This window comes from Dongia mobilis (genome assembly GCF_004363235.1).
In the GTDB taxonomy this organism is placed as follows: Bacteria; Pseudomonadota; Alphaproteobacteria; order Dongiales; family Dongiaceae; genus Dongia; species Dongia mobilis.
In genome coordinates this window covers 224864-281873 of record NZ_SNYW01000008.1, presented here as the reverse complement: position 1 = coordinate 281873, position 57010 = coordinate 224864, and the positions used below count along the sequence as shown (strand labels likewise).

Annotated in this window: 53 protein-coding genes (1 of these 53 only partly in view); 26 read left to right on the top strand and 27 right to left on the bottom strand. The window is 64.8% G+C overall.

Annotation, left to right across the window (positions count from 1 at the left end; translation table 11 throughout):
* The 9 genes from A8950_RS09985 to A8950_RS09945 all read left to right on the top strand — a co-directional run bounded on the left by A8950_RS09985 (position 1) and on the right by A8950_RS09945 (position 9123).
* Positions 1-819 (top strand): ABC transporter permease, encoded by an 819-nt coding sequence (locus A8950_RS09985; RefSeq protein ID WP_166645100.1) that lies wholly within the window; start codon positions 1-3, stop codon positions 817-819.
* 158 nt (positions 820-977) lie between these two features.
* Complete coding sequence (locus A8950_RS09980; RefSeq protein WP_133613501.1) at positions 978-1619, top strand: glutathione S-transferase family protein; 642 nt, start codon at positions 978-980, stop codon at positions 1617-1619.
* Positions 1620-1714: 95 nt separating this feature from the next.
* Positions 1715-2356: a hypothetical protein gene (locus A8950_RS09975; protein WP_133613500.1), complete on the top strand. Its 642-nt coding sequence runs from the start codon at positions 1715-1717 to the stop codon at positions 2354-2356.
* The gene (locus A8950_RS09970) at positions 2353-2925 is read left to right on the top strand and encodes a DUF924 family protein (protein ID WP_133613499.1); all 573 of its coding nucleotides are present in this window, start codon (positions 2353-2355) and stop codon (positions 2923-2925) included. Before A8950_RS09975 ends, A8950_RS09970 begins: the two co-directional genes overlap by 4 nt.
* Before the next feature lie 85 nt (positions 2926-3010).
* Positions 3011-4519: a tetratricopeptide repeat protein gene (locus A8950_RS09965; protein WP_133613498.1), complete on the top strand. Its 1509-nt coding sequence runs from the start codon at positions 3011-3013 to the stop codon at positions 4517-4519.
* Positions 4520-4767: 248 nt separating this feature from the next.
* Entirely contained in the window at positions 4768-6372 is a 1605-nt protein-coding gene (locus tag A8950_RS09960; protein ID WP_133613497.1) for a hypothetical protein, read from the top strand.
* Between the two features lie 301 nt (positions 6373-6673).
* A complete protein-coding gene (gene zapE, locus A8950_RS09955) occupies positions 6674-7852 on the top strand; it encodes a cell division protein ZapE (RefSeq protein ID WP_243735597.1) in 1179 nt (392 codons plus the stop codon).
* A gap of 156 nt (positions 7853-8008) precedes the next feature.
* Entirely contained in the window at positions 8009-8974 is a 966-nt protein-coding gene (mdh, locus tag A8950_RS09950) for a malate dehydrogenase (RefSeq protein ID WP_133613496.1), read from the top strand.
* Positions 8971-9123, top strand: a complete 153-nt coding sequence (locus tag A8950_RS09945) for a hypothetical protein (protein WP_208109817.1) — start codon at positions 8971-8973, stop codon at positions 9121-9123. Before mdh ends, A8950_RS09945 begins: the two co-directional genes overlap by 4 nt.
* Before the next feature lie 80 nt (positions 9124-9203).
* Here the strand turns inward: A8950_RS09945 and A8950_RS09940 are convergent, their stop codons facing one another.
* Entirely contained in the window at positions 9204-9419 is a 216-nt protein-coding gene (locus tag A8950_RS09940; protein WP_133613495.1) for a hypothetical protein, read from the bottom strand.
* 6 nt (positions 9420-9425) lie between these two features.
* Here A8950_RS09940 and sucC point away from each other — a divergent pair, with 6 nt between their 5' ends.
* From sucC to lpdA, 6 genes are all read left to right on the top strand, one after another.
* A complete protein-coding gene (sucC, locus tag A8950_RS09935) occupies positions 9426-10592 on the top strand; it encodes an ADP-forming succinate--CoA ligase subunit beta (RefSeq protein ID WP_133613494.1) in 1167 nt (388 codons plus the stop codon).
* Positions 10593-10597: 5 nt separating this feature from the next.
* Positions 10598-11473, top strand: a complete 876-nt coding sequence (sucD, locus tag A8950_RS09930) for a succinate--CoA ligase subunit alpha (RefSeq protein ID WP_133613493.1) — start codon at positions 10598-10600, stop codon at positions 11471-11473.
* A gap of 638 nt (positions 11474-12111) precedes the next feature.
* Positions 12112-14994, top strand: a complete 2883-nt coding sequence (locus tag A8950_RS09925; protein ID WP_133613492.1) for a 2-oxoglutarate dehydrogenase E1 component — start codon at positions 12112-12114, stop codon at positions 14992-14994.
* 49 nt (positions 14995-15043) lie between these two features.
* A complete protein-coding gene (gene odhB / locus A8950_RS09920; protein WP_133613491.1) occupies positions 15044-16282 on the top strand; it encodes a 2-oxoglutarate dehydrogenase complex dihydrolipoyllysine-residue succinyltransferase in 1239 nt (412 codons plus the stop codon).
* A gap of 4 nt (positions 16283-16286) precedes the next feature.
* Complete coding sequence (locus A8950_RS09915; protein WP_133613490.1) at positions 16287-17033, top strand: peptidase C39 family protein; 747 nt, start codon at positions 16287-16289, stop codon at positions 17031-17033.
* A 22-nt stretch (positions 17034-17055) separates the two neighbouring features.
* Complete coding sequence (gene lpdA / locus A8950_RS09910) at positions 17056-18465, top strand: dihydrolipoyl dehydrogenase (protein ID WP_133613489.1); 1410 nt, start codon at positions 17056-17058, stop codon at positions 18463-18465.
* Between the two features lie 18 nt (positions 18466-18483).
* Here the strand turns inward: lpdA and A8950_RS09905 are convergent, their stop codons facing one another.
* From A8950_RS09905 to A8950_RS09895, 3 genes are read right to left on the bottom strand one after another with little or no spacing between them, the layout of a single operon-like run.
* Positions 18484-18945, bottom strand: coding sequence for a GNAT family N-acetyltransferase (locus tag A8950_RS09905; protein ID WP_133613488.1), 462 nt, complete (start codon positions 18943-18945; stop codon positions 18484-18486).
* A gap of 8 nt (positions 18946-18953) precedes the next feature.
* Positions 18954-20807: an LTA synthase family protein gene (locus tag A8950_RS09900; RefSeq protein WP_133613487.1), complete on the bottom strand. Its 1854-nt coding sequence runs from the start codon at positions 20805-20807 to the stop codon at positions 18954-18956.
* Entirely contained in the window at positions 20804-22669 is a 1866-nt protein-coding gene (locus tag A8950_RS09895; RefSeq protein ID WP_166645099.1) for an LTA synthase family protein, read from the bottom strand. The genes A8950_RS09900 and A8950_RS09895 overlap by 4 nt, the downstream gene beginning before the upstream one ends.
* Positions 22670-22962: 293 nt before the next feature.
* Here A8950_RS09895 and A8950_RS09890 point away from each other — a divergent pair, with 293 nt between their 5' ends.
* Complete coding sequence (locus A8950_RS09890) at positions 22963-24879, top strand: sugar-transfer associated ATP-grasp domain-containing protein (RefSeq protein ID WP_166645098.1); 1917 nt, start codon at positions 22963-22965, stop codon at positions 24877-24879.
* A 10-nt stretch (positions 24880-24889) separates the two neighbouring features.
* Here the strand turns inward: A8950_RS09890 and A8950_RS09885 are convergent, their stop codons facing one another.
* The 3 genes from A8950_RS09885 to A8950_RS09875 all read right to left on the bottom strand — a co-directional run bounded on the left by A8950_RS09885 (position 24890) and on the right by A8950_RS09875 (position 27393).
* Entirely contained in the window at positions 24890-25324 is a 435-nt protein-coding gene (locus tag A8950_RS09885; protein ID WP_133613484.1) for a DUF3617 domain-containing protein, read from the bottom strand.
* 145 nt (positions 25325-25469) lie between these two features.
* On the bottom strand, positions 25470-26681 hold the full coding sequence (locus A8950_RS09880) for an argininosuccinate synthase (protein WP_133613483.1): 1212 nt from the start codon (positions 26679-26681) through the stop codon (positions 25470-25472).
* Between the two features lie 79 nt (positions 26682-26760).
* A complete protein-coding gene (locus tag A8950_RS09875) occupies positions 26761-27393 on the bottom strand; it encodes a hypothetical protein (protein ID WP_133613482.1) in 633 nt (210 codons plus the stop codon).
* A gap of 456 nt (positions 27394-27849) precedes the next feature.
* Between A8950_RS09875 and A8950_RS09870 the strand changes: the two genes are divergently transcribed.
* Positions 27850-28785 (top strand): ArsR/SmtB family transcription factor, encoded by a 936-nt coding sequence (locus A8950_RS09870; protein WP_133613481.1) that lies wholly within the window; start codon positions 27850-27852, stop codon positions 28783-28785.
* 85 nt (positions 28786-28870) lie between these two features.
* Here A8950_RS09870 and A8950_RS09865 read toward each other — a convergent pair whose 3' ends face one another.
* From A8950_RS09865 to A8950_RS09845, 5 genes are all read right to left on the bottom strand, one after another.
* Positions 28871-29968, bottom strand: a complete 1098-nt coding sequence (locus A8950_RS09865) for a tetratricopeptide repeat protein (protein ID WP_133613480.1) — start codon at positions 29966-29968, stop codon at positions 28871-28873.
* A gap of 14 nt (positions 29969-29982) precedes the next feature.
* Entirely contained in the window at positions 29983-31122 is a 1140-nt protein-coding gene (rlmN, locus tag A8950_RS09860) for a 23S rRNA (adenine(2503)-C(2))-methyltransferase RlmN (protein ID WP_133613479.1), read from the bottom strand.
* 10 nt (positions 31123-31132) lie between these two features.
* Positions 31133-31651: an invasion associated locus B family protein gene (locus A8950_RS09855; RefSeq protein WP_133613478.1), complete on the bottom strand. Its 519-nt coding sequence runs from the start codon at positions 31649-31651 to the stop codon at positions 31133-31135.
* Positions 31652-31848: 197 nt separating this feature from the next.
* A complete protein-coding gene (locus tag A8950_RS09850) occupies positions 31849-32421 on the bottom strand; it encodes an RNA methyltransferase (RefSeq protein ID WP_133613477.1) in 573 nt (190 codons plus the stop codon).
* Positions 32422-32461: 40 nt separating this feature from the next.
* A complete protein-coding gene (locus A8950_RS09845) occupies positions 32462-33334 on the bottom strand; it encodes a DMT family transporter (protein WP_133613476.1) in 873 nt (290 codons plus the stop codon).
* A 72-nt stretch (positions 33335-33406) separates the two neighbouring features.
* On the opposite strand from A8950_RS09845, the gene A8950_RS09840 reads away from it, so the two are divergent.
* The 5 genes from A8950_RS09840 (at position 33407) to A8950_RS09820 (ending at position 37389) form a co-directional block, all read left to right on the top strand.
* Positions 33407-34009, top strand: a complete 603-nt coding sequence (locus A8950_RS09840) for a CGNR zinc finger domain-containing protein (RefSeq protein WP_133613475.1) — start codon at positions 33407-33409, stop codon at positions 34007-34009.
* 71 nt (positions 34010-34080) lie between these two features.
* Positions 34081-35142, top strand: a complete 1062-nt coding sequence (locus tag A8950_RS09835) for an asparaginase (protein WP_133613474.1) — start codon at positions 34081-34083, stop codon at positions 35140-35142.
* A gap of 119 nt (positions 35143-35261) precedes the next feature.
* Entirely contained in the window at positions 35262-35564 is a 303-nt protein-coding gene (locus A8950_RS09830) for a hypothetical protein (protein ID WP_133613473.1), read from the top strand.
* Positions 35565-35658: 94 nt separating this feature from the next.
* On the top strand, positions 35659-36639 hold the full coding sequence (locus A8950_RS09825) for an NADPH:quinone oxidoreductase family protein (protein WP_322090932.1): 981 nt from the start codon (positions 35659-35661) through the stop codon (positions 36637-36639).
* 114 nt (positions 36640-36753) lie between these two features.
* A complete protein-coding gene (locus tag A8950_RS09820) occupies positions 36754-37389 on the top strand; it encodes a class I SAM-dependent methyltransferase (RefSeq protein ID WP_133613472.1) in 636 nt (211 codons plus the stop codon).
* A 26-nt stretch (positions 37390-37415) separates the two neighbouring features.
* Here A8950_RS09820 and A8950_RS09815 read toward each other — a convergent pair whose 3' ends face one another.
* Positions 37416-37919: a DinB family protein gene (locus A8950_RS09815; protein ID WP_133613471.1), complete on the bottom strand. Its 504-nt coding sequence runs from the start codon at positions 37917-37919 to the stop codon at positions 37416-37418.
* Between the two features lie 325 nt (positions 37920-38244).
* Positions 38245-38469 carry a DUF1127 domain-containing protein gene (locus tag A8950_RS09810; protein ID WP_133613470.1) on the bottom strand — a complete coding sequence of 75 codons (225 nt, stop codon included), beginning with the start codon at positions 38467-38469 and terminating at the stop codon, positions 38245-38247.
* 127 nt (positions 38470-38596) lie between these two features.
* Between A8950_RS09810 and A8950_RS09805 the strand changes: the two genes are divergently transcribed.
* Together A8950_RS09805 and A8950_RS09800 are read left to right on the top strand one after the other, a co-directional pair.
* A complete protein-coding gene (locus tag A8950_RS09805; RefSeq protein ID WP_133613469.1) occupies positions 38597-39520 on the top strand; it encodes a transcriptional regulator GcvA in 924 nt (307 codons plus the stop codon).
* On the top strand, positions 39517-40209 hold the full coding sequence (locus tag A8950_RS09800; protein ID WP_133613468.1) for a hypothetical protein: 693 nt from the start codon (positions 39517-39519) through the stop codon (positions 40207-40209). The genes A8950_RS09805 and A8950_RS09800 overlap by 4 nt, the downstream gene beginning before the upstream one ends.
* Before the next feature lie 17 nt (positions 40210-40226).
* Here the strand turns inward: A8950_RS09800 and A8950_RS09795 are convergent, their stop codons facing one another.
* From A8950_RS09795 to A8950_RS09770, 6 genes are all read right to left on the bottom strand, one after another.
* On the bottom strand, positions 40227-40727 hold the full coding sequence (locus A8950_RS09795; RefSeq protein ID WP_133613467.1) for a PAS domain-containing protein: 501 nt from the start codon (positions 40725-40727) through the stop codon (positions 40227-40229).
* Positions 40728-41321: 594 nt separating this feature from the next.
* A complete protein-coding gene (locus tag A8950_RS09790) occupies positions 41322-43556 on the bottom strand; it encodes an NACHT domain-containing protein (RefSeq protein WP_133613466.1) in 2235 nt (744 codons plus the stop codon).
* A gap of 739 nt (positions 43557-44295) precedes the next feature.
* Complete coding sequence (locus A8950_RS09785; protein ID WP_133613465.1) at positions 44296-45351, bottom strand: dipeptidase; 1056 nt, start codon at positions 45349-45351, stop codon at positions 44296-44298.
* A 165-nt stretch (positions 45352-45516) separates the two neighbouring features.
* Positions 45517-47343, bottom strand: a complete 1827-nt coding sequence (locus A8950_RS09780) for an ABC transporter ATP-binding protein (RefSeq protein WP_133613464.1) — start codon at positions 47341-47343, stop codon at positions 45517-45519.
* 602 nt (positions 47344-47945) lie between these two features.
* Complete coding sequence (locus A8950_RS09775; RefSeq protein WP_208109816.1) at positions 47946-49535, bottom strand: ABC transporter substrate-binding protein; 1590 nt, start codon at positions 49533-49535, stop codon at positions 47946-47948.
* 96 nt (positions 49536-49631) lie between these two features.
* Positions 49632-50555 (bottom strand): winged helix-turn-helix transcriptional regulator, encoded by a 924-nt coding sequence (locus A8950_RS09770; RefSeq protein WP_166645097.1) that lies wholly within the window; start codon positions 50553-50555, stop codon positions 49632-49634.
* A gap of 250 nt (positions 50556-50805) precedes the next feature.
* Here A8950_RS09770 and A8950_RS09765 point away from each other — a divergent pair, with 250 nt between their 5' ends.
* Together A8950_RS09765 and A8950_RS09760 are read left to right on the top strand one after the other, a co-directional pair.
* Entirely contained in the window at positions 50806-51339 is a 534-nt protein-coding gene (locus A8950_RS09765) for a response regulator (RefSeq protein ID WP_133613462.1), read from the top strand.
* The gene (locus A8950_RS09760; protein WP_133613461.1) at positions 51339-51815 is read left to right on the top strand and encodes an Hpt domain-containing protein; all 477 of its coding nucleotides are present in this window, start codon (positions 51339-51341) and stop codon (positions 51813-51815) included. The genes A8950_RS09765 and A8950_RS09760 overlap by 1 nt, the downstream gene beginning before the upstream one ends.
* A gap of 77 nt (positions 51816-51892) precedes the next feature.
* Here the strand turns inward: A8950_RS09760 and leuC are convergent, their stop codons facing one another.
* The 7 genes from leuC to ffh all read right to left on the bottom strand — a co-directional run.
* Positions 51893-53293, bottom strand: a complete 1401-nt coding sequence (gene leuC, locus A8950_RS09755) for a 3-isopropylmalate dehydratase large subunit (protein WP_407644233.1) — start codon at positions 53291-53293, stop codon at positions 51893-51895.
* Between the two features lie 196 nt (positions 53294-53489).
* Complete coding sequence (rplS, locus tag A8950_RS09750; protein ID WP_133613459.1) at positions 53490-53873, bottom strand: 50S ribosomal protein L19; 384 nt, start codon at positions 53871-53873, stop codon at positions 53490-53492.
* Positions 53874-53913: 40 nt separating this feature from the next.
* Positions 53914-54636, bottom strand: a complete 723-nt coding sequence (trmD, locus tag A8950_RS09745; protein WP_407644232.1) for a tRNA (guanosine(37)-N1)-methyltransferase TrmD — start codon at positions 54634-54636, stop codon at positions 53914-53916.
* Between the two features lie 5 nt (positions 54637-54641).
* Positions 54642-55205 carry a ribosome maturation factor RimM gene (gene rimM, locus A8950_RS09740; RefSeq protein WP_133613457.1) on the bottom strand — a complete coding sequence of 188 codons (564 nt, stop codon included), beginning with the start codon at positions 55203-55205 and terminating at the stop codon, positions 54642-54644.
* Between the two features lie 27 nt (positions 55206-55232).
* Positions 55233-55598, bottom strand: a complete 366-nt coding sequence (rpsP, locus tag A8950_RS09735; RefSeq protein WP_133613456.1) for a 30S ribosomal protein S16 — start codon at positions 55596-55598, stop codon at positions 55233-55235.
* A gap of 45 nt (positions 55599-55643) precedes the next feature.
* Positions 55644-56051: a VOC family protein gene (locus tag A8950_RS09730; RefSeq protein WP_208109815.1), complete on the bottom strand. Its 408-nt coding sequence runs from the start codon at positions 56049-56051 to the stop codon at positions 55644-55646.
* Positions 56048-57010, bottom strand: partial view of a signal recognition particle protein gene (ffh, locus tag A8950_RS09725; protein ID WP_133613455.1) — the 3' portion only. Its footprint extends 468 nt past the window's final position; only the last 963 of its 1431 coding nucleotides appear in the window; the start codon falls outside the window, past its right edge; the stop codon is at positions 56048-56050. Before ffh ends, A8950_RS09730 begins: the two co-directional genes overlap by 4 nt.

The following is a 57010-nucleotide window of genomic DNA, read 5'->3' as shown; positions in this document are numbered from 1 at the left end:
ATGCTGCGCGGATATGCGGCCTTCGTCTATCTTTTCCTCTATGCGCCGATCGCTCTCATCGTGCTGTTCAGCTTCAACAGCGGCAACAACGCGTCGGATTTCCAGGGCTTTGCCTTCAGCTGGTATGTCAAGGCGGCGAACAACAAGCTGATGCTGGGGGCGCTCAAGAACAGTCTTGTCGTTGCCGCGACCAGCGCCACCCTTGCCACCGTCATGGGCACCATGGCGGCGCTGGCGCTGCAAGGCGTCAGGGGCCCCTTGCGCACGATCTTCGACGGCCTTACCTATGTCGCCATCATGGTGCCGGGCATTGTCATCGGCATTGCGACCCTCATCGCGCTCGTCACCACCTTCGATGCCGCCAATGCGCTGATCGCCGGAATCTGGCCGGGCGAGGCGCCGCCGAAACTCGGCCTCGGCTATGGCTCGATCATTGCCGCCCACACGCTCTTCGCCATGGCCCTTGTCATCGTCATCGTGCGGGCGCGCATCGCCGGCATGGACCGCTCCCTCATCGAGGCCTCGGCCGATCTCTATGCCGATCCCGTCGCCACCTTCCGCCAGGTGACCCTGCCGCAGCTGATGCCGGGCATCGTCGCCGGCTTCCTGCTCTCCTTCACTTTCAGCTTCGACGATTTCGTGATCGCCTTCTTCGTCGCCGGCTCGCAGCAGACACTGCCCATCTATGTCTTCTCGTCGATCCGCCGCGGCGTCACTCCGGAGATCAACGCCATCGGCACCGCCGTCATGCTGTTCTCGCTGACCGCCCTCATCACGGCGCAGGTCCTGCTGCGCCGGGGCAGGAAGCCGGCAGGGTGAGCGGGGGGCGCCACTTAGCATTGTCATGCCCCGGCTTGGCCGGGGCATCCACGACTTGTCACCTTCGGTTGGCAAAAAACTCGTGGATGGCCCGCCTGCGCGGGCCATGACAGTATAGAAGAAAGTCGCTACTGAGATCGTCAAACGAAGGATCATCCATGTACACGCTCTACTGGTCGCACAATTCCGCCTCGATCGCGGCGCATTACTGCCTGGAGGAATCGGGAGCGAAATACGATGCCGTGCTCATCGACATGAGCAAGGAACAGCACAAGCAGGCCGACTATCTGAAGATCAACCCGGCCGGAAAGCTGCCGGCGCTGAAGCTGCCTGATGGCAGCGTCATCAGCGAATGCGCGGCGATCTCGCTGCTCATCGCCGACCGCTTTCCGCAAGCGGGCCTCTCCCCGGCAGCTGACGACCCGAAGCGTGGCGCATTCCTCATGTGGCTCTTCCACCTCAACAACACGCTGCAGCCGGCCATGCTGCGCTTCTATTATCCAGACCGCATCACCACCGAGGCGAACGGGCTTGCCGGCGTGCAGGCTTCCGCCCAAGCCGAGATCGAGAAGCTGTGGGCGCGGATCGACGCGCATTTGGCCAAGAACGGCCCCTTCCTGCTGGGCGAGCGCTTCTCGGCCGCCGATGCGCTCTGCTTCATGCTCTCCACCTGGCAGGATTGCTGTCCCGACACCTATAAGCGCTTCCCCCATCTGAAGCGCCTTGCCGAGAAGGTCCGCGCCCGCCCCGCCATCGCCCGCGTGGCCGAATTCAACCATGTGGGGCCGGTCGCGGCGTGACGGCGGAGCGCCCTGTCCCCGGGCAGAGCCCGGCGAGACGACAGCCTCGCGAAACCTATCTTCAGCAGCCCAGTCGGCGAAATCCCGGCTGGGCAATGCTGAGGGAACAGTTGCGTCAACTATTTTCCTTGCTGACCTTGCTTGCAGCAGGTGCGATCGGCTTCGGTTTGGGCGTGGTCATCAACTTGGCACTTGGCCTTGATGACATCGGTTACGCGTTCATTCCGGCCGGAGCCGCGTCCATACTGACGTTCTGGTACCGCGAACTCCGTCTTCCCGGCATTCGAGAGACGAGGCAGAGCGACGTCATTCTGGAGCTGGCCGGCAGCCCGGCCAACAACCTCGTCTTCAATGATGGCAGCAAGGGCGGATTCTCGCCCAAGGGCGCTATCTGGTTGAGGAATCGGGGCATTGCCATCGGATTTGATCCGATGCATCAACTGGCTCGCTTCGTTGTTTCAGATCGAGCGACCGCGAACGGAATAGACTTGGATTGGGTCTTCGGTCTCGAAACACTTGAGCAGATGGCGGTTCAGGAAGTTGCCGACAAGGCCTGGGACAATCGCTTGCGTCGCGTCTTTGGCTTACAGCCGAAGACCATGATGGTGCTTCTGGAGCGTGACCGCGACGGCCGTGAAGTCGAGTTGCCCATCTTTCCGGCACATGTCGACAGGGCCAGGGATTTGGTTCGCCAGATCAATTTTCACCGCGCAACATCGTCCGGGTTTCAGGCATGACCGATCCACGCGCGGTTCTCGATTTCTGGTTCTCGGACCGGGCCCGCAAGGTCTGGTTCGAACGGGACCGCGAGTTCGATGCCGAGATCGCCCGGCGCTTCGGCGCGGCGGTGCATGGGGCACAGCAGGGGGCGTTCGAGGATTGGCGGCAATCGCCCGATGGCTGCCTTGCCCTTCTCCTCCTGCTCGACCAGATGGCCCGCAATATATACCGGGGCGAGGCGAAGGCGTTCCTGGGCGATGCACGGGCGCGGCTGATCGCGGATGATGCCCTGCGCCAGGGCTTCGACCGGATGCTGCCCTTTGACCGGCGGCATTTCCTCTATCTTCCTTTCGAGCATAGCGAGGCGCTGGCCGATCAGGAGCGTGCCGTCGAGTTGTTCACGCGGCACCTTGCCGAGGCACCACCGGAATCGAAGGCCTTCGCCGAGATCCAGCTGGATTATGCCCATCGCCATCGCGACGTGGTCCGGCGGGCGGGTCGCTTTCCGGGCCGCAACGCCGCCCTGGGTCGGGAAACCACGGAAGCCGAGCAGGCAGTTCTCGCCGATCCCAAATTGCAGTTCTGACATGCGCATCGCGCCGCCCAAGCTGGCCATGGCGCCCGCTTTTCGGTAGATTGCGAACCAGCAACACCGCATTGGACCGGGATAGATGCGCCTTCTCCTGCTTGCCACCGCCGCCCTGCTGCTGGCGACCCCAGTTCTTCAAGCGACGCCGGCACGGGCCGATTACAAGATGGCGGAGGAGAAGCTGCAGGCGGGTGACGTCGCCGGAGCCATGCCGCTGCTGGCCGAGGAAGCGAAGCTGGGCAACCCGGTGGCGGCCTTCAACCTCGCCAAGATCTATGAGGACGGCTCGGGCGGGGTCCAGGATTTCACCCAGGCCGCGACCTATTACAAGATCGCCGCCGAAATCGACACGGCACCGCGCTATAACGGCGCTGCCCTCGGCCCGCAGGGCTCGGAATTGATTGCGGCGGCACAGAAATACGGCCAGTTCGCCCTAGGTCGCCTCTATGAAACCGGCCAGGGTGTGCCGCGCGATCCCCGGGAAGCCGTCTTCTGGTACACCCGCGCCGCCGATCTCGGCCTGCAACAGGCGATGCTCAAGCTGGCCGTGATCTATCAGGAGGGATTGCCCGGGACCGATGGCGATGCCGGCATCGCCGCCGATGCGGCCAAGGCGGTGCCGTGGCTGGAACAGGCGGCCGGCCTCGGCAATGTCGCCGCCATGAACGAGTTGGGCCGCGCCTATCTCGCCGGCGACGGTGTCCTGGCCAATGCGCGCATCGCCGCCGAGTGGTTCCAGAAGGCATCTGATGCCGGCAGCCTGACAGCGGATTATTCGCTGGGCTCGATCTATCGCGTGGGCTTTGCCGGCCAGCCGGATTTTATCCGCGCCGTGCGGCATTTCGAGCGTGCCGCCAATGGCAAGGAATCCGCCTCCATGGTGGCGCTGGGCGATCTCTACGCCAACGGCCAAGGGGTGCCGCTGGACAAGGTGCAGGCGCTGACCTGGTACAAGCTGGCCGCCCTCTATGGCCAGCCGGAAGGCGGCAAGCGGGGCGAGATGCTGGCCGCCGGCATGACGCCGGAGGAACAGGCGCAGGCCAAGCGCCGCGCCGAGACCTGGATGCCCAGCGGCGACGCGCAGCAGCCGGTGGCCACGGCGCAACCAAATGCCGGTGGGGTACCGCTGCATACCGGCGCCGAGATCGTGCCGCCGGACGGCGGCATGGCGCCGGCCACGGCGCCCGGAATTGCAACGCCGACGCCCGGGGTCGCAACGCCTGCGCCAGCCATGCCCGATATCGTTGCTCCGGATTCCAATCTGGCGGCACCCGACATGGCCGCGCCGCCCGTGGCCGAACCGACGCCACCCGCGCCACTGCCCGCCAGCACACCGACGGCGCTGGAATGGGTGGCGCCAGTGGTTGAGGCCCCCGCAGTCCAAGCCCCCGCAGCCCAGTCTCCGGCGGTTCAAGCTCCGGCTGCGCAGACTCAGGCACCGGCGGTGCCGGCGGCACCAGCGGCTGAGCCGTTGCTTGATAATCAGCCCTTCGACCCCTTCGCCCAGGACCCCTTCAACCTGCAGCAACTGACCCCGCAATTGCCTGGCGGGGCGCCGACGGGAGCGAAGCCCTACATTCCGCCGCCCTGAACATCCGCGGGCTTGGGAAACCGGCGCCCTGTTAGCCGCCATGCTTTGGCCAGATTGTCCTGTCCTGATGCTGTGCGCCGCGTCACAGGATGGGCCAAGCCGCATTCCGGGACGGAGGCCGATCTGATATAGGGCGCGCGCGGGCGCCACCCGCCAGCGGGGCGGCGGCCGGGGACATTTTGGCAATTTACTTCGCAATCGGAATCAAGGAGCAGGAGAAAATGGGGCGTTGGTGGAAATCGGGCCAGATGTTGCGGACCAATCTGGCAGCCGGCGGGGTGGTCGCCCTCTTGTTCCTGTCAGCCTGCGGCGATGACGCCAAGGATCAGGCGTCAGGACAGAATGCCGAGAGCAGTGCCGTCGAAACGGCCGCCGTCAAGATCGACCCGGCCGAGGCGCCGCTCATCCAGAAGAGCATCGAGGAATACCTTGCCCTGATGGAAGGTCCAGCCGAGCAGCGGGTCCTGCATCATGACGCCATCAAGGTGACGCCGGAGGAGAATGCCTTCGCGGTGTCGGTCGATGGCGTTCGGGTGGGTGCGAAGGAAGCCGAGCATATGGAGATCGGCACCATCACTTACCGCCTGACGCCGCAGGGCAGCGACGGCTATATCGTCAGCGACCTCGCGCATGCGCCGCGCTTCCCAAACCGGGACAGCGCCGGCAAGGAGACAGGCAGCCTGTCGCTGAAGACCACCAGCTTCACCGGCGAATGGTCCTCCAGCCTGCAATCGCTGCTGTCCCTCAACTGGCAGGCGGCGGATATCGTCGCCACGGATAGCGGGGAACGCGGCGGCGACATGCGGGCCAGCAGCCTGACCGTGACCGTGGCCAGCGACGACAAGGGCGGCGGCCTGTTCGATCAGACCGGCACGGTCGAACTGGCCGGCCTGGTCGCCAAGGATGAAACCGGCGGCTCGCTCGGTCTCGACAAGCTCTCCGGTCGCTTCGGCCTCGGCAAGGTCAAGCTGAAAGAATATGTCGAGAAGACCCGCGAGTTGCAGACCCTGACCGCGGCATTGGCCGATCAGGCGACGGCAGCACCCGACACCGCGCCGGATGCCGCATCCGGCGGCAACCCGACCCTGACGCCCGAGCAGGCCGCCAGGATGGGCGAGTTGATCAAGGGCATGGGCGCCATCATGGCCAGCATCGACTATGACGTCGAGATCGGCGGGGCGAGCTTCAAGGAAGCGGATGGCAGCGAGCCATTCCGCCTCGGCAATGGCCGCTTCCAGCTCGGCATGAGCGGCCTCGACGGCGAGAAGGCCAGCCTGAATTTCGGGCTCGGCCATGACGGCCTCGTCATCCGGGATCCGGATATCGCGGCGACGCCGCTGTTCGAGAAGCTGCTGCCGGGCAAGGGCGAACTGGCGCTGACGCTCAGCGACGTGCCGACCAAGGAATTGTGGTCGCTGATCGGCGACCAGTTCCCGGCCCTGGTGGCCGGCGACCAGAACCAGGCCGAGGCGGCGATGAATGTCATGTTCATCGCCATGGGTCAGTTGCTGCAGCAGGCGCCGATGAAGCTGAAGATGGGCCCGTCGGGCCTCAGTGCGGAGGTTCTGCAGGTGGGCGCTGCCGGCACCTTCGACGTCTTGCCGGAGGCGGTGTTCGGCCTGGTCGGTGCGCTTGATGTCGACGTGTTCGGCCTGGACGGCGCCATGCAGATGGCAACCGAAGCGGCGCAAACCTCGGCCGATGCGGCGCAGATCGTCGGTGGCCTTGCCATGATCCAGTCGCTGGCGAAGCGCGAGGCGGACAGCGACGGCAAACCGGTCGACAGGCTCAAGATCGAGGTCGATGCCACCGGCGACACCAAGGTCAACGGCGTCTCGCTGTCCGGCATGTGACGGTGCAACCTGCGGCAACGGCAACCATGTGATTGCCGCCGGCGAACGTAAACAGAGTCTTAATCCCGATGCTGCCGCGCCGGCTTGAGCAAAGCCGGCGCGGTTTGCATTTCGGCTTGCGTCACGGTCTGTGTCTCGATCGCATGGCGTCGTCACCTGTTGCAGCGATGACTCAGTGAGGCGGGAATCCGTGATCGGGAAAACACGCGCGAATCACTTCGCGGTGGATAAGTGAAAAAAAATGTGTTGTCATATCTGCGATATGCATATTGACCGAGTCGCGCCTTCCGCAACGATGCACATGTCGGCCGCATCCATGATCGATGACGGGCCTCTCCCCGCCTATCGCGCGATGCATCGCGCCGGTCGCCTGCACCACGATGCCGCGCAGGAGCTGGCGGCGGAGAAGCTGCAGTCGCTCCACAACGCGCTCCGGAACTACAAGCCGCAGGCACAGGCCGGCCTGCAGGCCATCGGCCAGGCTTGGGCCGCGCGCCTGGGTCTCGCGCGGCGGATCTTCGGCGCGGGCGAAGTCACTGCACCCCAGGGCCTCTATCTCTATGGCGGGGTCGGTCGCGGCAAGTCGATGCTGATGGATCTGTTCTTCGCCCATGCACCGGTCGAGAAGAAGCGCCGCGTCCATTTCCATGCCTTCATGCTTGAGGTGCACGAGCAACTGCATCAGTGGCGGCAGGAAAAGCCGAAACAGGTGGACCTCATCCCCACCCTGGCCGAGAAGATCGGCCAGGAGGTGACGCTGCTCTGCTTCGACGAGTTCCATGTCACCAACATCGCCGACGCGATGATCCTGGGCCGGCTCTTCACCGCGCTCTTCGAGCGCGGCGTGGTGATGGTGGCGACCTCGAACTGGGCACCGGACGATCTCTACAAGGGCGGATTGCAGCGCGACCAGTTCCTGCCCTTCATCGCCCTGCTCAAGGACCGGCTCGACGTCCTCGAACTGGATGGCGCCCGCGACTATCGCCTGGCACGCCTCAAGGACATGAGCGTCTACCACTATCCACTGGGCGATCTGGCCGCGCGCCACATGCGCGAGGCCTTCGCCCGCATGACCGACAACGAGCCACCGATCGCGAGCCACCTGACGGTGCAGGGTCGCCGGCTCGAGATCCAGCGTCAGGTCGCCAATGTCCATGGCCGCGTCGCCTGGTTCGATTTCGACGAATTGTGCGCGAAGGCGCTGGGAGCTGCCGATTACCTGGCCATCGCCACGCATTACGACGTGGTGCTGCTGGACGGTGTGCCGAAGCTTTCGGCCGAGCGGCGCAACGAGGCGCGGCGCTTCATCAACCTCATCGACGCGCTCTACGAACACAAGGTGACGACGATCATCGCGGCGGCGGACAAGCCGGAGCGGCTCTATCCGGAAGGCGATGGCGCGTTCGAGTTCGAGCGCACCGTCAGCCGCCTCAACGAGATGCAGTCGGTCGAGTATCTGACCCGACCGCATTTGACGTGAGGTGCGGCAGGATTTTCACGCGAAGAGTTAATGCCTCTTGCTCTTGTGGCAATTTCGGGTTATTAACTCAACATCTAGAGGAGTGCGCTTTGAGCGCAGGGGGCATTGCCTAATCAGAATCGGGCAATGCGTAAGGGATACCAGGATTAGCACAGAATGGCGCGAAAGAAGATAGCCCTCATCGGGGCTGGACAGATTGGTGGCACGCTGGCGCTGCTCGCCGGGATCAAGGAGCTGGGCGACGTCGTGCTGTTCGACGTGGTCGATGGTGTGCCCCAAGGCAAGGCGCTCGACATCGCCGAGGCCTCCCCGGTCGAGGGTTTCGACGCCCATTATGCCGGCGCCTCCGACTACAAGGCGATCAAGGGCGCCGATGTCGTGATCGTCACCGCCGGCATCCCGCGCAAGCCGGGCATGAGCCGCGACGATCTCATCGCCACCAATGCCAAGGTGATGGACGCGGTCGGCAAGGGCATCAAGAAGTATGCGCCGAAGGCCTTCGTCATCTGCATCACCAATCCGCTCGACGTCATGGTCTATGTGCTGCAGCAGGCTTCGGGCCTGCCGGAGAACCGGGTCGTCGGCATGGCGGGCGTGCTTGATTCTGCCCGCTTCCGCTATTTCCTGGCTGAGGAATTCAAGGTCTCGGTCGAGGACGTCACCGCTTTCGTGCTCGGCGGCCATGGCGATACCATGGTGCCGCTGGTGCGCTATTCCACCATCGCCGGCATTCCGCTGCCGGATCTCGTCAAGAAGGGCTGGACCACCCAGGCCAAGCTTGACCAGATCGTGCAGCGCACCCGCGACGGCGGGGCCGAGATCGTCAACCTGCTGAAGACGGGTTCCGCCTTCTACGCGCCGGCGTCTTCCGCGATCGCGATGGCGGAATCCTATCTCAAGGACAAGAAACGCGTGCTTCCCTGTGCGGCCTATCTCACTGGCCAGTACGGGGTGAAGGGACTCTATGTCGGCGTGCCGGTCGTGATCGGCGCGGGCGGCGTAGAGCGAGTGGTCGAGATCGACCTCAACAAGGCTGAAAAGTCCATGTTCGACAAGTCGGTCGCGGCCGTAAGGGGCCTCATCGATGTGGTGAGGAAGCTTCAAAGAGGAGAGAAGCAATGAAGAAGACCATCGAACTGGCGGCCAAGAAGGTTGCCAAGAAAGCCGCCAAGAAGTCGGCGAAGAAGACCACCAAGAAGGCCGCTGCCAAGAAGCCGGCTGCCAAGAAGACCGCCAAGAAGACCGCGAAGAAGGCTGCGAAGAAGAAGTAACCTTCTCGGTCTTTTTCGGAAGACCAAACGGCCTGCGACGGCGACAGTCCTATCGCCCTGTTGTAGCGACGGTTTCCAGTTCAATTGGCTTGAACCCGTCCGGCATGGTGGTAGAGTGCGATCTGCTGCACCACAGCATTTCGTCGGCTGTCGCTGTCGCCCGCTTTTTTTCTCAAGACTTTCAACGTCTTGATCTTTCCGGAAAATCGCGCGGCCCCGGTGGCTGACGAGCGTTTGGCGCCCCGTTTGAAGGCGCTGCCGGGGTGCAGTCCCTCGCAACGCACATAGCGGGTCACCCTGGGATGAACATCCACGAATATCAGGCCAAAGCCCTGATCCGTAAGTTTGGCGTCTCCGTCCCCGACGGTCATGTCGCCTATTCCGCCGACGAGGCGGTCGATGCAGCCAAGAAACTGGGCGGCGGTCTCTGTGTCGTGAAGGCGCAGATTCATGCCGGCGGCCGCGGCAAGGCCGGCGGCGTCAAGGTCGCGAAATCGCTGGACGAGGTGAAGGATTTCGCCGGCAAGATGCTGGGCATGACGCTCGTCACCCACCAGACCGGCCCCGCCGGCAAGGTGGTGAAGCGGATCTATGTCGAGGCCGGCTGCGACATCAAGCGCGAGCTTTATCTCGGCATGCTGGTCGACCGCGCCACTTCGCGCGTCACCGTGATGGCGTCTACCGAAGGCGGCATGGATATCGAGGAGGTCGCGGCCTCGCATCCGGAGAAGATCCTCAAGGTGGCGATCGATCCGGCCACCGGCATCCAGCCCTTCCATGCCCGCCAGATCGCCTTCGGTCTCGGCCTCAGCGGCAAGCAGATCGGCTCGGCCACCAAGTTCATCCTGGCGCTCTACAAGGCCTTCACCGACCTCGATTGCTCGATCGTCGAGATCAACCCGCTGGTGGTGACCGGCGAGGGCGAGGTACTGGCGCTCGACGCCAAGATCAATTTCGACGACAACGCCCTCTTCCGCCATCCGGATGTCGAGGAACTGCGCGATCCCGACGAGGAAGACCCGGCCGAGCTCGAGGCCGCCAAGCACAGCCTCAACTACATCAAGCTCGACGGCTCGATCGGCTGCATGGTGAACGGCGCGGGCCTCGCCATGGCGACCATGGACATCATCAAGCTCTATGGCGGCTCACCGGCGAACTTCCTCGATGTCGGCGGCGGCGCCACCAAGGAACGCGTGACGGCCGCCTTCAAGATCATCCTCTCCGACCCCAATGTCGAGGGCATCCTGGTCAACATCTTCGGCGGCATCATGCGCTGCGACGTGATCGCGGAAGGCGTGGTGGCGGCGGCGCGCGAGGTCAGCCTGCACGTGCCGCTCGTCGTGCGCCTCGAAGGCACCAATGTCGAACTGGGTAAGAAGATCCTGGCTCAGTCCGGGCTGCCCATCCTGTCCGCCGACAACCTGGCGGACGCGGCCGAAAAGGTCGTCAAGGCGGTCAAGGAGGCCTGATAGCCATGTCCGTACTCGTCAACAAGAACACCAAGGTCATCTGCCAGGGCTTCACCGGCGCGCAGGGCACCTTCCATTCCGAACAGGCGATCGCCTATGGCACGCAGATGGTCGGCGGCGTGACGCCCGGCAAGGGCGGCACCAGGCATCTCGACCTCCCCGTCTTCGACACGGTCGCCGATGCGGTCGCCAAGACCGGCGCCAATGCCAGCGTCATCTATGTGCCGCCGCCCTTCGCGGCGGACGCCATCCTGGAGGCGATCGACGCGAAGATCCCGCTGGTGGTCTGCATCACCGAGGGGATCCCGGTGCTCGACATGGTGCGCGTGAAGCGGGCTCTGGGCCATTCCGGCACGCGCCTGATCGGCCCCAACTGCCCGGGCATCATCACGCCGGAAGAATGCAAGATCGGCATCATGCCGGGCCATATCCACCGCAAGGGCAAGATCGGCATCGTCTCGCGCTCCGGCACCCTCACCTATGAGGCGGTGGCGCAGACAACCGCCGCGGGCCTCGGCCAGACCACCTGCATCGGGATCGGCGGCGATCCGGTCAACGGCACCAATTTTGTCGACTGCCTGGAGCTGTTCCTGGCCGATGACGAGACCGCCGGCATCGTCATGATCGGCGAGATCGGCGGCAATGCCGAGGAGGATGCCGCCGCGTTCTACAAGGCGGCGAAAAAGAAGAAGCCGATTGTCGGCTTTATCGCCGGCGTCACCGCGCCTCCGGGCCGGCGCATGGGCCATGCCGGTGCCATCATCAGCGGCGGCAAGGGCGGCTCGGGCGACAAGATCGAGGCCATGAAATCGGCCGGCTTCCTGGTGGCGGATTCCCCCGCCAGCCTGGGCTCGTCGATGCTGAAAGCCATGGGCAAGTAGGTCGTTGCAGCGGGCCCCGCGACTGCCTGATCCCGGCCCCCGCCTGTCGGCGGCCGGCGGGAATGCGGGGCCCCGTTACCTGAACTCCCGCTACCGGAACTCCCGCCAGCCGCTACCCGGCCCGCCGACGACCCGACCGGTGGAGGCCCAGCCGGAATATGCCCAGCCGGCGAAACATCGACCAAAGTCGTATTTGGCCGGCTGGCCCGATGGTCAATCCTGCGCGGCATCGCGGGTTGATAACCCGCCACCCTGGCGCCATCTGAACCACATGAATTCCGCAACGAGGATGCCGGCCCCGCGAGAGATCCCCGGTGCCAGCCGCAACATCCGGGCCAGCAGTAACGATTGGGTAACCATCCCATGCGCAAATGGCGCAGGTATCCGGCCGACCGATTTGCCACATAACGCCCAGACTGAAACCTCGGCCGACGGTGACAGATCGCCGGCCATGCTTGTGCCGCAACGAATCACTTTAACGGAATCCCGACATCGGCCATACCAGCCGGAATCGGGGAGCCGAGCGGGGCGCCGGGCGCCGTCGCCAGCTTCCCGCCCGGCAGGCTGACCTCTCAGAGGCTGACCTCTCAGAGGCTGACCTTTCAAAGACCGGGCCCAGCGGCCCCAATGGGTGGAATATGGATCAGAACCACACCAACTTCCTGTCCGGCCCCAACGCCCCCTTTATCGAGGAACTCTACGCCAAATACCTGGTCGACCCGCAATCGGTCGACGCTTCCTGGCGCGGCTTCTTCGAGGATTTGAAGGAAGAGGCACAGATCGCCCTGAAGGACATCAAGGGCGCCAGCTGGGCGCCGCGCGACCGCTCGATCGAAATCGGCCGCAACGGCGGCGGCAACGGCGCCGCTCTGGCCGAACCGGCCATGGCCGGGACGGCGCGGGGCATCGGCACCCTTTCTGCCGCCGACCAGCGCCTCGCCGCACGGGACAGCCTGCGTGCCATCATGCTGGTGCGGGTCTATCGTGTGCGCGGCCATCTCGAGGCCAATCTCGACCCCCTCGACCTCAAGCCCCGCGCCCGGCATCCCGAACTCGACTATCGCACCCACGGCTTCACCGATGCCGACCTCGACCGCGAGATTTTCCTCGACGGCGCCATGGGCTTCGAGACGGCGACGTTGCGCCAGCTCATCCGCGCGCTGCGCGAGACCTATTGCGGCTCGATCGGCGTCGAATACATGCACATCCAGGACAACGACCAGCGCAAGTGGCTGCAGCAGCGCATGGAGGGCAGCCGCAACCACCGCGACTTCACCGAACGCGGCAAGCGCGCCATCCTGGAGCGCCTCACCGAAGCGCAGATGTTCGAGAACTTCCTCGACAAGAAATACACCGGCACCAAGCGCTTCGGGCTCGACGGCGGCGAGACGCTGATCCCGGCCCTCGAACAGATCATCAAGCGCGGCAGCCAGCTGGGCCTCAAGGAGGTCGTCATCGGCATGGCCCATCGCGGGCGCCTTTCCGTGCTGGCCAATTTCATGAACAAGCCCTATGCCGCGATCTTCTCGGAATTCCAGGGCAACGCCTCGAACCCCGAGGATGTGCAGGGCTCGGCCGACGTCAAATACCACCTCGGCACCTCGGCCGACCGCGAGTTCGACGGCCGTGTCGTGCATCTGTCGCTGACCGCGAACCCGTCGCATCTCGAATGCGTCAACACGGTCGTCCTCGGCAAGGTCCGCGCCAAGCAGGACCAGCGCAAGGACAAGAAGCGCGAGCAGGTCATGGGCCTGCTGCTGCATGGCGACGCCGCCTTTGCCGGCCAGGGCCTGGTGCCGGAATGCCTGGAGCTTTCCCAGCTGTTCGACTACGAGGTCGGCGGCACCATCCATTTCATCATCAACAACCAGATCGGCTTCACCACCAGCCCGACCGCCTCGCGCTCCGGCCCCTATTGCTCGGACATCGCCAAGGCCATCCAGGCGCCGATTTTCCACGTCAATGCGGACGACCCGGAGGCGGCGCTGCATGTGGCGCGGACGGCGATGGATTTCCGTCACGAATTCAATCACGACGTCATCATCGACATGTTCTGCTATCGCCGCTTCGGCCACAACGAAAGCGACGAGCCGGCCTTCACCCAGCCGCTGATGTACAAGAAGATCGCGACGCACCCCACCACGCGCCAGATCTATGCCCAGAAGCTGGTCGACGAGGGCTCGATCAGCCAGGAGGATGCGGACGGCATCATGAACGCCTTCCAGGCGCGGCTCGAGGCCGAGTTCGAGGCTTCGGCTTCCTACAAGCCGAACAAGGCGGACTGGCTGGAGGGCGCCTGGGCCGGCCTCGCCATCGCGTCCGGCGAGGAGCGGCGCGGCGACACCGCCGTCACGCAGGACAAGCTGCAGCTGGTCGGCAAGGCGATGACCACGGTGCCCGGCACCTTCAACCTCAACCGCAAGATCGCCCGCCAGCTCAACCAGAAGGAAGAGATGTTCAAGTCGGGCCAGGGCATCGATTGGGCAACCGGCGAGGCGCTGGCCTTCGGCACCCTGCTCGACGAGGGTTTCGGCGTGCGCCTCTCCGGCCAGGATTGCAAGCGCGGCACCTTCAGCCAGCGCCATGCCGTCTTCACCGACCAGGAAACCGAGGAGGAATACGTCCCCCTCAACCATATCCGCGACGGCCAGGCCTATTTCGAGGTGATCAACTCGCCGCTCTCGGAGGCGGGCGTGCTCGGCTTCGATTACGGCTATTCCCTGGCCGAACCAAAGACACTGGTCCTCTGGGAGGCGCAGTTCGGCGATTTCGCCAATGGCGCCCAGGTGATCATCGACCAGTTCATCTCCTCGGGCGAATCCAAATGGCTGCGCATGTCGGGACTCGTGATGCTGCTGCCCCACGGCTATGAAGGCCAGGGGCCGGAGCACAGCTCGGCCCGGCTCGAGCGCTATCTGCAGCTCTGCGCCGAGGATAACATGCAGGTGGCCAACATCACCACGCCGGCCAACTACTTCCATGCGCTCCGGCGCCAGCTGCACCGAAACTTCCGCAAGCCGCTCATCCTGATGACGCCGAAATCCCTGCTGCGGCACAAGCTGGCGGTGTCGAAGCTCAGCGAATTCGGTCCGGGCACCACCTTCCACCGCGTGCTGTGGGACGACAACACCCAGCTTCAGGACAAGAAGATCAAGCGCGTGGTGCTGTGCACCGGCAAGGTATATTACGACCTCTTCGAGGAGCGCGAGAAGCGCGGCCTGGAGGACGTCTATATCATGCGCGTCGAACAGCTCTATCCCTTCCCGCACAAGGCGCTGCAGGGTGAATTGAATCGCTTCGCCGGCGCCGAGGTGGTCTGGTGCCAGGAGGAGCCGAAGAACATGGGTGCCTGGTTCTTCGTCTCGCCGGAGATCGACACCGTGCTGGAAGAGATGAACGCGAAACAGCGCCGCGTGCGCTATGTCGGCCGCCCGGCCGCGGCCTCACCCGCGACCGGACTCTACAAGCGGCATATCAAGGAACAGGCCAAGCTGGTGGACGAGGCGCTCAGCCTCGGCTGAACGCGTCTCCACGGCAAGGCGGCAGACAAGGTATCTGGAGGATGAACAGATGACGACCCCGATCACGGTTCCGGCCCTGGGCGAATCGGTCACCGAGGCGACCGTCGCCAAATGGATGAAGAATGTCGGCGACCCCGTGAAGAAGGATGAGGCGCTGGTCGAACTGGAGACCGACAAGGTCACCCAGGAAGTCTATGCGACTGTCGCCGGGACGCTGGGCGAGATTGTCGCCCCGGCCGGCGCCACGGTCGCCGTGGGCTCGGTCATCGGCCACATCGCCGGCGGCGGCGCCGCGGCAGCACCCGCCGCCAAGCCAGCCGCCGCGGCTGCGGCGCCGGCACCCGCCGTGAAGCAGGCGGCGGCCGAAAGTGCTGCAACCGATGGTCTCGCCCCGGCCGTGCGCAAGCTGGTCGAGGAGAACGGCCTCGACCCAGCTGCCATTCCGGCCTCGGGCAAGGACGGGCGCCTGACCAAGGGCGACGTGATCGATTTCCTCGAAAAGCGCAAGGCAGCACCGGCCGCCGCACCGGCGCCGGCACCGGCTGCTGCCCCGGCGCCGGTGGTGCCGCATGTGCCGCGCGACCTCGCCCCGCGCGAGGAGCGGGTGCCGATGTCGCGCCTGCGCCGCCGCATCGCCGAGCGGCTGAAGCAGGCGCAGAACACCGCCGCCATGCTGACCACCTTCAACGAGGTGGACATGACCGCCGTGATGGCCCTGCGCGACAGGTACAAGGAAGGCTTCGAGAAGAAGCACAAGGTCAAGCTGGGCTTCATGTCCTTCTTCGTGAAGGCAGCCCTGCAGGCCCTGAAGGAGATCCCGGCGGTCAATGCCGAGATCGACGGCAATGACATCATCTACAAGAACCATTACGACATCGGTGTCGCGGTCGGCACCGAGCAGGGTCTGGTCGTCCCGGTGGTGCGCGATGTCGATGCCATGAGCTTTGCCGAGATCGAGGCGAAGATCGCCGAGCTGGGCAGGAAGGCACGCGACGGCAAGCTCTCGATCGAGGAGCTGACCGGCGGCACCTTCACCATCTCGAACGGCGGCACCTATGGCTCGCTGATGTCAACGCCGATCCTCAATCCGCCGCAATCCGGCATCCTCGGCATGCACAAGATCCAGCAGCGCCCGATGGTGATCGACGGCAAGATCGAGATCCGGCCGATGATGTACCTCGCCCTTTCCTATGACCACCGCATCATCGACGGCCGCGAGGCGGTCACCTTCCTGGTGCGCCTCAAGGAAAGCCTCGAAGATCCGCAGCGCCTGCTGATCGAGATGTGATGCCATGGCAAGAAGCGTGAAGAAGGCGGCTCTGCGCAAGAGATCCGCGGTCAGGACCAATGCGGCGAAGCGGCAGCCGGCAGCCAAGGCCGCACGCAAGGCGGCGCAGCCGAAGCGCCTGCCCTATTACAACCAGAGCACCGGCTTCACCTGCGGCGCGGCTTCGCTGCTGATGGCGATGAAGACGCTGGACAAGGCCACACCCTTCGACCGGCTGCACGAGCTGCAGATCTGGCGCGAGGCCAACACGGTCTTCATGGGCAAGGGCCATGCCGGCTCCTCGCCCTATGGCATCGCGCTGGCTGCCTGGCGGCGCGGCTTCCATGCCGAGATCTGGCTCAGCCACAAGGGGCCGATCCTCTCCTACTACCAGAGCAACCCCGACTGGCTGAAGGTCGGGCGCATGATGCAGGAGGCCGACGAGCGCATGGTGCGCGACACCGGCCTGCCTATCCTGCGTCGCAAATGGGATGTCGCCGATCTGGCGCAGGCTCGGAACGAGGGCGCGGTGCCGATCGTCCTGGTCAATACCCGTGCTTTCCACGGCGACAATACCCCGCATTGGGTCATCTTCGCCGGGGCCGATGCCGAGAAGGTCTATATCAACGACCCCTGGATCTCGCGCGAGAAGGGCCAGACGGCGCGCTCGCAGACGGCGCGCCCGGCTACCCACAAGGCGTTCATGGACATGGCGAAATGCGGACCGCGGGCGGAACGCGCCGTGGTGCTGATCCGCGGTCCCCAGGTGTAACCATCCAATTGGAGTAGAGGCGATGGCCGAAGAGAGCTTCGACGTAATTTTCATCGGCGGCGGGCCGGGCGGCTATATCGGCGCCATCAAGGCGGCACAGCTGGGCCTCAAGACCGCCTGTGTCGAGAAGCGCACGACCCTCGGCGGCGTCTGCCTCAATATCGGCTGCATTCCCTCGAAGGCCCTGCTCTCCTCCTCGGAGAAATACGAGGAGGCCGCGCATCACTTGGCCGCCCATGGCGTGAAGGTGAACGGCGTTTCCCTCGACCTCAAGACCATGATGGCGCGCAAGGAGAAGGTGGTCGGCGACCTCACCAAGGGGATCGAGTTCCTGTTCAAGAAGAACAAGGTGACGCATCTGAAGGGCACCGGATCGCTCTTGGGCGAGGGCAAGGTCAAGGTGACCGGTGCCGACGGCAAGGACCAGGTGGTCGCGGCGAAGAATATCGTCATCGCCACGGGCTCGGATTCGACGCCGCTCCCCGGCCTCGCCATCGACGAAAAGAAGATCGTCACCTCGACCGGCGCGCTGGCACTCGAGAAGGTGCCGGAGCATCTGGTCGTCATCGGCGGTGGCGTCATCGGCCTGGAATTGGGCTCGGTCTGGCGGCGCCTCGGCGCCAGGGTGACAGTGATCGAGTTCCTGGATCGCATCGTCCCCGGCATGGATGGCGAACTGGCCGGCATGTTCCAGAAGATCCTGGCCAAGCAGGGCATCGAGTTCAAGCTGGGCGCCAAGGTGACCGGCGCCAAGGCGAAGGGCGCCAAGGTCGAGCTCAGCGTCGAACCGGCCAAGGGCGGGACGGCCGAGACCGTCGCCGGCGACGTGGTGCTGGTTTCCATCGGGCGCCGGCCCTATGTCGAGGGCCTCGGCCTCGACAAGGCGGGCGTCGCCCTCGACGAGCGCGGCCGCATCAGGACCGATGCCCATTTCGCCACCAATGTGAAGGGCATCTATGCCATCGGCGATGTCATCGCCGGGCCGATGCTGGCCCACAAGGCGGAAGAGGAAGGCTTTGCCCTGGCCGAGATCCTGGCCGGGCAGAAGGGCCATGTGAATTACGGGACCTGCCCCGGCATCGTCTATACCAGCCCGGAATTCGCCGGTGTCGGCAAAACCGAGGAAGAGCTGAAGGCGGCCGGCATCGAATACCGCGTCGGCAAGTTCCCCTTCATGGCGAACGGCCGCGCCAAGGCGGCGGGCGAGACCGACGGCACGGTGAAGATCCTGGCCGATGCCAGGACCGACCGCGTACTGGGCGGCCATATCCTGGGGCCCGGTGCCGGTACCCTCATCCAGGAGATCGTGACGGCGATGGAATTCCAGGCCTCGGCCGAGGACATCGCCCGCACCTTCCACGGCCACCCCACCCATAACGAGGCGGTCAAGGAAGCGGCCATCGCCGTTACCGGCAAGACGCTGAGCATGTAGGGGCGAGACTCCTGCCGCTCAGTCGAGCGGCAGGTACATCCAGTCGAGATCGTCGACCAGCCTGCCGCCGATGCCGCGGTAAAAATCGGCTGCAAGCTTGTTGGGCTTGAAGACCGCCCAGAGCAATTGCCGCGCGCCGCGCTGCCGCGCCAGATCCGCCGCTTCCCGCATCAGCGCCTTGCCGATTCCCTTGCCGCGCGCACGTTCGTTGACCCAGAGGTCCACCACGATCTCGATCCTGATCCCGCGATCGACGTCGTAATTGGGGGACATCAGCAGATAACCCAGCGCCCCGCCATCATCCTCGGCGATGAGGCCATGGAAGGCGGGGTTGGGCCCGAAACCATCGGTCAGATAGCGCTCAGACGTGAAGTTGTGCGTCCAGGAATCGCCGAGCGCCGTCAGATAGGCGCCGAACGCGCGCACCATCGTCTGGACGGCGTCGACATCCCCAGCGGTGAGTTTCCGGATCCTGACCATGTGCCGTTCTACTGCCGCAGGGCGGAGATGGGAACACCCGGCGGATGGCGCTGCGGGCGGTCGAGCAGAATCGGGGCATGGCCATCGCCGCTGAAAATGTCGCGGGCGAGGAGGTCGATATCGGCCTGCCAGGCAGCCACCCGGTCGCAGGGCGGAATGGGCGTGCCACCCTGGCAAAGAAAGTCGCGGCCTGCGGCATCCATGCCGACAACCTTGCCGGGCAGCGGCCGCAGGATCAAGTCATCGGGGGGTGTCGCCAGGGCATGGATCCCGGCATCGGGTATGCCCAGGAGATCCAGCACCAGGTGCGGCAATCGGTACATCGGCACGCGGCCGAGCTTCACCGGCCCGTTGCGCCCGTCGATCACGAGCAGCGGCGTCTCGGCACTGCGCATCTGCATGGCGGCATCCTCGCTATCCCCGCCATTGCCGAGAAAGCCGGATTCGGCATAGCCGGCGAGGTTCTGGCCCAGCAGCGGCAGGTGATCGCCGAAGACGACGATGAGGGCATCCGGGTCGGTCCGCTGCCAATGCTCGATCGCGTCCATCATGTCGCGCGATTTCCAGTGCATCACGCTGACATAGCGGTGCAGTTCTTCGACCGCGGTCTTGGTCGCGAAGGCCTGCGGGCGCCGCGCATCGAGGTCGTAGAGCCAGTGGCCGTAATAGGTGACGGTATAGTCGAAGACCGGCCGTGGATCGGCGCTGGCGGCGATTTTTTCGCCTACCTGCCGGTGCAGCGAGGCATCGGCGAGGAAGATCGAGGTCATGTCGTCGGCGACGAAATCGCCCGACGACCAGAAGGTCTCGAAGCCGAGCCGGTCATAGCTGGCGGCCCGGTTCCAGAAGCCCGGCGTGTTGGGATGCGAGGCGATACTGCGATAGCCGTAACCGGCGAGGAGGCGCGGCAGGCAGGGGAGGTCGTCGTTGAGCGGCTGTTCGAAGCGCACGGCGCCCTGCGCCAGCGGGAAGCCGCACAGCACCTCGAACTCGGCATTGGCGGTCTGGCCGCCGAAGGCAGGCGAGAGCGCGGTCGAGCGCCCGGCGGCATCCCAGAGTTTGAGGAAGCGCGGATCGAGCGGCGACTGCGCGAGCCCCGTCGCGGTGAGAGGTGCGGGATCCCAGAAGCTTTCCTCCAGCACGAGATGCACGTTGCGCGGCGTCGCGACCGGCAGGCCGCCGGGCCGGGGCGCGGGCGCATGGCGGACAAGGACCGCCGCAACATCATCGCGCGCCGGCGTCGGCTGCGCGATGGCCGCCACGCGCAGCAATTCCTGCGCCATGTGGATGGTGCCGCCGCGCCAGACGTAATTCTCGCGCTGGTCCCAGGGTTTGTCGCCCCAGATATCGTCCATCCAGGCAAGCAGGGTGGGTGCCGCCAGGCTACCCCCCGCGATGCCACCCCCCGCTATGCCGGAGCCGACGGGCAGCACGATCACGGCCGAAAGTGCCAGGCGGCGGCCGAGCGGCAGATTGCCGATGAAGAGGAGCGCCATCAGGAAAAGCGGAATGCCGGCCAGCACCCAGCCAAGCGGACCCATCAGGCGGATGAAGGCCTCAAGGCTGTAGATGTCCTCGGGCATCAAGGGGCGGCCCATGATGGCGATCTTCGCGGCACTGCCCGGATAGAGCATGGCGGCGAGCAGGGCCTGCAGGATCAGGAACGGCCAGACCCGCCTTGCCAGCGCAAAGAGCAGCAGCGACAGCGCCGTGAAGAGGGCGAGATCTGCGGGCACGCGGACGGGCACGATGGCAACATTGAAGAGGACGCTTTGCAGCAGGTAGAAGCATCCGTAAAGAACAAGGCTGCTGGCGATGGGGATCAGCCAGCGACCACGCCAGAAACCGCGCGGCTGGCTCATCTCAGCGCGGCGCTGACGGGATAGCGTTCCGCCGACAGCGCCCCAAGCGCATGGCCGCTGCCGTCGAACAAATCCTGGGCAACAAGCTTCACATCAGCGAGCCAGTCGGTGGCGATCGCACAGGGCCCGCTGCTTTCCCCCGGCTTGCACAGGAAAGGCGTACCGGCCTGATCGAGGCCGAGAAGCGTATCCGGCACCGGGCGCAGGGTGAGGCCGTGTGGCTGCGGCAGCAGATCGGCGATGGCGGGACCCGTCAGATGCAGGCGCTGGCGGATGAGGCCGTTCAGGCGATAGAGCGGCTGCCGGCCCACCGCCACCGGCCCGTTGCGGCCGTCGATGACGATGAGCGGCGTCTCGCGCGAGCGCAGATACATCTCGGCCGGGAAGTCGCCCCAACCGCCCTTGAAGAAGCCGTTGTTCTTGTAGCCACCCCAATTGTAGCCGAGATTGGGCAGGTGATCGCCGAAGGCGATGATGAGGGCATCAGGATCAGCACGTCGCAGGCGCTCGATCTCGTCCATCAGCTCGATCGACTTGTAATGCATCGCCGTCGCGAACTGGCCGAGCTCGGCCTGCGCGGGATCGATCGGCAGGATGGCCGGCCGCTCCGGCACCATGTCGTAGGTCCAGTGGCCATAGAGTGTCACGACGAAGTTGAGCACCGGCGCCGCCGTCTCGTCCGCCGCGATCTTTTCCGCTATCTGGCGATAGAGCGAGCGGTCGGACAGCATCCAGGAAATCATCTCGTCGGCGACGAAATCCGGCTTCGACCAGAAGTGCTCGAAGCCAAGACGCGGATAGGCGCTGACGCGGTTCCAGAAGCCGGCATCGTTGGGATGCGAGGCGATGGTGCGATAGCCCTGATCCCTGAGCTGGGCTGGCAGACAGGGCACGGCATTGAAGCCGAGTTCGAATTTGACCGCCCAGGAATCCACCGGGAAGCCGCACAGCACCTCGAACTCGGCATTGGCGGTGCCGCCGCTGAAAGTGGGCGAGAGTGCCGTCGAGCGGCCGGTCTCGTCCCAGAGGGCATAAAAGCGCGGATCGAGGATCGGCGTCTCGGCATCCAGCAGCGGGGTCGGATCCCAGAAGCTCTCCAGCAACAGGATATGGACGTTGCGGCGCTGGCCGGCGGCATAGACATCGCCGTCGAATCCCACCGGAATGGCGGGGAGCAATGCCAGATCGGCCGAGAAGGCACCCGCGCGCTGGCGCAGGCGCTCGATCGCCGCCGTCACCGCCTCGGCATCAGGTGGCGGCTGGATCAGCGCATAGGCTCGCAGGGTTTCCTGCAGCATATGCGTCGCGGGACCGCGGCCGACGAAGTTCTCGCGCTGGTCCCAGGGGGCGTTGCCGATATGCCGGTCGGCAAGGCGCAGGGCCGGCTCGGCCACCGGCGCCAGGGAAAGCGGTGCCGCGGCAAGCAGGGCGAGGGAGAATGCCGCCCGGCGCGTGTCCAGCTTCAGATTGCCGATCAGCAGCAGCGCCATGAGACCGAGTGGCAGCGCCACGACGACCCAGCCCATCGGCCCCATGATGCGGGTCAGGGCGACGACGCTGTGGGCATCCTCGGGCATGATCGGGCGCCCGAGCAGCGCAATCTTGGCAGCCGAGCCCAGCACGAAGACGGCAGAGAGCAAGGCGACGAGCAGCAGCCAGGCCCAGATGCGCCGGGCGCAGGCCAGCAGCAGGATCGCAATCAGGTTGAAGAGGACGAGGTCGCGCAGGACCGCCAGCGGCGCGACGGCGACCGCAAAGAGCAGGGCCGCAAGCAGCAACGCCAGTCCATAGACCAGATTGGCGGCCAGCAGGGGAAGAAGCTTGCTGCCACGCAGCGCCGCCGAAATGAAGGAACCCGTCATCTGCCCGCCACAGCCTTGACTGCCAAAGCCTTGAAATTGCCGAAGCCACCATTTGCCCGGCCATGGCGCCGCCTTGCCGGTTCCGGCCGACTTTCTATCCGAACTTAACAAAAGAGTCATGGATCGGTGCCTGCCGCGGTAACAAATCGCCGTGATCGCCGGCCATGCCGCCCCTCGGTCGAGGCCGACCTGTCGCCGCGCTGACATCGCCCCGTCAGCGCGCCGTCATCATCGGGACCTTAGGATGCCGTTCCGGCCGATTCGGGCCGGGGATCCGCCGAAGGCCGAACCGCATGTTCAAGTCCAGCACTCATGATCTGACTTATCCGGGAATGGCCATCTCCGCCGGCGCCGGCGGCTTCATCCACGCCGTGACCCTTTGGGGTCTGATGGTGCCTCTGGCCCTGCTGGCCTTCGTGGTCGCGGAATTCGTCCCCTTCGACATGGTCGATGCCGTCAATTGCCTGGTCTATGGCCTCGCCGCCTGGGTGGCCCTGGCGCTGGCCCGGCTGGACGTGCCGGGATATGCCGACCGGCTGCTCTGGCTGTCCCTGGCTTTCGCCTGCGTGGCCTTCGGCATTTTCGAACTGGGCGGCGATTTGGCCGAGAACGGCACTCTGGCCGCCTGGCCGGCCTGGATCGGCGATCTGTTCTGCTGGGCGCTGACCGGCGGCTTCATTCTGCTCACCCTGTGGCGGCGGCCGCAGGCGCGGACGGCAGTGGCGCCAGTGGTGACCCTGGCGCTCATCGGCTTCGCCCTGCATACCCTGAGCCTCGGCCTCGATCTCGGCGAGACGCGGCTGCGCGGCCTCCTCGGGGTCGATGCGCAACGCTTCGACAATCTCGCCGACCTCATTGAATTCGTCTGCCTCGAGCTGTACCTGCTGGCCTTCATCATGCTGGCGACGGCACTGTCCGGGCAGCAGGCGCTGCGTGCCCAGATTGCCGCGGCCGAGGTGGCGCCGGACGGCGCCGCCACGATTCATGCCGCGCAGATGGCCTTTGCCACCGCCACCCTGACGACCGAACGGTTCAGTCCGCGCCGCCGCCAACAGGCGGTTCTGGCATTGGGTGCCGGTGCGGGAATCGGTGGCTGGCTGGCCGCCCTTGCCTATACCTGGCGCCTCGGCCGGGCGGTGGCGCGGTTGTCGGGCAAGTCGCGCTGGATCCAGCTGCGCGAGCAGTTCGGCCTGATGCGCCGCCATCGGCTGATCCCGAAGAACTACTACATGTTCGAATTGTGGCGGCCGTCTCTGGCGACGCAGGCTGGCGATTTCCTGCAACGCGGCGAGACCAAGGGGGCAGCTTACAAAATCCTGCGGCGCGACTCGATCGGCGGAAGCGATGCGGAACAGCGGCTCAGCGACAAGCTGGCCTTTCACAATCGCTGCCGGCAGCTCGGCCTGCGGACCGTGCCGATCCATTTCGCGGCCAGCGCCGGAAAGGTCGAGATGGTGACGGGTGCAGCGGCGGATTTGCCGCCAGTCGACCTCTTCATCAAGCCGCGCAAGGGCTGCGGCGGCAACGGGGCCAGCCGCTGGCTCTACGAGGCCCAGCCGCAGCCCGGCTATCGCGGCAGTGACGGTTCAAGGCGGTCTGGTGCGGAACTGCGCGCCGAGATCCTGCGTCGCTCGCATGCGCGTGGCCTGATCGTGCAGCCGCGCCTCCGCAATCATCCGGACCTGGCCGATCTCAGTTGCGGTGCTCTGGCGACGGTGCGGGTCGTGACCTGCCGCAATGAACGCGGCGGATTCGAGGTGACCGGCGCCGCCTTTCGCATGCCGCGTTCGGAGAAATCCGTGGTCGACAATTTCCACGCCGGCGGCATCGCGGCGGCTGTCGATATCGTCTGCGGTGCGCTGGGGGCGGCAACGGATATGGGACTGTCGCCGCAATCCGCCTGGTTCAGCCATCACCCGACCAGCGGCGGCACCATTGCGGGCCGGACCCTGCCCTGCTGGCCGGCGGTCTGCGACCTCGCGCTGCACGCCCATGCCGCCTTCGAGAACTTCACCGTGATCGGCTGGGACATCGCGATCCTGGCCGACGGCCCCTGCATCATCGAGGCCAATGGCGCCCCGGATCTCGACATCATCCAGCGCACCGCCAGGCGCCCGCTGGGCAGCGCGCGCCTGGGCATGCTGATGTCACACCACCTGAAGCAGAATCTCGGCCCCGCTCTGCTGGGTAGCGCCGCCCGAAGCGGATGACCGGATCGCTTCAGCCGCAGGCGCCGAGATAGCGGCCGGTCGATTTCGTATCGCTTTCCATGATGGTCTGGCCGCCGCTCGTCATCACCATGTGGCTGACGCTCTCATAGGATTCGTCGTTCCACGTCATGGCGCTGTCGGTGACGACCTCGCCACAGGTGGCGCGCGTCACCAGCTTGCCGCTGGATTTTTCCAGCGTCTCGATGGTGCAGCCGGAATCGGCCGGGGTTTCGGCAACGGTTTCCGGCGCGGGCTCGACGCACATCTCGGCACGGCTTTCCGGCATCTCCGTCTTCTGGCCGGCCTGGTCGATCGAGCCGGTCGTCAGCACTTCCCACTTGCCGGGGCGCAGGGTCTGCTCGGCGGCAAGGCCGGGGGTGGCAAGCGAGAGGGTAATCAGGCTGGCGAGGACAAGCTTGCTGCCGGCGACGGTCGCAAAACGCATGATGATCTCCAAAAACAATGATTTTGACTGACATTGCCTTCGTCGCCGCCATGCCGGATGCGGTTCGCCCGGGTCACAAATAGAACGCCCGGCCTGTGACTGCCGTCACGGGCCGGGCAATGGATTCCCGGGAATTGGCCGGCGTTCAGCCGCGGCCGTATTTAAGGAGGCGCAGGCGCAGTGCGTTCAGCTTGATGAAGCCCTGGGCGTCACGCTGGTCATAGGCGCCGGCATCGTCCTCGAAGGTGACGTGCTTCAGGCTGTAGAGCGATTTCGGCGACTTGCGACCGACCACCGTGGCATGGCCCTTGTAGAGCTTCAGGCGCACGATGCCCTCGACATGCTCCTGGCTCTTGTCGATGAGGGCCTGCAGCATCTCGCGTTCGGGGCTGAACCAGAAGCCGTTGTAGATCAGCTCGGCATAGCGCGGCATGATCTCGTCCTTGAGATGCGCAGCACCCCGGTCGAGGGTGATGCTCTCGATGCCGCGATGGGCCGCCAGCAGGATGGTGCCGCCGGGCGTCTCGTAGACGCCGCGCGATTTCATGCCGACGAAGCGGTTCTCGACCAGATCCAGCCGGCCGATACCGTTGGCCTTGCCGAGCGCATTCAGTTTGGTGAGGAGTGTCGCCGGCGACAGGCGCTCGCCGTCGATCGAGATTGCATCGCCCTTTTCGAAACCGATCTCGATATAGCTCGCCTTGTCGGGGGCCGCTTCGGGCGAGATGGTGCGCTGATAGACCATCTCCTCCGGCTCGACCCAGGGATCCTCCAGCACTTTTCCTTCCGAGGAGGAGTGCAGCAGATTGGCATCGACCGAGAACGGCGCCTCGCCGCGCTTGTCCTTGGCGACCGGGATCTGGTGCTTCTCGGCATATTCGATGAGGCGCGTGCGCGAGGTCAGATCCCATTCGCGCCACGGGGCGATCACCTTGATTTCCGGGTTGAGCGCGTAATAGCCGATCTCGAAGCGGACCTGGTCGTTGCCCTTGCCGGTGGCGCCGTGTGCCACCGCATCGGCGCCGGTCAGCTTCGCGATTTCGATCTGGCGCTTGGCAATGAGCGGTCGGGCGATCGAGGTGCCGAGCAGATACTGCCCTTCATAGAGCGCGTTGGCGCGGAACATCGGGAAGACGAAGTCGCGGGTGAATTCCTCGCGCAGATCCTCGATGAAGATCTCCTTGATGCCGAGCATCTCGGCCTTCTTGCGCGCCGGCTCCAGCTCCTCGCCCTGGCCCAGATCGGCGGTGAAGGTGACCACCTCGCAACGATAGGTCTCCTGCAGCCATTTCAGGATGACCGACGTGTCGAGGCCGCCGGAATAGGCCAGCACCACCTTCTTGATATCGCGCGTCATGGAACCCTCGTTCAGGCTTGCAAAAGCGGCGCGACCCTAGGGGAATTGGGGCGAGGTGGCAAGGGTACGGGTGGCCGCATCAGGGTGCCGCGTCAAGGGCAAGCATCGCCGCCCGGTATTCGAAGACATGGGTCGTGCCGGTGGCCAGCGCCGCACGATAGGCGGCCATGGCGGCGGCGCTGTCCCCGGCCAGTTCGGCCTGACGTCCTATATGGAAATGGGCCGCGCAGAGTGCCTCGGCCCTGGCCGCTGCCGGCTGTTTCCCGGCCAGCGCCAGCACATCCTTCGGCGTGGCGAGGCCGAGATACAGCTCGCCCAGCGCCTTCGGCCAGGGCGGCAGAGCGGCTTGGTCGAGATAGTCCTGGAAGCCGTCTCCCTCCGCCCGGTGCAGGCGCGCCGCCACGATGTGACGCCAGAGCTGGGCGCCGAAATGGCGCGGTTCGCGCCTGGCCACCGCGTCGAAATCGGCGAGGGCCGCCGCGCCGTCGCCAGCCAGTTCGGCCGCGAGGCCGCGCAGGAAAAAGGCGGTGAGATTGTCGGGCTCGTCGCGGGCGACCGCATCGCAGGCCGCGCGGTCGAAGCCGAGGCAGTCGCCAAAGGCGACATGCCGTTTCATCGGCTCCTCGGCGGCGGATATTTGCGCCAGCAGCGCCAGCATCGCCGCGGCGGGAAGGAGGCAGCGCGGCCAGGGAACTAGGACATTTTTCCGCATCGACAGTATCCGCTCTCGGTCTCGTTCTTCGGGGCCGTTCTTCAGGGTTTGGTAACCTTTACTTATCTAGATTTGATGCAATCTGCGCGAGTCCCCCTGGACCGGGCGGAGAGTCGTGCTGTTGATCCATTCCGTGGCGGCGGACCGTACCGGCATCGAGCCACTTGGCTAAGCCGATTGCGTCCCCGGCACGCGCCAACTTGGGTCCTGGCCCGCAGCCCCGGGCCAGTTCTCAAGAGCACCCGGCAGACCGCCAGATTGCACCTCCCCCCATCGTGCAGGCGGTCTGCCGGGCGCCCCTTTCACACAGAAAGCCAAATTATTCCTCGATGAGGGGAAATACATCGTCCGCCTGATTGCTGCCGGCAGGCTGGCATCCTGGCCATGGCATCGGCAATATGGACTTGCACATATATTTTATTATTATTGAATATTCGATAGTGATGGAATTTCTTCATGCCTGCCACATTCCTGACCGGGATCAATCCCCGCCTGGAAATCTGCCTGGCGCTGGCAAATCGATCAGGCGAGCGCGAATTCTGGCATCGCGCCGCCATCCTGGTCTGCGATTTGGCAGAGGGGCCGGATCTTGCGCACCTGCCGGCCGCGCTGGAGAAGGCGGCCACGGAGACCTTCAGCGAGGCAGAGCGGCGGCGCCTCGCAATGGAACTCGTCGCCTTCCTGCCCCGCTTTGCCGCCGCCTTCGAGACCAAGGCCGGCAGCTACAACGCCGCTGTCGCCCGACTCGAGGATCGGCTGATGCGCGCCAGTCAGCGGCGGGACGTCGACCTCGGCAGCCTAGCCGGACTGAATCTGTCGCTTGAACCCTATCGGCGCGGCCTGCGGCCGGCCGCAGGCGACATGCACGCCGCCGCGGGCGGCGGGCGCCTTGCCGCCAATCGACTGGAACGGATCGATTTGGTGGCGACGGCCTTCGATGCCGGCGGCTTCTGGCACCGGCGGGCGGCCGCGGGCGGACGCCACATTGTCCTGCTGCCCTGTCACGATCCGGAACTGGCGCTGGAGATAGCGGCGTCGTTGCCCGCAATTCCCGCCAGGGCAGCCGGGGCCCGGCATGCTGTCGGCAGAAACGACGATGGCGAGATCGCCCATTTCTGCGCTGCCCTGGGTGACGCCAGCCGCCGCAGCATCGCGCAGCTTCTGGCACGCGAGACATTGAGCGCGGCCGAGATCGGGCGGCGGCTCGATCTGTCGCCGCCGGCGATCAGCTATCACCTCGGCGAATTGCGCAAGGCGGGATTGATCGTGGAGACGCGCATCGGCCAGCGGCGCGACCTGGCGCTCAACCGCGCATGCTTCGAGAACCTCGGCGACAGGCTGCTGGCACATCTCGCCGGCACGCCCGTAACCCGCACGTCGCGGCGCCGCTAGGCCCCCCGCTGTGCCGGGCGCACCCTCCTGGCCCGGCCCCGGGTCAGGTCTTCAATGCCAGGTCTTTAATGCCAGGGCTTCCATGTCAGGGCTTCAATTGCGCGAGGCGCCAGCCGGCATCGATCACTTCCGGCACCGTGCGGTCGCCCTTGGCCGCCGCCTCGAAATGGGCGCGCGCCGCCTTGGCGTCCTTCTTCGCCCATGCCGCCTCGCCCAGATAAAAATGCGCCTCCTGAGCCAGGCGCTGGGCGGTCACCTTGTTGACCGTGCCGGCAGCGGCCAGCAGGTCGCTCTCGCTGATCTGGCCGGCGAGGCAAGCGAGGACCGGCAGCGGCCATTGGTCGATCGGGAAGTGCTGGATGGCATCCTCGAGCAGTTTCTGCTCTGGCTTGCCCGCCTGGGACGCGGCCAGATATTCGCGCAAGGCGGCATAGGGGTTTTCCGCCCGGGCGGCGCGGGCGGCGGCGAAATCGCGCTGCGCCGCCGCGGCATCACCGAGGAGGGCATGGGCGCGGCCACGATTGTAATGGGCGGCGGCGGCGTCCTTTTCGGACTTCAGCACGCGGTCGAAATCGGCGATCGCTGCCTTGAAATCGCCAAGGCGGATGAGGAGCCCGCCGCGATCCATGATGGCATCGATATCGTCCGGCACCTGCTGGATGACGGCGGTGAGATCGGCCACCGCCTCCTTGTCGCGCCCCAGCATGGTGAGCGACCAGGCCCGGCGATAGAGCGAATCGAGATCCCTGGGTTCGATCTTCAGCACACGGTCGTAATCGGCCACGGCGAGGTCGTGGCGCTGGATCTGGGCCTGGGCGGAGCCGCGCGCATAGAGGGCGTCGGTCGCATCGGGAGCAAGGTCGATGGCGGCGGTGAAATCGAGGATGCCGGCCTGCATCTGGCCGCGCCGCGCCTGTGCCATGCCGCGGGCATAGAGTGCCATGGCAAGCGCGTCGCCCTGCAGCTGGCGGCTGTCGATCGCGCTGCTGCAGGCAATGGTGGCGGCATCCGGGGTCGGCGAACTGACGCAGGATTCCAGCAGCGGATGCAGCGGTTGCGGCGCCTGTTCGGTCGCCGCCGGCGCATCTGCCGGCGGCTCCGCCGGCTTGTCGTCGGCCAGCACCGGCATGGCGGCCGGCATCACGGCCAGCGAGAGCAGCAAGGCGACAAGCGGAAGACGCATGGGCGGCGGCGCCACTAGGCCGCGGCTTCGCGATCGCGCGCGCTGCGGCGCTGCTTGACGCTGTCGCTTTTCAGCTGGCCGCAGGCCGCCATGATGTCCTCGCCGCGCGGCGTCCGGACCGGGCTGGAATAACCGGCATCGAAGACGATGTCCGAGAAGTCGCGGATGGCGCCCGGCGTCGAGCGCTCGAACGGCGCACCCGGCCATGGGTTGAACGGGATGAGATTGACCTTGGCCGGGATTCCCTTGATCAGCTTCACCAGCGCATGGGCATCGGCCTTGCTGTCGTTGACGCCCTTCAGCATGACGTACTCGAAGGTGATGCGACGCGCATTGTTGAGGCCGGGATAATTGCGCAGGGCAGCCATCAATTCCCTGATGGGATATTTCTTGTTGATCGGCACGATCTGGTCGCGCAGCTCGTCATTGACCGCATGCAGCGAGACGGCAAGATTGACGCCGAGCTCGGCGCCGCAGCGCTCGATCAGCGGCACGACGCCGGCGGTCGAAAGCGTGATGCGGCGCTTCGAGATGGCGATGCCCTCGCCATCCATGACGATCTTCAGCGCCTTCGCCACGTTCTCGAAATTGTAGAGCGGCTCGCCCATCCCCATCATGACGATGTTGGACAGCATGCGCCCGTCCTTCGGGCTCGGCCATTCGCCGAGATGGTCGCGCGCCATCATCACCTGGCCGACGATCTCGTCGGCGGCGAGGTTGCGCACAAGGCGCTGTGTGCCCGTATGGCAGAACTTGCAGGTCAGCGTGCAGCCGACCTGCGAGGAGACGCAGAGCGTGCCGCGATCCTCTTCCGGAATGTGCACGGCCTCGACCTTCTGCCCGTCGCGCAGTTCGAGCAGCCATTTATGGGTGCCGTCCTTCGACGCCAGATCGACCGCAATGCCGGGGCGGCCGACATAGAATTTCTCGCCGAGGCGCTGGCGGAATTCCTTGGAGAGATTGTGCATCTGCGCGAAATCGCGCTCGCCGCGGTGATAGAGCCAGTGCCACAGCTGGCGGGCGCGGAATTTGGGCTCGCCCACCTCCGCCATCAGAGCCTCGAGTTCGCCCCGGTCGAGGCCGATGAGGTCGCGCTTGCCGTCCGCGTTGACGGCGGGCGGGGCGAAGGTGGCGGCGTGCTTCTCCGTGCTCATGACCGGTGCCTCACGAACAGGCCTTGCTCATGGCCCCATAGGCCTTGGTGAAGCCGGTAAGGTCATAGGTATCCACGACCTTCAGCCCCTTGGCGGTCGAGGCCGTCACCACCATGCGGTTCGATTTCTTCAGTGCCTGCACCATGGCCCGGTCATTGGCACGGCCCTTGACCCAGGCGCGATCGCCCGCCACCTCGTCCAGCGTGAAGGTGAAGCCGCCGATCTTGGCAATCACCGGATTGTTGGAAGCCGGCTCGAAGCCGAGCACGATCGAGACCTGGTCGAGGGCGCCGATCTCGGGGAAATGAGTGACCATGGCGGCTGCTTCGCCCCGCCCCGCGACATTGCCCTTCTTCTCGACCGGAATGCTCATCGCATAGCAGGTGCGCTTGCCGTCGGCGGTGGCCGTGAGCGCGCGCCATTTCTCGAAGGCACCCAGATTCTTGGGCGTGTCGGCCAGAACCGGCGCGGCGGCGATACCAGCCAGAATCCCGGCCAGAATCAGGGCCGGGACGACGACCTGCGCCACGAACCGGCCGCGGCGCCGGCTTGCCGGGTTGCATCCGCCAGACACCCTATCGAACCAATGCTGCATCTTCATCCTGTCTTCGAACGCCGGCCGCCGGCATAGGGGCCGGCCGCCCTGGGCGCATGACTTGTCTGGGCCATGATCTATCAGGGATCGGTCGCAAAATCCACCCAAAGGGCCGCGCCCGGGCCTGTGGATCAAGCGGAATTGTTCTGCTTTTTCAGCTGCTTCTGTTTCCAGACGGGGAGACCGCGCTTATGCGCCGCAAGGGGCGCCGCGGGGCCGCCGACGCGGACCGGGCGTTCGGCGAAGCGGCCCAGGCTGATCATGCGGTCATACATGACGATGGCACCGGCCACGGACAGGTTCACGCAGAACCGCGTCGGCACCTTGACGATGAAGTCGCAGCGCGCCTGCAAGGCGGGCGAGAGCGAATCCTTTTCCGCCCCCAGCACATAGGCGCAGGCGGGCGGATGCGTGAAGCTGGGCAGGTCGATGGCATCATCGGTGATCTCGATCCCGACCAGCCGGCAACCCAGCGGCAGGGTGAAGGCGGCAAGGTCGGGATAGACGTGGACCGGCATGTTGTCGACCGCCGCCGAGGTGTCGGAGGCCAGCACCTCGCGCACGTTGAAACCGGCGCCGATGGTGAAGCAGAAACTGGCATGGAAGGCGTGCGCCGTCCTGAGTACGGCGCCGAGATTCATCGGCTTCGAGATGCCCTCGACGCCGATGCCGAAATAGCCGCGATTGACCGGGTTGCTGTTCATGGGCCGGACCCTAGCCAAAGCCGCCGGCCATTTCCAGCCTTCAACTTGCTGCGATGGCGGCCGGTGTCGGCTTGCGCGCGGCGCCCGCCAGGAACAGCCCCGCCAGCACCACGGCGCCGCCCAGCAGGGCAATGTGGCTCGGCATCTCGGCCAGCAGAAAATAGGCGATCACGGTGGCGATCACCGGCTGGGCATAGCCGAGGATGGCGGCGATGCTAGCGGCGATCCGACGCAGCCCGATATTGATGAGAAGATAGCCGCCGACGGTGACGAGGCCATAGATGCCCACAAAGCGCCAGGCCGCAGCATCGGCGGGCAAGAAATTCGGTTCCCACAACAGCGTCGGCAGTGAACAGAGGGCGGCACTCAGCATCTGCCAGAAGGTCACCGCCATCACGTCATGGCCGCGGCAGGAACGCGCGATGATCAGGAGCGAACCGGCATAGAAAAAGGCGGCGGTGAGAGCAAGCGCGTTGCCGGCGAGGCTGGATTGGCCGGTACTGGGGCCGAGGCTCATCAGCGCGGCACCGCCGAAGGCGATGAGGCCGCCCGCCACCAGCGGCCAGCCCAGCTGCCGCTTCAGCCAGAGGATCTCCGCCGCCGCCACCAGCAGCGGATAGAGCATGACGAGGAGGGTCGCCTCGAGGATGGTAGTGCTGACGATCGCCATGTTCCAGAGGACGAGGTCGGCCGCCAGCAGGAAGCCGGCCGCGGCGACGGCGCCGATCACCCGCAGGGGCAGACGCACCTGGAAGCGGGCAAAGAGCAGCATCATGATTGCGGCGGCGACCAGCCGCCAGAAGGCGGTGGCGCCGGGATCGACCGGGCTGAGGCGGACCAGGATCGGGCTCAGCCCCGAAAGCAGGACGCCGGCGAGCAGGGCCAACATGGCGCGCTGTTGCATCGAAACCATCTTGATTTGTTTTAATGGTTACAGGATAGTTCGACCACGTAACCAGTCAATTGAATTTAACTGGTGACAGAGGTGAGCGAGATCGACAGGACATCAAACAGCGCGACCGCCGGATTGCCACGGTTCGAGTTCCTGGCCGGCCGTCTGTCGCTGGATTTCTGCAACACGCATACCCGCGCCACCGGCGGCGACCGGCTGGCGGACGCGGCCGGCCTTGCCGCCTGGGCGGCGCGCGGCGGGCACCCGCTGGCCGCGCCGCCGGGAAAAACCGACCTTGCCCGCTTCCGCGCCCTGCGCGACTGCCTCTGCCGGCTGTTCGATGCAATCCTTAATGGATCGGCGCCAGCACAGGCGGATCTCGACGCCGTCGCCGCCGCGGCACGCCAGCAGCTTGCCGGGCTGCGCTGGGATGCGGGCAGCGGGCGGGCAATCCCGCTGGCGGCTGCCGACGCCGCGGCGCAGCTCCATGCCGACATCGCCGCCGATGCCGTCGACCTGTTGCGCGGCGACGCCATCACGCGCATCAAGCGCTGCCCCGGTGAGACCTGCCAATGGCTCTTTTTCGATGCCACCCGCAACGGCAGGCGGCGCTGGTGTGCGATGGCCGATTGCGGCACCAGGGCCAAGGTGCGCGGCTTCCGGGCGCGGCGGCGCCACGCCGACGCCGGCTTCTAGCTGATTGTTGCCATTGCGCCCGGCGCGGCGCATTGTGCGCGCCAAATCCGACGCCTGCCGAGTGCCTGCCCATGAACCAGCATCATCACCATGTCCATGCCGAGCTGCCGCAGGGCGACAGCCCGATCCTGGTCGAGGTCTGGCGCGGCAATCTGGTCGAGAGCCGGCACCGGGCCATCGCCGCCGTGGTCGATGCCGATGGCGACGTGGTCCGCGCCTGGGGCGATATCGAACGGCCGATTTATGGCCGCTCGGCGATCAAGCCACTGCTGGCCATCCCGCTGGTGGAATCGGGGGCGGCCGACCGCTTCGGCCTCGGCGACCGCGAGATCGCGCTGGCCTGCGCCTCGCATAGCGGCGAACCCGGCCATGTCGAGGCGGTCAATGCCTGGCTGGCGCGGATCGGCCTTTCCGCCGAGGACCTGGAATGCGGCCCGCATTATCCCTATTTCGAACCAGCCGCCCATGCCATGCTGCGCGCCGGCGAAATGCCGACCCGCGCCCACAACAATTGCTCCGGCAAGCATGCCGGGTTTCTCACCACCGCCGTGCATCTCGGTGAGCCGACGCAGGATTACGTGCGCTACGAGCACCAGGTGCAGCAGCGACTGCTCGGCATTCTCGAGCAGATGTGCGGTCAGGATCTGGGCGATGTGCCGCGCGGCATCGATGGCTGCGGCATCCCAACCATTGCCATTCCGGTCGGCCATCACGCCCTCGGCATGGCGAAGATGGCGGATCCGAAGGACCTTTCGCCCGCCCGCGCCGCGGCCAGTGCGCGCGTCCTCAAGGCGATGACGGCCGAGCCATGGTATGTCGCCGGGACCGGTCGTTTCTGCACCGAGGTGATGCGCGTGACGGGTGCCAGGGCCGCGATCAAGACCGGTGCCGAAGGCGTCTATATGGCCGCCCTGCCCGAACTCGGCTTCGGCCTCTGCCTCAAGATCGAGGACGGCAACGGCCGCGGTGCCGAACTGGTGATGGGGCATCTGCTGCGCCATTTCGGAATCATCGACGAAGGCGAGGCGGAACAATTGCGGCAGAGCCTGACGCCCACCCTGCGCAACTGGGCGGGCACCGAGGTGGGCAGCATCCAGCCCGCCGCGGGCTTGCGTGATTCCGCCCCGTTCTGAGGGCCGATCACGCTTTCGTGTCGCCACAGCCTCATCACAACGCAATCGACCACCCCGCCACTATCCTTTTTGCCGAAAGGCCGGGCGAATCCCGCGCCAGGACAAAAGGAGAAGGGGACATGAAAGTAGACTGGACGAACGCAAGGCGGTTCATGCGCCGCATCATCGCCGGCCTTGCAATCGTTGGCGCCCTCGGCGTCGCGACGACGCCCGCCATGGCCGACCACAAGCACAAGCATCACGGCAAGCACGGCAATCATGGCCATTTTCACCAGCATGGCCCGCAGGTCATCTATGTGAAGCCGCGTCCGGTATATGTCTACGAACCGGTCTATGTCGCGCCGCCGCCGGTTTATTACCATCCGGGGCCGGTGCGCTATGAGCGCCCGACCATCAACATCGTGCTGCCGATCTTCGATTGAGCGGCGCCCGCCGCTTCGCAGGGAACGCGTCTCGGGGCTTTACCGCGCATGGCGCATCCGGCTAGGCATGTAGCCGGATGCGGAATGCGAGGAGGTGAGCGTGCGGGCCCTGATCTGCGATGCGCCGGAAGGCTATGAATCGTTGCGCCTGGGCGAGCTGCCGGCACCGGAACCGGGCCCCGGCGAGATCGTCGTCGCGGTCAAGGCCGCCGGGCTCAATTTCGCCGATTCGCTGATGGCTGCCGGCAAGTATCAGGTGAAGCCCAACCCGCCCTTCGTGCCGGGTCTGGAACTAGCCGGTATCATCCATGCCCTGGGGCCCGGCATTGCCGGCCGCGCCGTTGGCGACAAGGTCATGGCCATGGTCGATCAGGGCGCCTTTGCCGAGATGGCACTCTGCCGGGCGGGTGACGTCTTCCCCTTGCCGCCCGGCCTCGATTTCCCCGCGGCCGCCGGCTTTCCCATCGCCTATGGCACCTCCTATGGCGCCCTCGTCTGGAAGGCCCGCCTGCAGCCGGGCGAGACCCTGCTGGTGCATGGGGCGGCGGGCGGTGTCGGCCTGACCGCGGTCGAGATCGGCAAGGCGCTGGGCGCCCGCGTCATCGCCACCGCGGGCGGGCCGGACAAATGCGCCATCGCCATCGCCCATGGCGCCGATGACGCGATCGATTACCGCGAGGAGGACATCCGCGAGCGGGTCAAGGCGCTGACCGGCGGGCGCGGTGCCGATGTGGTCTATGACCCGGTGGGCGGCGACGTGTTCGATGCCAGCCTGCGCGCGGTCGCCTGGAACGCGCGCCTCATCGTGATCGGCTTTGCCGGCGGGCGGGTGCCGCAGATTCCCGCCAACATCCTGCTGGTGAAGAATGTCGACGCGCTGGGCTTCTATTGGGGTTCCTACCGGCAGCACCGGCCCGATTTGCTGGCGGCGGGGTTCGAGGCCCTGGGCGCCATGGTGGCGAAGGGCCAGCTGAAGCCCCATATATCGGAAATCCTGCCCTTGGCGGCGTGGCGCCAGGCCTTCGAGACCCTGCTGGCCAGGCGCTCGACCGGCAAGATCGTGCTCACCCCGTGAGGCGGTCCTGCCGCAAGGCAGCCATTGCCGGAACGCGGGCAAGGTGACAGATTGGCGTCAGCTACGGGACCCTATCCTGCTGGCCGGATCAGGTCCCATAACCTGCGGAACCCCATGCTCAAAGATTCCCGCCTGTTGTTCAAATTGTGGCTGAAGAACCCGCGCTCGATCGGCGCGGTCGCCGTCTCCAGCCCCGAATTGGCCGCCGCCATGGCCCGGCAGGTGCCGCGCGATGCCGCCGGCTATGTGGTCGAACTGGGTGGCGGCACCGGCTCGGTGACGCGCGCCCTGCTCGCCAGCGGCGTCGCCCCCGACCGCCTGGTGGTGGTCGAGCGCGATCCCGTGCTGCATCGCTATCTCAGCGACCGCTTTCCCGGCGTGCGCGTGTTGCTCGGCGATGCCTTGCATCTGGCCGCCCTGCTGCGGCGGCACAATTTGCTGCCGGTATCGGCCATCGTTTCCAGCCTGCCGCTGCTGACCTTCAAGCGGTCGATCCAGCTGCGCATCGGTGCCCAGGCTTTCGCCCTGCTGCAGCCGGGTGCGCCCTTCATCCAGTTCACCTACGGCATCTTCTCGCCGCTGCCGCGCGAGCGCCTCGGCATCGAGGGCGAGGTCGAGGAACGCGTGTTGCAGAACCTGCCGCCGGCCAGCGTCTGGCGCTATACCAAGCGGGCGCGTTCGGCGCTGCCGCAGAAGCCGCGCCACTTTTTCGGCCTGCGCGGCCGGCCGCGCCTGGATCACGCCGCCTAGCGGGCACGCCGCCCCGGCTGCACCGACTAGGCGGCGCCGGTATCCCTGAGGAAATAGATGATGTCGAGGACCGGCGGCGGCACCGCCGTGCCGGACAGCATGGCATGGGCCTGCCCGCGATGATGGGTCTGGTGGTTGAAGAGATGGCCGAGGACCAGGGCCATCGGCGTTTCGTGCGGCTGGCCGGCCATGGTCTTGTAGACCAGCACCTCGCCGAGCCTGGCCGGCGCCAGCCCGCCCACCACCTCGATGATCCGCCCATCAAGCGCCGCCCGCGCCGCGCGCAGATCGGAGAAATCGGGATAGGGCATGTCGTCGAGGGATTTGATCGCGGCATCCGGCGTCGCGGTGAGGCGCCCCAGCCAGATGCGGTCGGTCACCATCAGATGGTTGAGCGTCTTCAAGAGCGATGGGAAGAAGCCCACCCGCGGTGCCGCGATCGCCGCGGCGTCGAGCTGGCCCACGGCGGCATAGAGGCGCGCATTGGCCCATTGGTTATAGCGCGCGAGGGTCAGGAAATAATCGAGCATGGCGTGAACCCGTGGCTTCTCTGGCTCGTCAAATTTCTAATGTTGTCACAGATGCGAAGGTGGAAAGCGATCCGGAAACTGATTCTGGCAAGGAATTTCTGGCAAGGAACTTCCGGCAAGGAATTGATGCGTCCCAGATCGAATCAGGGCGTCCCGGAAAATCCGCCACCGGTTCCGCAATGGAACCGATGGCGCAAGTTATCCAGGTTGGGCCGAATGGGGTTCGGCCCAGGCGCCTTTCGCCGGCGGGCACCGGCGAAAGGGCTTCCGGGGGAGAGGCTCCGCCGGAACGGTCTGCGGCAGGGGGCGCCGCAATGGTCTTGCCTCACGCCTGCCAGAACGGCTTCTGCCATTCCTGCTCGGCATCCTGGCGCGAGAGGCCGATATCCTTCAGCTGGTGTTCCGAAAGCCGCATCAGGTCGCGGCGCGACCGGACCCGTTCGCGCCAGGCCTGCAGGCTGGCGACCAGCAGAGAAGTGAATTCGATGGGAGTCGCGAAGCGGGTGCGCCGAGCCGACGAAAAACCCGCAAAGGAACTGGTCTGGCTCATTGTATCCTCACAAATTTCTAACCGGCGGCATTGCCGTTGGGATGAAGTTATGCTTGCATTGAGTGACAAACAAACGATCGTTTCTAACTTGTTCTGTGAATCTTTCTGACAATCGGAGTTGGCCCCCTTGCGCCTGCCCCCGCTCAAAGCCGTCCGCTATTTCGAAAGCGCCGCGCGCCACCTTTCCTTCACCAAGGCGGCGGACGAACTGGCCGTCACCCACAGCGCCATCAGCCACCAGATCAAGGCGCTGGAGGAATGGCTGGGCGTGCTGCTGTTCGAGCGCGGCGCGCGCGCCCTCTCTCTGACCGAGGCCGGGCGGCGCTATCTGCCGCCGGTGCGCGCCGCCTTCCAGCAGCTGGCCGAGGCCTCGGCCGAGATGCGGCTCTTCCCCGGCGGCGGGCCGCTCACCGTCAGCGCCCTCCCCTCGCTCACCTCGAAATGGCTGGTGCCGCGGCTGCATGATTTCCAGACGCGCCATCCCGAGATCGAGGTGCGCATCTCGGCCACCGACCGGCTCGACCCCATCGGCGAGGGCGATGTCGATATCGGCATCCGCTATGGCCGCGGGCAATGGCCCGGCCTCGATGCCGAGCTGCTGCTGCAGGACGAGGTGTTCCCGGTCTGCTCGCCGAAGCTGATGGAAGGCCCGCATCCGCTGCGCACGCCGCAGGACCTCGCCCATTTCAAGCTGATCTCGGACCTCGACTGGCGCCGCGCGCATTTCGATTTCTGGCCGCGCTGGCTGGCCGCCGTCGGCGCGCCGACGCTGGAGCTCAAGACCAACCTCACCTTCAACTATTCCAACCTGATGATCCAGGCGGCGATCGACGGCCTCGGCGTCGCCCTCGGCAATACCATGCTGGCGGGCGACGACCTCAAGAAGGGACATCTGGTGCGCCCCTTCCGCGACAGCGTGAAGCTCGATACCGGCTATTACATCGTTTATGGCAAGGGCGGGCTCAAACAGGCCAAGGTGAAGGCCTTCCGCGACTGGATCTTCGGCCAGATGCAGGACTTCCAGAAAGCCACCGGAGCCGCCACGTCATGATGTCGCCACGCGCCCTTCTCCTCGCCCTCGTCCTGCTGCTGCTGGCGGCGGTCCCTGCCGGCGCCGATGCGACCCAGCGCTGGCGGCTCAACAACGTGCCGCTCGACATGCCGCTGGAAGACGCCCTCGACGGCGAATATCTGGAAGGCATCTATCAGGAGAAGCTGGGTCCCCGCGTCATCGACAGCGTCGGCCTGCCCTGGCCGGCCTATCACATCCACACCACGCTCGCCCGCGCCGACGGTACGGGCGAGGAGAAGATGGAACTGCATTTCACCAACAAGGAGGACGGCGAGCGGATCTTCTGGGTGCGGGTGAATTCCGGTCCGCTGCCGGCAGGTGCCCGTGCCGATGCGGTCCTGCCGCAACTCGAACGGCAATTCGGCGTCGCCGACCGGCTCTATGTCGATGCCGAGGGTTCTGGCAGCGCCATCCTGCTGTTCGTCGACAAGGCATTGCCCGAGGACCAGCGCCAGCGCATCGCCGGCAATCTGCCCTCGCCCGCCGCCTTCACGCCCGACCAGTTCCGCGGCTTCTGGGATATGAGCCTCGCCGACCGCGCGCAATTGCTCAGCGTCGATTTCCGCGGCGCCATCGCCATCGTCAATGTCTGGAAGGGCGAGTTGAAATCCCTGCAGACCGAACTCCTCGACCTGCGCGGCGCCGCCACGGTCTATACGCTGCGCTGACGCGCTGGCCGCCCGCCTCACCAGGAGAGCGAGACGTCCGGCATCGGGTCGACCGATTGATAGGCGGCATAGACCAGGATCTTGTCGACATCCTCGCCATTGGTCGAGAGCGGCAGGAAGATCGCCTCCAGGCTCATGATGCGCTGGTCGGCGGCGAGGAAGGGCGTGTTGTCGTACCAGGGTGCCTGCGACAGCACGACCTGGTCGTAATTGCGCAGGGCATGGCTGGAATCGGGATGGATGGTGTTGCCCTCGACCGGCCGGCCGGTGGGATCCATGCCGCGCAGCGCCACCTCGCGCGTGCCCACCAGGCGATAGACATAGAGCCGCTCATCCGGCACCACGTCGATCAGCATCAGGCCGGCGAGATAGGGCTTCATCTCGGCCGGGTCGAGATCGCTCCGCGCCGGCATCCGGCGCGCACCGCGTCGCGCATCCCAATAGCGATAGAGCGCCTGCACATCGGCCGGCATCTGCACCAGCCAGTCGGGGTCGCCCGGCGGCGTCACCTCAATCATGGCCGGACTCGATGATGGACGTGGCGCCCGCGCGCGGCCGGCACCTCGGCGCCAAATCTATTCAATGGTGTGAGCATTTCAGAATTGTCCTAACGGCCATGTCATGCCCTCCATATAGGTCAGCACATCTTATCTTAGAATTATTTTAATGCGTTACCGACAAGTTGAAGAAAATGCGCCGCAACAGGAATTAACCCTGCCCGCCGGCTGGCGGCACCCGGCCCTGTGGAAAAGATCACGCCAGGCCAGAGGCTTGGCCGCATCGCAGCTTCATCCCCGACGCTGCGGCCGCAGCCATCATTAACCAGATCGGGCCAGCGCGGAAAAATATGATGCGTTAGGACGAAAGACAGCCGAAACCAGGCGAAAGCCAAACGCGCCTGGACGAAAAATGCAGGGCGGGAATACGAGACCCCCATTCCACCATCCCTATGGCGCCAGCTGGGTGAGAGCGGCGTGCTGTTGCTGCAGCAGACTGGTCTTGGCATCAACGACGCGCCCGCCGGCCACAATCGCCAGCGCGTCGAGAGTCAGCGCGGTCACTTAGATGTGAGTGAGGTCTTTCTAAAGCAGGTAATAGCTCTCAGGGGTTTCCTAGTGATGCGTCGATGCGGCCACCACATCGTCCAGAAGCCCTCTTACTTTTTGATTTTCCATTTCCTCAGCTAGTATCGAACGTGCTTGCCTAACGTGGAAAAACTTCGATGGACGTCCGCCCACCTGCTTGGACGTATCAACTACTAGCAAGTCATGTCGCGCCAACAATTGGACCAGCTCCTCCCATCGCTCATCGTCGACAAGTAGCGTCGCTCTGTCATCGCCCTCGCTACGTATCCAATGCTGTCGGAGCATTGTTCTGCATACCTTCTGAAGTAGATTGTAGAGAGGTGATGTGCGCAGTTGGTCAAGAACGAGGTTCTCCTTCAATCCAGAACTCTCAACTCTACCGTGTGAGTCTAGCCAGTCGAGTGCATCTGAATCCAAAAGGGTTAGCTCCTTTCCATCAATTTGAAGTGTCTCAATCCATGATACATTGGGAAATGTAGCACTCACTCGAGTCGTAGCATCCGAAATCAAGACCCCTATCTGAACACTCTCAAAAACTACTTGCGCAATATCAGCTTCCCGAATGTCAAGCTGGTTAATAGTAACGTTAATCAACGAAGATTTCTGCCCCTTTCCTCTTATTACCGCATCATCTACATCAACATTCTTTATGGCAAAGTTTGGCACTCCGTCAGAGATCGGAATAGCTGAGATCATTAAAGCGCCAATATTTCGACTGCTCCTATCCAGCGGAGAAGCATGCAAAAGCTCGCTGGCTGAGACTAGGAAATCTCGGATCTGATCTGCATTTTTTGACTCCAGAACCAAACCAAAAGTGACCAAGAAGTCCGCACCGATAATATTTCGACGAAGAAATTTTGGGATTTCACCTTTGCTAAGTGCATCAATTGCCGAAGTTGACAGAAAGAAATTGAAGAACTCTGAATGCGCAAAGCTACGCCTGCCCTTTCTGTCATCATTTTGAAGAAATGCCAGCGCCAACACTCTATTCTTTAGCAGATTGGCAACTGTTGGATCCGCTTCATCTCCCAATACAGCATCTACTATCCAGACCAAAGCTTCTTCATCAATAGAGTCTGATTGGTTTTCGGAGATATCTCTCGCAACTTCGGAAAGTATTGATGCAACTATCGTCCGCCTTTGATGCTCGCCAAAAGTAGCCGCAACCTGATCTCCAAATTTCTCCGCCTCTCTTTCTATCATTCTATTAACAAGCATTATCAGCGGGGGATTTGAGACAAAATCCGCATGATCGCTATAGATCTCTTCCAGTCGATTTAAGAAAAAGGGGCGCAATGCATATGAGCCCTCTTCAAACAACCCCCAATAATCTGCGCCAGAAAATTGCTGTTCCGACCAACCTTTGCTTCGCAGCCATTTCTTTGCCGTCGCTGGCTGAACGGCAACCAAGCTCAGCACAGCGACATTGTGACCCTTCTGAGACAGCCTGGGCACCGCTTTAAGTAATCTTTCCCGGCCGATGAACGTCTCTCGTCCAGCTAGAATTAGTGCCCCCTGCCCTTCAATCTCTTGAACTAGATCCCGCACTTGGGCCCAAGCAGTATCGTAACCATTTGGGTCGCCGAGTTCGTCAAACCCGTCGATTGCTAACTGAATGAGCCCGTGGCGAACTAAGATTGGTACTTGATCGTAGGTAACTTGCGCTCGGATAGTTTGGAGGCTAAACGCGATTAAGTCCTGCAAGTATGTCAGCACTCGGCCCCGACTCTTTACGTGAAGGATCAGCGGCTTTTGCTGCTTCGCAAAATTCTGGGCCCTGTTCAAAGCAACTGATTCTATGAGCCGTGTCTTTCCAATACCGGCCGGGCCATCAATTAGCAGTACCCTTACTCCAGGGGAGCCATGTTCGTTAGATTCCAGGTACCCATTCATGAGTTCTTTTGCAGTACCCGTCGACTCAATGGACAAATTGGACAAATTCCCCTCGATTGGAATTAGTTCTTCTATGTCCTTGATTGTCTGCATCAATACTCTACGTTGCGTTCCGGCCCATTCTCGCAAGTTCGCGAAGGTTGCTGAGGCGAGAAGCGCCCGGTATGATGCATGCTTTCTCTCCGCCTCATTCTCTGTCCTTAGAGTTACTATTGAAGATTTTTTATCGAATTTGATCAACTGCCGCTGTCCATTTCGCACAATCTCAAATGAAATGTAATTCGGACCATCAGACACCTTGGGAGAGCTGGTACCCATATCGGAGAACACGCCCAGCTCGTCCGTCAGCTGTTCAAGCGATAGATTCACGCTAGATACTCCTTGACTAATCCATCAAGAGCCAAGTGTTTACTTCCAGGCCTCTTGCGAACTAAGAACGTTTTTCCCCCAGAGCTTTTAGACCACGCTTCAGCGACAAACAAAGCTGGGACTAAGTCGTCGTCTTCGGCAAATACTATCCGCCACTCGTCGGCTTCCATTCGGGCGTGTACTAACAAGTCACAAGCAAGCGCGGTGTCCACCATCTTCTCCCTCGGCCGACCCGAATCGTCCAACGATGACCTCAATGTATCCGGTAGATGTATAATTGGATTTTTTTGCCTCAATCGATGAGGAAGAGCAGCAAGTAATCGGTCGCCATAACTAAACGGATGTTCAAATCTTACGTTAGGATAAGTGGACGGACTCAAATCATACTCGCTATCGAGAAACTGCAGGACGAGACGATTTGCAGTTGGAGACAGTCCGGCATGCCATCCATGATAGAAGCGAAGCTTAACTCGATAACGGGATTTTTTGTCGACTTTGCTGAGAACGTCGGCAATTGCGTCCGCAGTCTTTCGAAGAGTGAGCTTACTACGCGTCTTTGCGTCTTCTATGCGGTTAGTCCCGGCGTTGTGAAACTGAGCTGTCCAATCGACAAATACTGTAACGGGAATCATGGCTGGCATCCAATTTCACCTAGCTCGCAGCAAATCGGTTATTTCTTCTTTTTTCTACTTTTACTAGATTTTAGTCAATGTAAGATCACCATCAAGAAATTTCATCTTTAAGACCACCCCTCCCCCGCCACGCGCATGAAATTGCCGCCCAGGATGGCGGCTGTGTCCGCCTCGCTGTAGCCGTGTTTCAGCAGGGCGAGCGCGATGAAAGGCAGGCGCTCGGGCGGCATGAAGTGGACTTCCGAGAAGTTGAAGTCGCTGCCCTCGACCGGGGGCCACCAATCCTTGGGGTCCTCGCCGTCGGGGAGATCGCTGTGCTCGGTGTCGAAGGAATAGTCGATGCCGATGCCGACATGGGCCACCCCCACCAGCTTCACCATGTGATCGATATGGGCGAGGAGGGTTTCGGTCGCGATGTCGCGCCCCAGGAAGGGGCCGATGCCGGTGACACAGACGAGGCCGCCGGTGGCGGCCGCCGCCTTGATCTGCACATCATCGATGTTGCGCGGGTGGTCGCAGAGGGCCTTCGCATTGCTGTGCGAAAAGACCACCGGTTTTGACGAGACCGCCATGACGTCGAGGCTGGTCTGGCGGCTGGAATGCGAACAATCCATGACGATGCCGACCCGGTTGCATTCCCTGACCACTTCGCGCCCGAGATCGGAGAGGCCCTGGTTGCGGCCGAAGCAGCCGCCGGCGATCGGGTTGTCGCGGTTATAGGCGAGGTGCATCTGGCGCACGCCGAGATCGCGATAGAGCCCCAGCATGGCGAGATCGTCGTCCAGCATCATCGAGCCTTCGAGGTCGAAGGCGACCGCCAATTTCCCCTCGGCCTTGGCGCGGCGCACGTCGTCGAGAGTTTCCGCCAGGATGAAATCCTGGGGATGCTTGCCGATCCAGTCGCGGAAACCGGCGATGACGCGGATGCATTGCGCGAGCGGGTTGAAATCCATCCCCACATTGACCGAGACGAAGGTTGCCCCCGCCGCCCGGTGGCGCTGCAGCGCCCGGCAATCGTAATTGGGCAGCAGCGGCAGGCAGGCATGGGCGTCCCAGACGATGCCGTCGCGATAGACCCGGGGCCAGTCGGCCTGCGGCAGCAGCGGCTCGGTCGGTTCGGCGCCCCGGACGGGGATCGGGGGCTGGGCAATCGGCTGGTTCATGTTCGCGGGCTCCGCTGGATGATCTGGCATCCTAGCGGCACCGGCACCGACAAGAAAAGTAAGCATGGCTTTGTCCGTTTCTTCTTCTTCATTCGGCTGCCCCTCACCCCACCCCCTCTCCCGCAAGGGGAGAGGGGTTGGGAGAGACGGGCATGGCCTTCTTCGCTATGCCGCCGCCTCGTCGATCAGGCCGAGGACCTGGCGCTCGAACAGGCGGCGATAGATGCCGCCGTCGCGCGCCACCAGTTCCTCGTGGCGGCCCTCCTCGACGATGCGGCCGCGGTCGAAGACCAGGATGCGCTCGAGTGCCCGCACGGTGGAGAGGCGGTGGGCGATGACGATCGCCGTCCGTCCCTCGATAAGGCGCGCCGTCGCCTCCTGGATCAGGTGCTCCGATTCCGAATCGAGGCTGGAGGTGGCCTCGTCCAGGATCAGGATCGGCGCATCGGCCAGGAAGGCGCGGGCCAGCGCCACGCGCTGGCGCTCGCCGCCCGAGAGCTTGACGCCCCGCTCGCCCACCAGGGTCAGATAGCCCTTGGGCAGGCGGGCGATGAAATCATGGGCATTGGCGAGCTTCGCCGCCGCCACGATCTCGGCCATGGTCGCCCCCGGCCTTCCATAGGCGATGTTCTCGGCCAGTGACCGGTGGAACAGGATCGGCTCCTGCTGCACCAGGGCGATCTGCGCGCGCAAGCTCGCCTGCTGCACGGCAGCGACGTTCTGCCCGTCGATGCGGATCTCGCCCGACTGGATGTCGTAGAGCCGCTGCACCAGCTTGACGAAGGTCGTCTTGCCCGAGCCCGACAGCCCCACCAGCCCCACCTTCTCGCCCGGCCGGATGGTGACCGAGAAATCGCGGTAGAGCGGGGTCGCGTGGCTGCCGTAATGGAAGGTGACGCGGTCGAACACGATCTCGCCCCTGGTGATGGCGATGGGCTGCGCCCATTGCCAGTCGCGCACGCCGGCCGTGGTCTCGTTGATCTCGACCAGTTCCTCCATCTCGTTGACCGCGCGCTGCAGGTCGCGGATGTAGAAGCCGATGTCGAAGAGATAGCCGTGGATCACCAGATAGGCGGTGAGCACATAGACCACCTCGCCCGTCGTCGCCTCGCCTTGCCACCACAGCAGGAGCGCCATGCCGATGATGCTGACGCGCAGGGCCAGCAGCATCATGGCCTGCAGCGTGCCGTTATGGGTCATGCGCATCCAGGAACGCTGGCTGCGCCGGCGCCATTTGGCGATCACCCGGCCGAGCAGCGCCTCCTCGCGCACCTCGGCGCCGAAGCTTTTCACCACGGCGTTGCAGGTGATGGAATCGGCCAGCATGCCGCCCATGCGCGTGTCCCATTGATTGGCGAGCGCCGCCGCCGGGCCGACATATTTCAGCGACAGCGTCACCACCATGAAGACGTAGAAGGCCGAGCCGCCGAGGACCAGCGCCCCCATCAGCGGCCAGTGCCAGGCCAGGATCGCACTGGAGCCCACCAGCACCACGCAGGCCGGCAGCAAGGCGAGCAGCACCGTGTCGTCGAAGCTGTCGAGCGCCCACATGCCGCGCGTCACCTTGCGCACGGTCGAACCGGCGAAGGTGTTGGCATGCCAGTCGGTGGCGAAACGCTGCACGCGCTGGAAGCTGTCGGCGACGACGCGCGACATCAGGCGGAGCGTCAACCGCACGATGCCGAGGAAGCCGCAGAAGCGCAGCACGACGGCAGCAAGGCCGAGGCCGACGATGGCGGCAAGCGCCGAGAGCGCAGCATCGAGCGATTCCGCACTGCGCCCGGCACTGACCGCATCGACCAGTGCGCCGGCGAAGAGCGGGATGCAGATGTCCATCAATGTCGCCAGCATCATGGCGCCGCCGGTGAGGCAGGCGAGCGGCCATTCCTTGCGCCAGTAGCCGAGGGTGAAGCGCGTCACCGCCGCGAAGGCGCTGCGCTTCTGCGGGGTGGGTTGAGCCGCGCCGACGGTTGAAAGGGATAGATCGGTCATCTGTTGCCCGGCCGCGCGGGGCATCGGAAATGCCCGGAAACGGCCGCCTTCTCTCTGTTTTCCGGATGGCGGAAGCGGCGGGAGCGGTGATGATCCGGCCCGGCGCGGATGGGCGGCGGGGCCGAAGACGCATCCCGGCCGCTGGGCGACCCGGTTATGTCATGAACTGGAATTAATCGAAGATGGACAGGACCCCGCTGGGGCCTGTCCGGCGCTCCTGCTACTCTAGATCTTGCGACCTAGGAGTGGGCGATGGGCGCGGCCAGGCCGGGGCTCATAAACGCGAGCATGTAAGTCATGCTGTGCCTCCGGCTGGTGGTCGAACGGCGCGATTGCCGTCGAGGGAGCGGAACATATCCGAGCCGCGACAATTTAGCAAGGGGGCCGGCGGCGCGATCTTGGCGCGACATTGAAATTGTCGCATCGCCTGTTACCGCTGCCAGCAATGATCGGAAGCCGACGCTGCGGAAGACGCGGCGCGAAATGAAAAACGGACAAACGAAAAAGGAGCGGTCGCTGCGGACCGCTCCGCTTCTTCCGGCTGCGGCGGTTCAGCCCCTTGTCACCGGGCCGGTCAGGAACAGGCCGATGGCGCCGTCAGCTCAGGCGAACCACCAGCGCTCGAAGATATAGCCGCCGTCATGGTCGTAATTGCTGTTGAGTTCGCCATGGGCCACCTTCCTGCTGTTGGCCGAGGTGAAGTTGTTGAACATGAGGACGACAATGCCGCCATCGTCGTGCAGGATCTGCTGCATCTCGGCATAGAGGCCGGCGCGGATCTCGTCATTGGTCTCGGCGCGGGCCTTGACCAGCAGCTCGTTGAAGCGCGGATGCTTCCAGAAGGTGTCGTTCCATTCCGCTTCTGCCGCATAGGCGGTGGTGAACATCCAGTCGGCCGTCGGGCGGCCGCTCCAATAGGAGAAGCACCAGGGCTTCTTCATCCAGACCGAATCCCAATAGCCGTCATTGCCTTCCTTGACGACGTTGATGTTGATGCCGCATTGGGCGGCCGATTCCTTCATCAGCACGGCGGCGTCGACGGCGCCGGCAAAGGCGGCATCGGCGGCCGAGAGATCGACCGAGAGGCTGGAGAGCCCGGCCTTCTTCAGATGGAACCTAGCCTTGTCCGGATCATAGGCATAGACCGGCTCGGGATTGGTGGCGAATTTGATGGAAGGCGCCAGCGGGTTGTCGTTGCCGGCGATGCCGTGGCCGAGCAGCACCTTCTGCACGATCTCCGCGCGGTTGATCGACCATTTCAGCGCCAGGCGCACATCGACATTGTCGAAGGGAGCGACGCGCACATCCATCGGCGCCACGTAATGCGAGAAGCCGGTGATGTCGGTGATTTCGAGCTCCGGATTGCGCTTCAGGAGGCTCAGCGTCTTCAGATCGCAGCGATCCATGTAATGGATGTCGCCGGTGATGAGGGCGTTCTGCCGCGCCGCCACGTCGACGATCGAGAGCATCTCGATCTCGTCGAACCAGGGTCCCTCCTTGTGGTAGTTCGGGTTGCGCCGGGCGGTGAAGCGCACGCCGGGTTCATAATTGGTATGGATGAAAGGGCCGGTGCCGATCCCCTCCTCCCAGGCGATGCCGCCGCCATCCCTGGCCTGGTAGATCGGCAAGTGGTAATCCGAGGTGATGTAGGGAAAGTCGGCGCTGCCGGAGGCCAGCGTGAAGATGACCGTATCGGGTCCGTCGGCCTTCACCTCGGCAATGTCGGCCAGGACCGATTTCGCCGCCGATTTCGAGGCCTCGCCGCGGTGATAGTCATAGGTCGCCACCACATCGGCCGAGGTCAGCGTCTTGCCGTTGTGGAACTCGACGCCTTTCCTCAGCCTGAACACCCAGGTCTTGGCGTCGGGCGAGGGCTCGATGCTCTCGGCGAGATCGGGCACCGCGTTGTTCTTCTGGTCGATCATGGTCAGGCAGTTGCCGGTGACGAAGCCGACATCGGCCGAGAAGGCATTGGCCCAGGTGGCAGGATCGAGGCTGTCCGATGACTGGCCGTGGCCGATGCCGGCGATGAACTTGCCGCCCTTCTTCGGTTCGGCCCGCACCGCCTTCACGAAGAGGGTCTGCGCCGCCGTGGCGGTGAGGCCCGCCGCCAGGGCCAGCTGCATGAAGTCGCGCCGCCCCATGCGACCCTTGCGCGCCAGTTTCTGCATCCGATCGAGCGTCATCGACATGGTCGGCCTCCGTTGCTGTGCGTTATCCGCTTGGCGGATGTTCCGGTTGTTGGCAATCAGGGTAGGCGCGCAGGAAAACCGCGCAATGTTTTTATTTCAAACAACCGACCCGGTTCTGTCATCGATTGTGCCGCGTTCGCGCGGCGAGAGCGGGCTTGCAAATTCCTCCAGGAAGGCGGGGCGTATGATGTCGGCCTGGGCGATGAGCGGCCCGAAAGCTGCCGCCCTGATCGCTGCCACACCGTCCGGCGCGGTCAGCCAGAAGACGGCATCGCGATGGCGCCGCAGCCGCGCCCGGTCGCGGGCTTTCGGCGGCCGGTCGATCTCGAGCAGCGGCCGGCGCGCCACTTCGGCCAGGACCAGGCGGGCGATGGCGGCCATCTCGCCGCCGCCGAGCAGGACCACCGGGCGCGGCCCGGTCCTCGCCAGGAGGGTGCGGAAATCAGCCGCGAGGACGCGGAACAGGCTGAGCTCCTGGGCGAGAAAGGCCGCCAGCAATTCCCCGACCCGGTTCCGGCCGCTCTGGGTCAGCACATAGCGATAGCCGCGGCCGCGGGTCTGCGGCCGCTCCAGTTTCAGCAGCCAGCCCTCGCGCACGCAGCGCTTGGTATAGGCATTGACCACGGCGAGGGAGACATCGAGCGACCGCGCCAGGCTACGCTGGGCGATCAGGGGGTTGCGGGCATAGGCGCTGAGCGTCCTGAGCGCGATCTCGCGCTCCACATGGCGCTTTTTCTGGCGGATATGGGGAAAGGGATAGGGGGCCAGCAGATCCTCGCGGCGGAGCCCGTTGTCGCCGTCCGTGGCCGCGACGGCTTCGCCGCCGCCCAATCCCGCCAGGAAATCGAGCGCCCAGCGCCGGGCGCCGGCCAGTTCCGCCTGGCCGGTACTCTTCACCAGCGGCCTGGCCCGGCCATCGAGGCGGAAGGCGGCCTGCCAGAAGCGCGAGGGGCGGTCGCGCCGCTTGAACAGGCGCACCCGCCGCCCGGCCAGATAAACGCTGACGGACCCTGTCCGCATCCCCATCCCATCCCGCTTCGCATGGGTGTGTGCAAAGTGTGTGCGGATTTAACAGGGAATCGAACGCTTCAGCAATCCGGTCGAAAGCCCCGCCGGGCCAAGTCGCCCGCATTCGCCCGGAAAATGCACCGCAGCGACCCGGGCACCGGGGCAGCCAGGGCAGGGAGTGCGGCAACAGCGCCGTCTTGACAGATTCGCCGCAAGACGCGAACCATGGCCGCTGCATCATGGAGTCCAGTGCCGCAAGATCATGGCGACCCGCAAGCTTGAGCCGCAAGAGGCCTATGATTTCAGCGCGGTGAGCGTTCTCATTGTCGATGACAGCGACCACATGCTGCATCTGGTGCAGCGGCTGCTGTTCGCCATGCGGATCAAGAATGTGCGCCTCGCCGCCGATGCCGCGGCCGCCTTCGCCCTGATGAAGGCGGCGCCGCCCGACCTCATCATCCTCGACTGGAACATGATCCCGCTCGACGGCATCGATTTCATCCGGCTGGTCCGGCGCGGCATCGACTCGCCCTGCCCGGAAGTGCCGATCCTGATGCTGACGGCCCATACCGAGGCGCACCGGGTGCTGACGGCGCGGGATGCCGGGGTCAGTTGGGTGCTGGCGAAGCCGGTCTCCTTCAAGAGCCTCTATGGCGCCCTTGTCCGCGTGGTCGAGGACGACCGCCCCTTCGTCCGCTCGGAAGCCTATGTCGGGCCGGAGCGGCGCGGCAAGAAGGCCGCACCAATCGCCGGGGAACGGCGTGGCAAGGGAAGCGGCAAGGGGAAAACCCGGTAATGGCATCGCTGCGCGACAAGGTCGGCAAACTGCCCGCTGCACAACTGGAGGCGATGGCGCGCGATGCCGGCGACGCCGTGGCGGAGCTGCGCGAGCCCTTCATCCGCGCCAGCCTGCAGAACCTCGAGCGGCTGCGGCAGCTGTTCACCGCCGTGGCGCAACGCCCGGCGGGATGGGAGGCGGAGGCCTATCGCATGGCCCATGACCTCAAGGGCCAGGGGGCGAGTTTCGGCTTCGAACTGGTCTCGCACATCGCGCACGCGCTCTGCCGGCACCTGACGGCCAAGGATATGGAAACCGCTGCTGATGCGGCAGCGCGCGACAAGCGGGCGCTGGCGCAATGCGAGGCGCTGCGGGTCATCCTTTCGAAAGACATCCGCGGCATGGGGGGCGAGCACGGCGCAGCGCTGCTGAAAATTCTCGCCCTACCAGCGCCCGGCGCTGGCGAGAATCCTGGCCCCGGCGCCAGTGCCTGACGCCGGCCCTGATTCCGGGACCGGCCAGCAGGCCGGCTAGGGCCTGTCCCGAGGGGCTGTCGCGCCCCCCGCGCCACTCAGCCCAGCTGGCGCACGTCGGTCAGGTGGCCGGCGATAGCCGCCGCCGCCGCCATGGCGGGGCTGACCAGATGGGTGCGGCCGCCGCGGCCCTGGCGGCCCTCGAAATTGCGGTTCGAGGTGGAGGCGCAGCGTTCGCCGGGCGATAGGCGGTCGGGGTTCATGGCGAGACACATCGAGCAACCCGGCTCGCGCCAGTCGAAGCCCGCCTCGACGAAGATCTTGTCGAGGCCCTCTTCCTCGGCCTGCGCCTTGACGAGGCCGGAGCCCGGCACCACCATGGCATTGACATGGGAGGCGACCTTGCGGCCCTTGGCGATGGCGGCCACCGCGCGCAGATCCTCGATGCGGCCATTGGTGCAGGAGCCGATGAAGACGCGGTCGATCTTGACCTGCGCAAGGGGCGTGCCGGGCTTCAGGCCCATATAGTCGAGGGCGCGTTCCATGGCGCGGCGCTTGTGCTCGTCCGCCACCTCGGCCGGGTTCGGCACCACGGCGGTGATGGGCAGCACGTCCTCCGGGCTGGTGCCCCAGGTGACCTGCGGCACGATATCCTCGGCGCGGAGTTCAACCTCGAGATCGTATTTGGCACCCGGGTCCGAGGGCAGCGTCTTCCAGAAGGCGACGGCCTGTTCCCAGGCGGCACCCTTGGGCGCCATCGGCCGACCCTTCAAATAATCGAAGGTGGTCTCGTCGGGCGCGATCAGGCCGGCGCGGGCACCCGCCTCGATCGTCATGTTGCAGACCGTCATGCGCCCTTCCATCGAAAGGCCGCGAATGACCGAGCCGGCGAATTCGACCACATAGCCGGTGCCGCCCGCCGTGCCGATCTTGCCGATAATGGCGAGCACCACGTCCTTCGCGGTGACGCCGGCGCCCAATTGCCCGTCCACCGTGATACGCATGTTCTTGGCCGGCTTCTGGATCAGCGTCTGGGTGGCCAGCACATGCTCAACCTCGGAGGTGCCGATGCCGAAGGCGAGCGCGCCGAAGGCACCATGGGTCGAGGTGTGGGAATCGCCACAGACGATGGTCATGCCCGGCTGGGTCATGCCCTGCTCCGGGCCGATGATGTGGACGATGCCCTGGCGGATGTCGTCCATCGAGAAATAGGGCACGCCGAATTCGCGGCAATTGGCTTCCAGCGTCTCGACCTGGATGCGGCTTTCCTCCTCGGTGATGCCCTTGGAGCGATCGGAGGTCGGCACGTTGTGGTCGGCCACCGCCTGGGTTGCCTGCGGGCGATGCACCTTGCGGCCGGTATTGCGGAGACCCTCGAAGGCCTGGGGGCTGGTCACCTCGTGGACGAGATGCCGGTCGATATAGATGAGGCAGGTGCCGTCATCCTGCCGGTGCACCAGGTGATTTTCCCAGATCTTGTCGAACAGCGTCTTCGCCATGGTCAATCCTGCCGATGAACCTGCACCGGGCTTCAACGATGCCGGGCGAGGTCTGTGTTGCCGCCGCCCCCCGCTTCCACCGCACCCATCGGCGCGGCGGAAGGTCGGGGACGAGGTAATGACATAAGTGCTCCGGTCCTACGCTTCCAGCCGGCCGCTGTCAGGCGGGCGGCGGGAAACAATATTGCCGGATCGCTTATTCGCCGGAATTGTCGGCCGGGTTGTAGGCGCGCTCGGTGATGCGGGCCGCCTTGCCGCGCAGGCCGCGCAGGTAATAGAGCTTGGAGCGGCGCACGTCACCGCGGCGCACCACCTCGATCTTCACGAGGCGCGGCGAGAACAGCGGGAAGACGCGCTCGACGCCCTCGCCATAGGAGATCTTGCGCAGCGTGAAGGAGGAGTTCACCCCGGCATTCTTGCGGGCGATGCAGACACCCTCGAAGGCCTGAACGCGCTCGCGGTCGCCTTCCACGACCTTCACCGAGACCTTCACCGAATCGCCCGGGCGGAAGTCCGGCACGCTGGTGGCGCCCTGCAGCTTGGCGAGCTGGGCGGCTTCGAATTCGTGTAACATGGTCATTGTCGTCGTCCTTTCTTCTTTCAACTCTTCTGCAAGGCCGTCAGGCCTTGCGTTTCCGATAGGCGTCCCAGAGATCCGGGCGCCGCAATCTTGTCGTCTCCTCGGCCTGTTCCTGGCGCCAGCGCCGGATCTTTTCGTGATGACCCGACATCAGCACTTCCGGGACAGACCGCCCGCTCCATTCCGCCGGCCGCGTGTAATGCGGATATTCCAAGAGGCCGGTATTGAAACTCTCCTCCGCCAGCGTGGCCTCGGCACCCATCACGCCGGGCAACAGCCGGACACAGGCATCGATCAGCGCGAGGGCCGCCGGTTCGCCGCCCGAGAGCACGAAATCGCCGAGGCTCACCTCCAGCAATCCCCGCGCCTCGATCACCCGCTCGTCCAGCCCCTCATAGCGGCCGCACAGCACCACCAATCCCGGCCCCGCCGCCAGCTCCTGCACCAGCTCCTGCTTCAGCAGGCGCCCGCGCGGGGTCAGGTAGATCGCCGGTTTCAGGCCATCCGCAGTCGCCGCTTCCAGCGCCGCATCGACCACATCGGGCCGCATCACCATGCCGGCACCGCCGCCGAAGGGTGTGTCGTCGACCGTGCGATGCCTGTCCGTGGCAAAGCCCCGGATATCCATCGTCTCCAGCCGCCAGATGCCCTTCTCCAGCGCCTTGCCGGCGAGGCTCTGACCCAGCGGCCCCGGAAACATCTCCGGGAACAGGGTCAGGATGCGTGCCGTCCAGGTGTCAGCGCTCGGTTCCGTCACCTCCACTTGCCCTAGTTCACGGTTTCCGGCCCTTCGGGCGACCCTTCCGGGCGCGCGAAGAAATCATCCGGCAGATCGAGCGCGATCCGGCCCTGGGCCAGATCCACCACCGGCACCAATGCCCGCGTGAAGGCGACGTCGAAGGCACCCTGCGGCCCGCCCTCCAGGCTCAGCACATCGCCGGCGCCGAAATTGTCGACGCTGGCGACACGGCCCATCGGCCGGCCGTCGCGATCAAACGCGGCAAGGCCGATGAGATCGGCGAGGTAGAACTCCTCCGCATCGGCCACCGCCGGCAGGCGGTCGCGCGACACGAACAGCTCGACGCCCTTCAGCGCCTCGGCCGCGTTGCGGTCGCCCACGCCCTTGATGCGGGCGATGAGGATGTCCTGGCTCTTGCCCCCCGGCGCTTTCCGGGGCGAGGCGCGGCCCACCAGCGCCAGCTCGAAGGACCGGCCCGCCTTGTCCGTCAGCGCGCCATAGGCGGCAATGGCGGCGGGCTCGGCGGCGAAGGATTTCACCTTCACCTCGCCCTTCACGCCATGCGCACCGATGATGGCGCCCATGAGGACCATGGCCCGCTTGCCCTCCACTGCTGGTGCTTAGGCCTCGGCCGGCGCGGCAGCGGCGGCAGCGGCTTCGGCGGCAGCCTTGGCGCGCTCCTGGGCCTTTGCCTTCGGCTTGTCCTGCTTGGTCTGGCCGTGCCGTGCCGGGGCCGCCATCAGGCCGGCCTTGGCGAAGAAGTGCTGCACGCGCTCGGTCGGCAGGGCGCCCTTCGAGAGCCAGTGCTTGGCGCGCTCGAGGTCGAGCACGATGCGCTTGTCGTCATCCTTGGAAAGCATCGGGTTGTAGGAACCGATGCGCTCGACGAAACGGCCGTCGCGGGCGAAGCGGCTCTCGGCCACCACGATGCGATAGAACGGACGCTTCTTGGCGCCGCCGCGGGCAAGACGAATTTTCAACGACATGAGGGTAGTTCTCCTTTCAGATTCGAACTTCGGTAATTGTTTTGGTCATTCCGGATGGTGACAGCAGGCTTCGATCTTGTTGCCGTCGGGATCGAAGGCGAAGGCACCATAGTAGGTCGGGTGGTATTCGGGCCGCAGCCCGGGCTTGCCGTTGTCGCGGCCGCCATGCTGGAGCGCCGCGGCATGGAAGGCATCGACGTCCTTGCGGCACTTCGCGACGAAGGCGAGATGCGTCGCCCCTTCGCGGTTGAGGGCGGCGTCGAGGCGGCCATAGGCGCCGATCCAGAATTCCGGCTTCTCCGGGGCAGCGCCATAGCCATGCGAGACCAGGCCCTGGCCCGGTATGTCGACATCATAGACACGGGCATAGCCGAGCGTCGCCAGCACGGAATCGTAGAAGGCGCGGCCCCTGGCGAGATCCGAAACGCCGATCGAGACGTGATCGAGGATCATCGCATGCCCCCGAAACCGCCGCCGCCACCCATGCCGCCCATGCCGCCGCCACCCATGGGGCCACCCTTCATCAGGGCAGAGAGGCCGTGGCGCATCAGGCCCTTCTGGCCCAGCTTCGAAACCTGCTTCATCATGCGCGCCATTTCCTGGTGCTGCTTCAGAAGCTTGTTGACGTCCTGCACCTGCACACCCGCACCCCTGGCGATGCGCGTCTTGCGCGAGGCCTTGATGATGTCGGGGAGGCGCCGTTCCTTCGGCGTCATCGAGTTGATGATGGCGAGCGTGCGGCCGACCACCTTCTCGTCCATCCTGCCTTCGAGCTGCTTCTGCATCTTGCCGATGCCCGGCAGCATGCCCATGATGCCGCCCAGCCCGCCCATCTTTTGCAGCTGCTTCAATTGCTGGGCCATGTCGTTGAGGTCGAACTGGCCCTTCTGCATCTTGCGGGCGAGCTTCTCGGCCTCTTCCTGCTCGGTGGCCTCCATCGCTTTCTCGACGAGGGAGACGATGTCGCCCATGCCGAGGATGCGACCGGCGACTCGGTCGGCATGGAAATCCTCGAGCTGGTCCAGCTTCTCGCCGGTACCCAGCAGCTTGATCGGCCGGCCCGTGACCGCGCGCATCGACAGTGCCGCACCGCCGCGCGCATCGCCGTCGATGCGGGTCAGCATGATGCCGGTGATGCCGATCTTGTCCTGGAAATGCTTGGCGGTATTGACCGCGTCCTGGCCGGTCATGGCGTCCGCCACCAGCAGGCTCTCATGCGGCTTGACCGCATCGCGCACTTGCGCAAGCTCGGCCATCAACTCGTCATCGATGGCCAGGCGCCCGGCGGTATCCAGCATGACGACGTCATAGCCTTCGAGGCGGCCCGCATTCATCGCCCGCTTGGCGATGGCGACCGGCGGCTCGCCGGGAACGATGGGCAGCGTCTTGATGCCGGTCTGCTCGCCGAGGAT

Bases quoted from the DNA above. Each gene is read 5' to 3' on its own strand.
- sucC (WP_133613494.1), top strand. From the start codon at position 9,426: ATGAACATCCACGAATATCAGGCCAAAGCCCTGATCCGTAAGTTTGGC.
- A8950_RS09835 (WP_133613474.1), top strand. From the start codon at position 34,081: ATGAACCAGCATCATCACCATGTCCATGCCGAGCTGCCGCAGGGCGAC.
- A8950_RS09925 (WP_133613492.1), top strand. From the start codon at position 12,112: ATGGATCAGAACCACACCAACTTCCTGTCCGGCCCCAACGCCCCCTTT.
- leuC (WP_407644233.1), bottom strand. From the start codon at position 53,293: ATGGCGAAGACGCTGTTCGACAAGATCTGGGAAAATCACCTGGTGCAC.
- A8950_RS09980 (WP_133613501.1), top strand. From the start codon at position 978: ATGTACACGCTCTACTGGTCGCACAATTCCGCCTCGATCGCGGCGCAT.
- lpdA (WP_133613489.1), top strand. From the start codon at position 17,056: ATGGCCGAAGAGAGCTTCGACGTAATTTTCATCGGCGGCGGGCCGGGC.
- rimM (WP_133613457.1), bottom strand. From the start codon at position 55,205: ATGGTCCTCATGGGCGCCATCATCGGTGCGCATGGCGTGAAGGGCGAG.
- A8950_RS09975 (WP_133613500.1), top strand. From the start codon at position 1,715: ATGCTGAGGGAACAGTTGCGTCAACTATTTTCCTTGCTGACCTTGCTT.
- A8950_RS09730 (WP_208109815.1), bottom strand. From the start codon at position 56,051: ATGATCCTCGATCACGTCTCGATCGGCGTTTCGGATCTCGCCAGGGGC.
- A8950_RS09770 (WP_166645097.1), bottom strand. From the start codon at position 50,555: ATGCGGACAGGGTCCGTCAGCGTTTATCTGGCCGGGCGGCGGGTGCGC.
- A8950_RS09865 (WP_133613480.1), bottom strand. From the start codon at position 29,968: ATGCGTCTTCCGCTTGTCGCCTTGCTGCTCTCGCTGGCCGTGATGCCG.
- A8950_RS09870 (WP_133613481.1), top strand. From the start codon at position 27,850: ATGCCTGCCACATTCCTGACCGGGATCAATCCCCGCCTGGAAATCTGC.
- A8950_RS09780 (WP_133613464.1), bottom strand. From the start codon at position 47,343: ATGACCGATCTATCCCTTTCAACCGTCGGCGCGGCTCAACCCACCCCG.
- sucD (WP_133613493.1), top strand. From the start codon at position 10,598: ATGTCCGTACTCGTCAACAAGAACACCAAGGTCATCTGCCAGGGCTTC.
- A8950_RS09775 (WP_208109816.1), bottom strand. From the start codon at position 49,535: ATGTCGATGACGCTCGATCGGATGCAGAAACTGGCGCGCAAGGGTCGC.
- A8950_RS09760 (WP_133613461.1), top strand. From the start codon at position 51,339: ATGGCATCGCTGCGCGACAAGGTCGGCAAACTGCCCGCTGCACAACTG.
- A8950_RS09765 (WP_133613462.1), top strand. From the start codon at position 50,806: ATGGCGACCCGCAAGCTTGAGCCGCAAGAGGCCTATGATTTCAGCGCG.
- A8950_RS09875 (WP_133613482.1), bottom strand. From the start codon at position 27,393: ATGCGGAAAAATGTCCTAGTTCCCTGGCCGCGCTGCCTCCTTCCCGCC.
- A8950_RS09970 (WP_133613499.1), top strand. From the start codon at position 2,353: ATGACCGATCCACGCGCGGTTCTCGATTTCTGGTTCTCGGACCGGGCC.
- A8950_RS09960 (WP_133613497.1), top strand. From the start codon at position 4,768: ATGTTGCGGACCAATCTGGCAGCCGGCGGGGTGGTCGCCCTCTTGTTC.
- odhB (WP_133613491.1), top strand. From the start codon at position 15,044: ATGACGACCCCGATCACGGTTCCGGCCCTGGGCGAATCGGTCACCGAG.
- A8950_RS09850 (WP_133613477.1), bottom strand. From the start codon at position 32,421: ATGAACAGCAACCCGGTCAATCGCGGCTATTTCGGCATCGGCGTCGAG.
- A8950_RS09905 (WP_133613488.1), bottom strand. From the start codon at position 18,945: ATGGTCAGGATCCGGAAACTCACCGCTGGGGATGTCGACGCCGTCCAG.
- A8950_RS09880 (WP_133613483.1), bottom strand. From the start codon at position 26,681: ATGACGCGCGATATCAAGAAGGTGGTGCTGGCCTATTCCGGCGGCCTC.
- A8950_RS09965 (WP_133613498.1), top strand. From the start codon at position 3,011: ATGCGCCTTCTCCTGCTTGCCACCGCCGCCCTGCTGCTGGCGACCCCA.
- A8950_RS09815 (WP_133613471.1), bottom strand. From the start codon at position 37,919: ATGCTCGATTATTTCCTGACCCTCGCGCGCTATAACCAATGGGCCAAT.
- A8950_RS09795 (WP_133613467.1), bottom strand. From the start codon at position 40,727: ATGATTGAGGTGACGCCGCCGGGCGACCCCGACTGGCTGGTGCAGATG.
- A8950_RS09985 (WP_166645100.1), top strand. From the start codon at position 1: ATGCTGCGCGGATATGCGGCCTTCGTCTATCTTTTCCTCTATGCGCCG.
- A8950_RS09820 (WP_133613472.1), top strand. From the start codon at position 36,754: ATGCTCAAAGATTCCCGCCTGTTGTTCAAATTGTGGCTGAAGAACCCG.
- rlmN (WP_133613479.1), bottom strand. From the start codon at position 31,122: ATGAGCACGGAGAAGCACGCCGCCACCTTCGCCCCGCCCGCCGTCAAC.
- A8950_RS09900 (WP_133613487.1), bottom strand. From the start codon at position 20,807: ATGAGCCAGCCGCGCGGTTTCTGGCGTGGTCGCTGGCTGATCCCCATC.
- zapE (WP_243735597.1), top strand. From the start codon at position 6,674: ATGTCGGCCGCATCCATGATCGATGACGGGCCTCTCCCCGCCTATCGC.
- A8950_RS09845 (WP_133613476.1), bottom strand. From the start codon at position 33,334: ATGGTTTCGATGCAACAGCGCGCCATGTTGGCCCTGCTCGCCGGCGTC.
- rplS (WP_133613459.1), bottom strand. From the start codon at position 53,873: ATGACCATGTTACACGAATTCGAAGCCGCCCAGCTCGCCAAGCTGCAG.
- rpsP (WP_133613456.1), bottom strand. From the start codon at position 55,598: ATGTCGTTGAAAATTCGTCTTGCCCGCGGCGGCGCCAAGAAGCGTCCG.
- A8950_RS09810 (WP_133613470.1), bottom strand. From the start codon at position 38,469: ATGAGCCAGACCAGTTCCTTTGCGGGTTTTTCGTCGGCTCGGCGCACC.
- A8950_RS09885 (WP_133613484.1), bottom strand. From the start codon at position 25,324: ATGCGTTTTGCGACCGTCGCCGGCAGCAAGCTTGTCCTCGCCAGCCTG.
- A8950_RS09895 (WP_166645099.1), bottom strand. From the start codon at position 22,669: ATGACGGGTTCCTTCATTTCGGCGGCGCTGCGTGGCAGCAAGCTTCTT.
- mdh (WP_133613496.1), top strand. From the start codon at position 8,009: ATGGCGCGAAAGAAGATAGCCCTCATCGGGGCTGGACAGATTGGTGGC.
- A8950_RS09785 (WP_133613465.1), bottom strand. From the start codon at position 45,351: ATGAACCAGCCGATTGCCCAGCCCCCGATCCCCGTCCGGGGCGCCGAA.
- A8950_RS09800 (WP_133613468.1), top strand. From the start codon at position 39,517: ATGATGTCGCCACGCGCCCTTCTCCTCGCCCTCGTCCTGCTGCTGCTG.
- A8950_RS09830 (WP_133613473.1), top strand. From the start codon at position 35,262: ATGAAAGTAGACTGGACGAACGCAAGGCGGTTCATGCGCCGCATCATC.
- A8950_RS09890 (WP_166645098.1), top strand. From the start codon at position 22,963: ATGTTCAAGTCCAGCACTCATGATCTGACTTATCCGGGAATGGCCATC.
- A8950_RS09945 (WP_208109817.1), top strand. From the start codon at position 8,971: ATGAAGAAGACCATCGAACTGGCGGCCAAGAAGGTTGCCAAGAAAGCC.
- A8950_RS09915 (WP_133613490.1), top strand. From the start codon at position 16,287: ATGGCAAGAAGCGTGAAGAAGGCGGCTCTGCGCAAGAGATCCGCGGTC.